The 47616-nt window shown below is 53.4% G+C and carries 39 protein-coding genes, 16 tRNA genes and 1 riboswitch; of the genes, 38 read left to right on the forward strand and 17 right to left on the reverse strand.

Going from position 1 to position 47616, the window contains the following annotated elements:
* The first annotated feature begins 1 nt into the window (after position 1).
* The 17 genes from BLR64_RS25290 to BLR64_RS25370 all read left to right on the forward strand — a co-directional run bounded on the left by BLR64_RS25290 (position 2) and on the right by BLR64_RS25370 (position 2190).
* Positions 2 to 77, forward strand: a tRNA-Asn gene (locus tag BLR64_RS25290).
* A 3-nt stretch (positions 78 to 80) separates the two neighbouring features.
* Positions 81 to 170, forward strand: a tRNA-Ser gene (locus BLR64_RS25295).
* Between the two features lie 67 nt (positions 171 to 237).
* Positions 238 to 312 (forward strand) — tRNA-Glu (locus BLR64_RS25300).
* 68 nt (positions 313 to 380) lie between these two features.
* Positions 381 to 456, forward strand: a tRNA-Val gene (locus BLR64_RS25305).
* 17 nt (positions 457 to 473) lie between these two features.
* A tRNA-Met gene (locus tag BLR64_RS25310) sits at positions 474 to 547 on the forward strand.
* Positions 548 to 555: 8 nt separating this feature from the next.
* Positions 556 to 633: transfer RNA gene (locus BLR64_RS25315), tRNA-Asp, on the forward strand.
* Positions 634 to 652: 19 nt separating this feature from the next.
* Positions 653 to 728: transfer RNA gene (locus BLR64_RS25320), tRNA-Phe, on the forward strand.
* A 20-nt stretch (positions 729 to 748) separates the two neighbouring features.
* Positions 749 to 824: transfer RNA gene (locus tag BLR64_RS25325), tRNA-Thr, on the forward strand.
* A 5-nt stretch (positions 825 to 829) separates the two neighbouring features.
* A tRNA-Tyr gene (locus BLR64_RS25330) sits at positions 830 to 915 on the forward strand.
* A 5-nt stretch (positions 916 to 920) separates the two neighbouring features.
* Positions 921 to 994 (forward strand) — tRNA-Trp (locus BLR64_RS25335).
* Positions 995 to 1019: 25 nt separating this feature from the next.
* A tRNA-His gene (locus BLR64_RS25340) sits at positions 1020 to 1095 on the forward strand.
* A gap of 48 nt (positions 1096 to 1143) precedes the next feature.
* A tRNA-His gene (locus BLR64_RS25345) sits at positions 1144 to 1216 on the forward strand.
* A 35-nt stretch (positions 1217 to 1251) separates the two neighbouring features.
* Positions 1252 to 1326 (forward strand) — tRNA-Gln (locus BLR64_RS25350).
* A 5-nt stretch (positions 1327 to 1331) separates the two neighbouring features.
* Positions 1332 to 1406, forward strand: a tRNA-Gly gene (locus BLR64_RS25355).
* 6 nt (positions 1407 to 1412) lie between these two features.
* Positions 1413 to 1486: transfer RNA gene (locus BLR64_RS25360), tRNA-Cys, on the forward strand.
* A gap of 19 nt (positions 1487 to 1505) precedes the next feature.
* Positions 1506 to 1584 (forward strand) — tRNA-Leu (locus BLR64_RS25365).
* A gap of 174 nt (positions 1585 to 1758) precedes the next feature.
* Positions 1759 to 2190, forward strand: a complete 432-nt coding sequence (locus tag BLR64_RS25370) for an L-serine ammonia-lyase, iron-sulfur-dependent, subunit alpha (RefSeq protein ID WP_244157849.1) — start codon at positions 1759 to 1761, stop codon at positions 2188 to 2190.
* Between the two features lie 630 nt (positions 2191 to 2820).
* On the opposite strand, the gene BLR64_RS25380 is transcribed toward BLR64_RS25370, so the two are convergent.
* Positions 2821 to 3741, reverse strand: a complete 921-nt coding sequence (locus tag BLR64_RS25380) for an aldo/keto reductase (protein ID WP_279615490.1) — start codon at positions 3739 to 3741, stop codon at positions 2821 to 2823.
* Positions 3742 to 3895: 154 nt separating this feature from the next.
* On the opposite strand from BLR64_RS25380, the gene BLR64_RS25385 reads away from it, so the two are divergent.
* The 3 genes from BLR64_RS25385 (at position 3896) to BLR64_RS25395 (ending at position 6755) form a co-directional block, all read left to right on the forward strand.
* On the forward strand, positions 3896 to 4276 hold the full coding sequence (locus BLR64_RS25385; RefSeq protein WP_090718884.1) for a MerR family transcriptional regulator: 381 nt from the start codon (positions 3896 to 3898) through the stop codon (positions 4274 to 4276).
* A gap of 216 nt (positions 4277 to 4492) precedes the next feature.
* A riboswitch (purine riboswitch) is annotated at positions 4493 to 4595 on the forward strand.
* 162 nt (positions 4596 to 4757) lie between these two features.
* Complete coding sequence (gene allB / locus BLR64_RS25390; RefSeq protein WP_090718886.1) at positions 4758 to 6173, forward strand: allantoinase AllB; 1416 nt, start codon at positions 4758 to 4760, stop codon at positions 6171 to 6173.
* A 21-nt stretch (positions 6174 to 6194) separates the two neighbouring features.
* A complete protein-coding gene (locus BLR64_RS25395; protein ID WP_090718888.1) occupies positions 6195 to 6755 on the forward strand; it encodes a cysteine hydrolase family protein in 561 nt (186 codons plus the stop codon).
* 87 nt (positions 6756 to 6842) lie between these two features.
* On the opposite strand, the gene BLR64_RS25400 is transcribed toward BLR64_RS25395, so the two are convergent.
* Complete coding sequence (locus tag BLR64_RS25400; RefSeq protein ID WP_090718890.1) at positions 6843 to 7724, reverse strand: helix-turn-helix transcriptional regulator; 882 nt, start codon at positions 7722 to 7724, stop codon at positions 6843 to 6845.
* Between the two features lie 162 nt (positions 7725 to 7886).
* Between BLR64_RS25400 and BLR64_RS25405 the strand changes: the two genes are divergently transcribed.
* The 4 genes from BLR64_RS25405 (at position 7887) to BLR64_RS25420 (ending at position 13152) form a co-directional block, all read left to right on the forward strand.
* Positions 7887 to 9284, forward strand: a complete 1398-nt coding sequence (locus BLR64_RS25405; protein ID WP_244157850.1) for an MATE family efflux transporter — start codon at positions 7887 to 7889, stop codon at positions 9282 to 9284.
* A 379-nt stretch (positions 9285 to 9663) separates the two neighbouring features.
* Complete coding sequence (locus BLR64_RS25410; protein ID WP_241781795.1) at positions 9664 to 10530, forward strand: ABC transporter permease; 867 nt, start codon at positions 9664 to 9666, stop codon at positions 10528 to 10530.
* Positions 10531 to 10545: 15 nt separating this feature from the next.
* On the forward strand, positions 10546 to 11439 hold the full coding sequence (locus BLR64_RS25415) for a carbohydrate ABC transporter permease (protein WP_090718894.1): 894 nt from the start codon (positions 10546 to 10548) through the stop codon (positions 11437 to 11439).
* Between the two features lie 102 nt (positions 11440 to 11541).
* Positions 11542 to 13152: an extracellular solute-binding protein gene (locus BLR64_RS25420; protein WP_090718896.1), complete on the forward strand. Its 1611-nt coding sequence runs from the start codon at positions 11542 to 11544 to the stop codon at positions 13150 to 13152.
* Between the two features lie 483 nt (positions 13153 to 13635).
* Here the strand turns inward: BLR64_RS25420 and BLR64_RS25425 are convergent, their stop codons facing one another.
* The 15 genes from BLR64_RS25425 to BLR64_RS25495 form a co-directional block, all read right to left on the reverse strand.
* Positions 13636 to 14274, reverse strand: coding sequence for a class I SAM-dependent methyltransferase (locus BLR64_RS25425; protein ID WP_244157851.1), 639 nt, complete (start codon positions 14272 to 14274; stop codon positions 13636 to 13638).
* Between the two features lie 75 nt (positions 14275 to 14349).
* Positions 14350 to 16581, reverse strand: a complete 2232-nt coding sequence (locus BLR64_RS25430; RefSeq protein WP_090718898.1) for a helix-turn-helix transcriptional regulator — start codon at positions 16579 to 16581, stop codon at positions 14350 to 14352.
* 226 nt (positions 16582 to 16807) lie between these two features.
* Positions 16808 to 17413 (reverse strand): DUF1989 domain-containing protein, encoded by a 606-nt coding sequence (locus tag BLR64_RS25435; RefSeq protein WP_208607232.1) that lies wholly within the window; start codon positions 17411 to 17413, stop codon positions 16808 to 16810.
* 21 nt (positions 17414 to 17434) lie between these two features.
* Positions 17435 to 18118 carry a cyclase family protein gene (locus BLR64_RS25440; protein WP_090718900.1) on the reverse strand — a complete coding sequence of 228 codons (684 nt, stop codon included), beginning with the start codon at positions 18116 to 18118 and terminating at the stop codon, positions 17435 to 17437.
* Between the two features lie 112 nt (positions 18119 to 18230).
* Entirely contained in the window at positions 18231 to 20045 is a 1815-nt protein-coding gene (locus BLR64_RS25445) for an adenine deaminase (RefSeq protein ID WP_090718902.1), read from the reverse strand.
* Positions 20046 to 20048: 3 nt separating this feature from the next.
* Positions 20049 to 20330 (reverse strand): EutN/CcmL family microcompartment protein, encoded by a 282-nt coding sequence (locus BLR64_RS25450; protein WP_090718904.1) that lies wholly within the window; start codon positions 20328 to 20330, stop codon positions 20049 to 20051.
* A 33-nt stretch (positions 20331 to 20363) separates the two neighbouring features.
* Entirely contained in the window at positions 20364 to 21104 is a 741-nt protein-coding gene (locus BLR64_RS25455) for a hypothetical protein (RefSeq protein WP_090718906.1), read from the reverse strand.
* Between the two features lie 8 nt (positions 21105 to 21112).
* Positions 21113 to 21394, reverse strand: a complete 282-nt coding sequence (locus BLR64_RS25460; protein WP_019908484.1) for a BMC domain-containing protein — start codon at positions 21392 to 21394, stop codon at positions 21113 to 21115.
* Between the two features lie 59 nt (positions 21395 to 21453).
* Positions 21454 to 21957, reverse strand: a complete 504-nt coding sequence (locus tag BLR64_RS31150; protein ID WP_090718908.1) for a BMC domain-containing protein — start codon at positions 21955 to 21957, stop codon at positions 21454 to 21456.
* A 48-nt stretch (positions 21958 to 22005) separates the two neighbouring features.
* The gene (locus tag BLR64_RS25470; RefSeq protein WP_090718910.1) at positions 22006 to 23127 is read right to left on the reverse strand and encodes a hypothetical protein; all 1122 of its coding nucleotides are present in this window, start codon (positions 23125 to 23127) and stop codon (positions 22006 to 22008) included.
* 40 nt (positions 23128 to 23167) lie between these two features.
* The gene (locus BLR64_RS25475; protein ID WP_068725654.1) at positions 23168 to 23434 is read right to left on the reverse strand and encodes a BMC domain-containing protein; all 267 of its coding nucleotides are present in this window, start codon (positions 23432 to 23434) and stop codon (positions 23168 to 23170) included.
* A 654-nt stretch (positions 23435 to 24088) separates the two neighbouring features.
* On the reverse strand, positions 24089 to 25432 hold the full coding sequence (locus BLR64_RS25480; protein WP_090718912.1) for a UbiD family decarboxylase: 1344 nt from the start codon (positions 25430 to 25432) through the stop codon (positions 24089 to 24091).
* A complete protein-coding gene (locus BLR64_RS25485) occupies positions 25432 to 25986 on the reverse strand; it encodes a UbiX family flavin prenyltransferase (RefSeq protein WP_208607233.1) in 555 nt (184 codons plus the stop codon). Before BLR64_RS25485 ends, BLR64_RS25480 begins: the two co-directional genes overlap by 1 nt.
* A gap of 251 nt (positions 25987 to 26237) precedes the next feature.
* On the reverse strand, positions 26238 to 26603 hold the full coding sequence (locus BLR64_RS25490) for a Na-translocating system protein MpsC family protein (protein WP_090718914.1): 366 nt from the start codon (positions 26601 to 26603) through the stop codon (positions 26238 to 26240).
* Between the two features lie 126 nt (positions 26604 to 26729).
* Positions 26730 to 27485, reverse strand: a complete 756-nt coding sequence (locus BLR64_RS25495; protein WP_090718916.1) for a helix-turn-helix transcriptional regulator — start codon at positions 27483 to 27485, stop codon at positions 26730 to 26732.
* A 329-nt stretch (positions 27486 to 27814) separates the two neighbouring features.
* Here BLR64_RS25495 and BLR64_RS25500 point away from each other — a divergent pair, with 329 nt between their 5' ends.
* The 14 genes from BLR64_RS25500 (at position 27815) to BLR64_RS25565 (ending at position 47135) form a co-directional block, all read left to right on the forward strand.
* Positions 27815 to 28954: a BMP family ABC transporter substrate-binding protein gene (locus BLR64_RS25500; protein WP_090718918.1), complete on the forward strand. Its 1140-nt coding sequence runs from the start codon at positions 27815 to 27817 to the stop codon at positions 28952 to 28954.
* 119 nt (positions 28955 to 29073) lie between these two features.
* On the forward strand, positions 29074 to 30636 hold the full coding sequence (locus BLR64_RS25505; RefSeq protein ID WP_090718920.1) for an ABC transporter ATP-binding protein: 1563 nt from the start codon (positions 29074 to 29076) through the stop codon (positions 30634 to 30636).
* Entirely contained in the window at positions 30629 to 31678 is a 1050-nt protein-coding gene (locus BLR64_RS25510) for an ABC transporter permease (protein ID WP_090718922.1), read from the forward strand. The genes BLR64_RS25505 and BLR64_RS25510 overlap by 8 nt, the downstream gene beginning before the upstream one ends.
* A complete protein-coding gene (locus tag BLR64_RS25515; RefSeq protein ID WP_090718924.1) occupies positions 31675 to 32613 on the forward strand; it encodes an ABC transporter permease in 939 nt (312 codons plus the stop codon). The genes BLR64_RS25510 and BLR64_RS25515 overlap by 4 nt, the downstream gene beginning before the upstream one ends.
* A gap of 252 nt (positions 32614 to 32865) precedes the next feature.
* On the forward strand, positions 32866 to 33825 hold the full coding sequence (locus BLR64_RS25520) for a nucleoside hydrolase (protein ID WP_090718926.1): 960 nt from the start codon (positions 32866 to 32868) through the stop codon (positions 33823 to 33825).
* Positions 33825 to 35219, forward strand: a complete 1395-nt coding sequence (locus tag BLR64_RS25525) for an ADP-ribosylglycohydrolase family protein (protein ID WP_090718928.1) — start codon at positions 33825 to 33827, stop codon at positions 35217 to 35219. Before BLR64_RS25520 ends, BLR64_RS25525 begins: the two co-directional genes overlap by 1 nt.
* 246 nt (positions 35220 to 35465) lie before the next feature.
* Positions 35466 to 37007, forward strand: a complete 1542-nt coding sequence (locus BLR64_RS25530) for a response regulator transcription factor (protein WP_167360781.1) — start codon at positions 35466 to 35468, stop codon at positions 37005 to 37007.
* A gap of 20 nt (positions 37008 to 37027) precedes the next feature.
* Positions 37028 to 38848 carry a sensor histidine kinase gene (locus BLR64_RS25535; protein WP_090718931.1) on the forward strand — a complete coding sequence of 607 codons (1821 nt, stop codon included), beginning with the start codon at positions 37028 to 37030 and terminating at the stop codon, positions 38846 to 38848.
* Between the two features lie 2 nt (positions 38849 to 38850).
* Entirely contained in the window at positions 38851 to 40383 is a 1533-nt protein-coding gene (locus BLR64_RS25540) for a response regulator (protein WP_090718933.1), read from the forward strand.
* Between the two features lie 113 nt (positions 40384 to 40496).
* Positions 40497 to 42200, forward strand: coding sequence for a type 2 periplasmic-binding domain-containing protein (locus BLR64_RS25545; RefSeq protein WP_090718935.1), 1704 nt, complete (start codon positions 40497 to 40499; stop codon positions 42198 to 42200).
* 85 nt (positions 42201 to 42285) lie between these two features.
* Positions 42286 to 43260, forward strand: a complete 975-nt coding sequence (locus BLR64_RS25550; RefSeq protein ID WP_068725679.1) for an ABC transporter permease — start codon at positions 42286 to 42288, stop codon at positions 43258 to 43260.
* A gap of 3 nt (positions 43261 to 43263) precedes the next feature.
* A complete protein-coding gene (locus BLR64_RS25555) occupies positions 43264 to 44223 on the forward strand; it encodes a carbohydrate ABC transporter permease (RefSeq protein WP_090718948.1) in 960 nt (319 codons plus the stop codon).
* 269 nt (positions 44224 to 44492) lie between these two features.
* The gene (locus BLR64_RS25560; protein WP_208607234.1) at positions 44493 to 46079 is read left to right on the forward strand and encodes a glycoside hydrolase family 43 protein; all 1587 of its coding nucleotides are present in this window, start codon (positions 44493 to 44495) and stop codon (positions 46077 to 46079) included.
* A 45-nt stretch (positions 46080 to 46124) separates the two neighbouring features.
* Entirely contained in the window at positions 46125 to 47135 is a 1011-nt protein-coding gene (locus tag BLR64_RS25565; RefSeq protein ID WP_090718938.1) for an endo-1,4-beta-xylanase, read from the forward strand.
* Positions 47136 to 47616: the final 481 nt, after the last annotated feature.

A 47616-nucleotide genomic window follows, 5' to 3' on the forward strand; every position in this document is an offset into this window, starting at 1 on the left:
TTCCCTGATAGCTCAGTTGGTAGAGCACTCGACTGTTAATCGAGTTGTCACAGGTTCGAGTCCTGTTCGGGGAGCCATCTGGAGAGGTGTCCGAGTTTGGCCGAAGGAGCACGATTGGAAATCGTGTAGGCGCCACAAGCGTCTCGAGGGTTCGAATCCCTCTCTCTCCGTAGCTTTACTTCCCTGTATAGGGATGAGAACCCTCAGTGGTTCGTAGAATAGCACTGATAGTAGCATGGCCCGTTGGTCAAGGGGTTAAGACACCTCCCTTTCACGGAGGTAACAGGGGTTCGAATCCCCTACGGGTCACCATTATTCCTTAAATAAAGCTTGACTTTATCAGAGGAAAATGATATGATATAAAAGTTGCTGGTTTTGATGGAGGCTTAGCTCAGCTGGGAGAGCATCTGCCTTACAAGCAGAGGGTCGGGGGTTCGATCCCCTCAGCCTCCACCATATATACTTTTTACTGACGCGGGGTGGAGCAGCCCGGTAGCTCGTCGGGCTCATAACCCGAAGGCCGCAGGTTCAAATCCTGCCCCCGCAATTGATTTTGGAACCGTGGTGTAGTTGGCCTAACATGCCTGCCTGTCACGCAGGAGATCGCGGGTTCGAATCCCGTCGGTTCCGCCATTAGTATTACAATTTTCTTGGCTCGGTAGCTCAGTCGGTAGAGCAAAGGACTGAAAATCCTTGTGTCGGGGGTTCGATTCCCTCCCGCGCCACCATGATTATTACAATAGAATATGCCGGTGTAGCTCAATTGGTAGAGCAACTGACTTGTAATCAGTAGGTTGGGGGTTCAAGTCCTCTCGCCGGCACCATCTGTGGAGGCTTAGCGAAGTGGCCAAACGCATCAGACTGTAAATCTGCTCACGTACGTGTTCGGTGGTTCGAATCCATCAGCCTCCACCATCTTTAGGGGCATAGTTTAAAGGTAGAACAACGGTCTCCAAAACCGTTGGTGTGGGTTCAATTCCTGCTGCCCCTGCCAATGAAATACTTTAAAGCTTAATATGGCGGCCGTGGCGAAGGGGTTAACGCACCGGATTGTGGTTCCGGCATTCGTGGGTTCGAGACCCATCGGCCGCCCCATTACTTTACAAGTATTCACTTAACTCAATGTAATATCAGTTTAATATGGCGGCTGTGGCGAAGGGGTTAACGCACCGGATTGTGGTTCCGGCATTCGTGGGTTCGAGACCCATCAGCCGCCCCTTTTATTACTTCAAATGAATGTAAAATGAATATTGGGGATTAGCCAAGCGGTAAGGCAACGGACTTTGACTCCGTCATGCATAGGTTCAAATCCTATATCCCCAGCCATTTAAGCGGACGTGGCTCAGCGGTAGAGCATCGCCTTGCCAAGGCGAGGGTCGCGGGTTCGATTCCCGTCGTCCGCTCCATTTTATGGCGCCATAGCCAAGTGGTAAGGCAAAGCTCTGCAAAAGCTTTATCCCCAGTTCGAGTCTGGGTGGCGCCTCCATTGATTTTTAAATGAATACGCCGGCGTGGCGGAATGGCAGACGCGCTCGACTCAAAATCGAGTGGGAAACCGTGGAGGTTCGAGTCCTCTCGCCGGTATTACAAAAAGGGTTCATGAATTGTACACAGTACAGTTCATGAACCCTTTTTATATTTTGATCGTTTGACTCATCGTGTGAGCCGTAGAGACCTTTGATGAAAATTTAAGATAAGCTACCTATAAAGGCGTACTTTTCCAGCTTAATGATCTTATCCGCTCGATTTAGTGGAGATATGATCGGTAAAAAAACATACTGCAGGGCGGGGCGGGAGGAGACGCAAGGGCCCGATGTTTACCCGGAGAACAGCTTTGCAGAGATCAGTACCTTTTGTAAAGCAAATCATATTCGGCTAAGCGATTACGTCGAGCAGCGTGAAGGCAAACAGATCTGGGAATTCCTCCAAGGAATCTGGGAAGCGATGAAGTATTCGATCGACGAAGGGCTGTCCGTCACAGGTATTCTGGAAAGCGGTCTTAACGTCGAACGAAAGGCAAAATATCTCTATCATCAAGGGCATGTGGGTGAGAGCCCGGAGACAAGGGAGAACCGGATCGTCAGCGCATACGCTTTTGCCGTCAACGAACAAAATGCCGCCGCCGGCACAGTCGTAACAGCTCCGACCTGCGGGGGGGAGAACACTGTTTTATCATCTTGTTTTAGATGATCTGTTTATAGGTGTTCCAGCTTACAGCAAGATGTCCGATGGCAAAGACTACGGCAGCTGCAGCAAAGAGAAGAGACTCTATCCATAATGCAAGCAGACTGAAATAGAGAACCGGGAATATGGCCATTGGTAAATGAAGCGGGCCCAGCGGTTTAAATAACATGCTGAATAGTCGGCCGGAACGGTAGTAGCGTACCCAGCACATATAATAAAAGATTAAGCAGATTAACATTAACCAGCTTAAAGAGGTTACGGGCTGAACAGCAATTCTCTGTCCAAACAGGATGGGCAAAGTGAAGCAGGTAATCTGACCGGCCCGTTCCAATATAGTAAAGACTACAGGCGGAGCAGTGATTGATGACGGGACATCACGCGGAGCAAACAAGATGAACAGCAGATTCGGAAGCAAAATTAAAAGTGGCAGGATAAACCCTATGTAGTGTAACCCCATTATCAGGCTCCGTTCTCCTATTGAATAATGAGTTAAAAATAGCGCAACGAGCCGCAGGCTGTCAAAGCATTCTGTCACTGCTGTTAAAATGGAACAAAGCAAAGAGTACTCTACCTGCCATCGGGGCTGGTAAGAGTACTCTATTTTTTTGGGTGGTGCTAAAGGGGCTTGTCCCCTGCTTAAGGCAGCTTGTTGCCGGCGGCACGGTAGATTTCGTACCATTCCTGACGGGTCAGGGTAATGTCTGAGGCTTTGGCAATATCGAGCAGGCGCTGTGTGTTGGTTGTTCCGACAATCGGCTGCATGCTGGCAGGATGTCTTAACAGCCAGGCGATGGCGATTGCGGTGTCAGCGACTTCTTTTTCAGCTGCCAGACGGCCGATTACTTCATTCAGCTCAGGGAATTTGTCATTACCCAGGAATACGCCCTCAAAGAAACCATACTGGAACGGGGACCAAGGCTGGATTGTCATGTCGTGCAGACGGCTATACTCCAGAATGCCCCCATCATGCACTACAGAAGCAGAGTTGGTCATGTTCACATTGAAGCCGGCATCAATCATTCCAGACACCATGATGCTAAGCTGCAGCTGGTTGAAGAGCAGGGGCTGTTTTACATTCTTCTTGAGCAGCTCAATTTGCAGCGGGTTCAGGTTGCTGACGCCGAAGTGCTTGACCATGCCTTTTTGCTCCAGGTAATCAAAGGCTTCAGCGACCTCCTCAGGCTCCATCAGGGTATCCGGGCGGTGCAGCAGCAGAACATCTACATAATCGGTCTTCAGGCGCTTCAGGCTATTCTCAACCGACTGCACAATATGCTCCTTGGAAAAGTCGAAGAACCCCTGACGGATTCCGCATTTGGTCTGGACCATTAGCTGTTCACGCATTCCGGGGCTGGCCGCCAGTACATCTCCAAACACCTCTTCAGCTTTACCGCCGGCATAAATATCGGCATGGTCAAAAAAGTCGATTCCCGCTTCAACTGCACTGTGAATATGGACATCCGCTTCCTGCGGGGAAAGCTCGGCAATCCGCATGCACCCGAGCGAAATTTGTGCTACCTCAAGCTGGCTGCTGCCTGCTTTGATTTTTTTTACCACTGTACATTCACTCCTCATTTGTAAGGTTTCTGCTTTAGTGTAGACCTTAGAGTTAAGTGTAAGTCAAACAGATTTTTGAAGCGCTTTTAATTGCAGAGAAATGGTGTTACTTTAGAGATGGGCCGTAGCCATACGGCAGAAGGGAGCTGCAATCATGGGATACAGCATAAAGACAATAGCACAAAAAAGCGGACTGAGCCAATATACGCTGCGTTATTACGAAAGAGAGGGTGTACTGCCTGAGGTATCCCGGGACGAAAACGGAAACCGTTGCTTCCATGATGAGGATCTGGAGCTGATTTCGCTGATCTGCTGTCTGAAGGACACCGGAATGCCGATTGCCGACATTAAACAGTTCATCTCGCTCTCCAAGGAAGGGCATAGCTCACTCCCCGAACAGCGCAGACTGCTGCAGGAGCACAAAGTGCACATTGATGAGAAGATCAAATTTTTTCAGACCTTTGCGGAGAAGGTAGAGCATAAGATTGCTTATTTTGCTTCGCTGGAGGAGCAGGCAAAGGCAGAAAACAATTAATTCCAGAACGTGATGAATGTCGCTGATATGCTTGGAAATATACCGGGAAAAGCTTGATTTGTTAGGTAATATAACATATAAATTGGCTTTTTAATGACGAACAGCTTAAGTGTCTTGACGATAACATCTCTGATGATATGATTAGGGTAATTGGGAAAGGAAATTCAAGGTTGTTACGTTACTAAACATAACATACACTTGGATAACTTTCTTGGATGTACTAACAGAATAAGCTCTTGTATAAGCTCATTAATCGGTTTGAGCGTTTCGACCAGGCGACCGTAAATTGCCCCAGGCTACAAGAGGTGCAGGATTAAGATTTACTGTTCTGTGTCAGGCAATTATGCCCGGCGCATGTATGGTGTCTGCCTTGTACCTTTTGTGACCTGGGGTTTATTTGTTGTGCGCAGATTCTAAAGAGCCGTGATGTTAGTACAGTCTAACGGATTACCCTATAAACTTGAAGAAGAGGTGCGTATTCATGAGTTATGATCTGATCATTAAAAATGCCAACATTCCGCAAGGCGACAGACAGGTGCTGACAGACATTCTGGTGAACAATGGTGTGATCGTGGGCTTTGCCAAGGATATTGACGCTGAAGCGGCTGAGACCATTGATGCCGGGGGCAAGCTGGTGCTGCCGGGCGTTATCGATTCGCATACGCATTTTAATGATCCGGGGTTTACGCACCGTGAGGACTTTGTGACCGGAACATCCAGTGCCGCAGCCGGCGGGGTAACGATGATTGTCGATATGCCTTGCTGCAGCGTACCGTCAGTCCGTTCTGCCGACAACCTGTTCAACAAGCTGAATGCGCTGGAAGGCAAAGGAATTGTTGATTACGCGATGTGGGGCGGTATTACCGGGGAAGACGTACGCAACAACGTGCTGCCGGAGATCATCAGTGAGCAGGTAGCTAATGGGGTGGTTGCCTTCAAAGTATATATGACACCATCAGTGCCGAGTTATCCGCGTGTGACCGATCCGGAGATGCTGGAGGCTTTTGCCGCTGTATCGCCTACAGGGCTGCCGATCGGCATTCATGCCGAGAACTTTGCCATCTGCGATTATTTCACTAACAAGCTGAAGGGTGAAGGACGTCTGGACTACCCGGCCTGGGCAGAAGCACGTATGGCACTCGCGGAAAAAGCGGCGATCCAGCTCGGTATCAGCTTCGCTGAAGAGACAGGTGCGCGGCTGCATATCGTGCATATGAGCACAGGAGCAGGCAATGAGCTGATTCGTGAAGCCAAGCTGAAGGGAACCAAGGTGACTGCGGAATCCTGTCCGCACTACCTGACGCTGAATGCTGTGGACGCAATGACCGAGTTCGGTACGTTCGCCAAGATAGCACCGCCGCTGCGTACGGCAAAAGATAATGAGGTGCTGTGGCAGGGGCTGGCGGATGGAACGATCGATTTTATGGCTACAGATCATGCCCCATATGAAATTGCTACAGAGAAGGATGCGCCGGGAATGGATGTCTGGACTTCTTTTCCGGGAATTCCGGGTGTAGAAACACTGGTGCCGATTATGATCAGCGAAGGGTATAACAAAGGCAGACTGAGCCTGTCCCGGCTGGTAGAGCTGCTGTGCACGAATCCGGCAGTCCACTACGGCCTGTATCCGAAAAAAGGAGCGCTGGAGATCGGTACGGATGCTGACTTCACCATTGTGGATCTGGAGAAAGAATGGACGCTGGATAAGGACCAGATGCACTGCAAGCCGAAATATACACCGTTCCACGGCATGAAGCTCAAAGGCAAGGTGGATAAAACCATCGTCCGCGGCACACTCGTATATGACGAGGCACTGGGTGTTGTCGGCAAACCGGGCCATGGTGAATATGTAAAACGCCAGACGATCAGCGAGCTTCCGCGTTTATTGAAATACTAAACCGAAAGGAAAGTGATCAGAATGGGAAAACATGCAATAGTAATCATAGATATGTTAAATGATTTTATTCATCCGGATGGAGCGCTGACTTGCCCGAATGGTGCAGGGATCGTGCCCGCACTGCAGGATCTGATAGCGTTTAGCCATGAAAATGAGATTCAGGTGATCTTCGTACAGGAAGCGCACCGCAAAAATGATGCCGACTTCCGCGTCCGGCCGGTTCACGCCATCAAAGGCAGCTGGGGATCGGATTTCATCGCCGAGCTTACGCCGGATGAGTCAAAGGGCGATTATGTGGTGCAAAAGAGACGCCACAGCGCGTTCAGCTACACGGATATGGACTTGTTCCTGCGGGAAGAGGGCATCGATACGGTAGCTGTTACCGGTGTATGGACCAATGTCTGTGTCCGCTCGACGGCTTCTGATGCCATGTACCACACGTACAAGGTAGTGTGCATCAGCGACTGCTGCGCCTCCAAGGATGAGGAGATGCATCAGTCAGGATTGCGCGACATCGGGATTTTTGGCGAAGTGGTAACGCTGGAGCAGTATAAAGAGAAGTACGCAGTGGTAAAAGGCTAAACATAGAACAGTGATGAAGCTGAGCTGTTAAAGACAGCCCCTGCATCTCCCGGAGTGCCTCCGGTGATGCAGGGGCTGTCTTGCGGTTCAAGAGAACCGCTGCCGGTACTGGCGCGGCGAAATGCCCTCCAGCTTCATGAAGCTGGAGCTGAAATAAGGCGCCTGATTGAAGCCGACCTCCTCGGCGATCCGGGCGATCGGGAAGCTGGTCTGCATCAGCAGCAGCTTGCTCTGCTCGATCCGGTAGCGGAGCAGGTATTCCATCGGCGAGCAGCCGTACTCCCGGTTCATGCAGCGGGCGATGTAGACCGGATGGAAGTTGAGGCAGTCGCCCAGCATGCCGGTGGTAATCTCCTCGCGGTAATGGGCGCGGAGGAAGGAGGCCGCCTGCTCCGCACAGGCGGTCGATTGGGAAGCGGGCCGTTCGCGGTGTACGGAGGCGGAGAGCTGCATCAGCACCTCCTGGAACAGCATCTGCTGCTTGAAGCGGATTGCATCCAGGTGGGCGTTAACCTTGAGGAGCTCGAGCTGGGCTAGCAGCTCCTCCATCCTGGCCGGCTGCAGCAGCGTCATATACTGCGACAGCCGGAAGCTGAAGGTGCGGGCATTATACAAGCTGGAATGGCCAGATTCCTCCGTGGTGTCCCGTTCACGGGGAGCTTCAGCATGACAGCTTGCAGAACACCACGGACCCGGGGTCTGAAAATGAAGCCAGTAGTGGGAGCCCTCCTCCCGGCAATCTGCGGTACCGTAGTGGTGGCAGTCCGGGCGGAGAATCAGCGCTTCTCCTGCCCGGACTTCATAGGTTCGGTCCTCTTCGCCGACATAGAGGCAGCCTTCCCGGACCACCAGCAGGTCGAACACCTCAATGTTATGGCGGTTCACATGGCGGAAACCCTGCGAATAATTCATAAGTCCGCTATTAATGTAATGGGGCAGCGGTGGGCTGTAAAATTGGAGCAGACTCATGGTGTCCTCCTGCAGATCAGGTTTAGAAATTGAAAGTTTAGGTTGGGAATTTGCTACATTTCCCCGAGTATATCACCTATAATTTACTCCTAGCAAGGTAATCTGCAAGCAGTTGCAAGGGTACTATCTAAGAGTGCAGCAGGATGAGGGGGAGTTCATTTAGTGAAACCCAACGTGAAACTGAAGACAGGGAACGTCGGGCTCTGGGTGCTGGCCTGGCCGATTTTTATTGAGATTTTTCTGCAGACACTGCTGGGAACCGTGGATACCATTATGGTCAGCCGCATCTCGGACGATGCGGTCGCGGTCGTCGGCATATCGAACCAGCTGTTCGGGGCGCTGACGACACTGTTCACGACCTTTGCCGGAGGAGCGGGTATCCTGATTGCCCAGCGGCTTGGCTCAGGGCGGCAGGAGGATGCGCGTGTAATTGCAATAATGGGGGTTACAGCAAGTACGGTGCTGGGACTTATCGTCAGCATTATTATGTTTCTGTTCGCCGATCCGATCGGCGGTGCGCTGAATATTTCCGGAGAACTGATCCCTCTTGCCCATGTGTATCTGACTTATGTCGGCGGCGGACTGTTTCTGATCGGACTGACCGCTTCCCTGGGCTCGGCTATCCGAAATACGGGTAATACACGGGGGCCGATGTATACAGGGGTTGCAGTCAATGTGATCCACATTATTCTGAACTATATTTTTATCTTCGGCATGTTCGGACTGCCGCAGATGGGACTGGGCGGAATCGCCATCTCCAATGTAATCAGCAGAGGGCTTGGCGCGATAGTTCTGCTGGTGATGTTCTGCGGCGCCTTTGAGCGCAGAATCCGGCTGCGGGACTTTGCTACCTTCAAGCGGAAGCTGTTCGGGGAAATTGTGAAGATCAGCTGGCCGCTGGGGCTGAATTCGTCAGCCTGGGTAGTCTCACAGCTGGCCATTTACTCTTTTCTGGCTATGCTCGGGGCAAAAGAGCTGGCGGCACGCACCTATCTGAACACGCTGGAATCGTTCTGCTTCACCCTGGGCTATGCGGTAGCGATGGCAGGCCAGATCCGGATAGCGACCTTGTTCGGCGCACGCCAGCTGTCCGAGGTCTACCGCAGCGCCTACCGGACACTGTATATCGGGCTGGCAATTGTCAGTGCCAATGTCGTGCTGCTGTTGGCTTTTGGCAAGACGCTGCTGGGTCTGTTTACGGCCGACGGAGAAATTGTCTCCATCGGTGTGGCATTGCTGGCACTGAACCTGCTGCTGCAGCCCTGTAAAATGCTCAACATGGCCATGGGCAACGCGCTTAACGCCATCGGCGATACCCGCTATACGATGACGATCTCGCTGATCAGCATGACGCTGATCGGGATCGGCGGCTCTTACCTGCTCGGCATAAGCTGGGGCTGGGGGCTGGTTGGTATCTACTGCTGCATGATCGCCGATGAGGCGGCGAGAGGGGTGCTGGTGCTGCGGCGCTGGCGCGGACGGAAGGTGCTGTATGCGGCAGAGTCGCAGGATGGAGAGCGGCAGGCTGTCCAGTGCAAGGCGGCAGAGGTTTCTTTTTAAATAAATAAAACCCTAAATTCACCCCGGTGCTTTCTTCTGCGGAAGAGAGGCCGGGCTTTTTGGCGTGCAGTAATAAGCCTTTATCCTGTGATCCTTCACAAAAGTTGTAAAAGTTCACACGCAGAACCGCAACATAATACAGGAATACCCTGAAGCGCTACTATCCGGGCGGACGGGGCTTTTCTATACTTGGGGCATATACAGGCATAGGAGAGTGAGGGCTTTGAGACAGCGCACACGCAAGACCGGAACACCGCTGGCCATAGAGCTTCCTGTACAGGGAGGCGGTCCGGCAGCTTCACCGCTGGGGGCTGGCACAATAAAGAAGAAAAAGAAGGGATTTCTGCATGAGCTGATCCATAACCGGGTTCTGTTCCTGATGCTGCTCCCGACACTGCTGTTTTTCCTCGTCAATTCGTATTTTCCGATGGTAGGCGTCTATTATGCGTTCACCCAGTTTGACTTCAACTCAGGGCTGTTCGATGCACCGTTCGTCGGCTTCAAAAACTTCGAGTTCTTGTGGAAGTCCGGAACACTGGTGAAGCTTACCCTGAATACGATCGGCTACAATCTGGCTTTTATCCTGCTCGGCAACGTCCTGGCAATTGTCTGTGCAATCCTGCTCAGCGAGCTGCGCGTCAAATGGTTCAAAAAGCTGACCCAGTCGATCATGTTCCTGCCGTACTTTGTATCCTTCGTTATCCTGAGTGTTATCGTATACAACGTATTCAATTATGATAGCGGTTTCCTGAATACGCTGCTGGCCAGGTTCGGTGCGGGTCCGGTCGATGTGTACAATAAGCCGCTGGTGTGGATCTTCCTGATCATTCTTTTTTACCTGTGGAAAAATCTCGGCTACAGCATGGTTATCTACCTCGCAGCCATTACCGGAATCAGTGACGAATACTATGAAGCGGCCAAAATCGACGGTGCGCACATTTTCCAGCGGATCTGGTATATCACGGTACCGATGCTGAAATCGACCTTCGTGGTGCTGCTGCTGTTCTCGCTCGGCAGTATTATGAAGGGGCAGTTTGACCTCTTTTACCAGCTGATCGGCAATAACGGGGTGCTCTACAATACAACGGATATTCTGGACACGTATGTGTTCCGTTCACTTAAGGTGACGTTTGACATCGGGATGGCGACGGCGGCGGGGCTCTACCAATCCCTGTTCGGCTTCATTCTGATCATGACGGTCAACTATATTATCCGCAAAATAAACGATGACTACGCGCTGTTCTAGGAGGGGAGAAGAGGTATGCATATCAAAGACGATCATTATACAAGGCTTCTGCAAGGGCTGGCGTACGCGGTCATTATTATCGGCTCCCTGGCCTGCCTGATTCCGTTCCTGCTGATTATATCCGCCTCCCTGACGGCCAATGAGTCGATCATTAAGGATGGCTATCATCTGATCCCGGCACAGTTTTCGGTCGAGGGCTACAAAACGGTGTTCATCTTCCCGGATGAGGTGCTGCGGGCTTACGGGGTTACGCTGTTTACGACAGTGACGGGGACGCTGCTGGGGCTGTTTTTTATGACGATGGCCGGGTATGTGCTGGCCCGCAAGGATTTTAAATACCGTAATACGTTCTCCTTCTATATCTACTTCACAACGCTGTTTGGCGGGGGGCTGGTGCCCTGGTACATCATGATGACGAAATATCTGCATCTGACGGATTCGTACGGGGCGCTGATTTTTCCGGGGCTGATGACTCCGTTCCTGATTATTCTGATGAAAAACTTCATCCGTTCGGCGGTTCCCGAGGAGCTGTTCGAATCAGCCAAAATCGACGGGGCCGGCGATTTCCGGATCTACTGGCGCATTGTGCTTCAGCTGTCGATGCCCGGTATCGCTACAGTGGGTCTGTTCCTTGCTCTGGCGTACTGGAACGACTGGTTCTCCTCCTCACTGTTCATCAATGATCCGCATAAATATCAGCTGCAGTTCCATCTGTACAATGTCATCAACTCTGCGGCGTTTATCGCCAACATGGGCGCGGGCACCGGGGTCAGCCTGGGCAGTGACCTGCCGACGGAATCCACCAAGATGGCCATGGCCATTGTGGTCACCGGACCGATTCTGTTCCTGTACCCGTTCATCCAGCGGTATTTTGTAAAAGGCTTGACGATCGGGGCTGTAAAAGGTTAGAACCGAATAGTGGAGCACGCTCTTACGGGTGTGCCTGTTGTCCGGCTGACATAAAGGGAAGTTTTGCAAATCAGGAGAACAAAACTTTTAGGAGGGTTCATGATGACAAAGAAAGCAGGCCGAAGATCTCTGGTTACGCTTACAACTGCGGCGCTGGCCTTATCGCTCCTTGCAGGCTGCGGAGGCAACAACAATGGCGGTAACAGTGCAAACGGGGCAAACAGCGGAGAGGGCGGCAATGCGGGTACGCCTGCGGCAACAGAAAGCGCCAGTACAGCGGCCCCGGCAGAGACCGGTATCGATACGTCCAAGAAAGTGGAACTCCAGTTCTACATGCTCGGGGATGCGCCGAAGGATCTGCCGATCATCCAGGACGAAATCAATAAAATGGCGCAAGAGGAGCTGAACGCCACCGTCAAATTCAACTACACCAGCTGGACAGACTGGGATCAGAAGTATAAGCTGCTGCTGTCATCGGGGCAGGCGATTGATTTGATTTTTACAGCCGATTGGACTCAATACCAGTCGTATGCAAAACGCGGTGCCTTTCTGGCAATTGACGATCTTCTGCCTAAGGCTGCCCCTGAGCTGCAAAAGTTCGTCCCGGAATCAATGTGGGAGGATGTAAAGGTAGACGGCAAAATTTACACCGTGCCTGCTACTTATAAGGAGTACGTGACCAACGGTTTTGTGTACCGCGAGGATCTGCGCAAGAAATATAACCTGCCGGTGCCAAAGGATCTGGCCAGCTATGAGGCTTACATGGACGGCATTGTCGCGAACGAGCCCGATCTGATGCCTATGTCCCTGAACAGCGATATCGGCAATAATCTGCATTACATTTATACAGAGCTTAACAAAATGGTCGGCGCGCTCCCTTACGGCATGGGCGTAAAATATGAATCCCCGACCACCGTCTACTCCTACTGGGGCTCGGATGAGCAAAAAGAAGAGCTGAAAACGATGAAGCGCTGGGCGGACAAAGGCTTCATTCCTAAAAACGTGCTGAACATCAAGGATACGATGCAGGACCCGATTACGTCCGGCAAAGCGGCCAGCATGTTCGGGGATAACCCGACCCGCTATAACGATATGAAGATGAAGATCAGCACGACCCATCCCGAGTGGGAGCTGGCGTATTCCCCGTTCGGTCTGACTACCGGTTATGCTACGCCTGTGCATCCGATTCATAACGGTTTTGCGATTCCGAAGAGCAGCAAGAATCCGGAACGCGCGCTGGCCTTCTATGAAAAATTAGTACTCGACAAGCGCTACAACCTGCTGACGCAGTACGGTATTGAGGGCAAGAACTACACCGTTGAAAACGGCTATTACAAGCTGGTCGGAACCAGTACCAGCAACGGCTTCTCCCGCGAAGGAATGAACGGCTGGGCCTGGCGGAATCCGGAGTATATGCTGTTTGACCAGGGCTTCGACGGGGTGAAGGCGATCTTCGATGAGCTGGACAAAATCCAGAAGCCGGACCTGTTCCTTGGCTTTGCGGAAGACTATTCCTCCTACCAGGCGGAAAAAGCGGTGCTGGAGCAGGTTGAGAAGCAGTACCTCTTCCCGCTGCAGGCCGGGCTTGTAGAAGACATCGACAAGGGCCTGGATACCTTCCTGCAGAAGGCCAAACAGGCCGGTCTGGAAAAGATCCAGGCAGAGTGGACGAAGCAGTGGAATGCTTATGTGGCGGAGAAAGGTATTAAATAGTGGAGGATGCCCCGGAGGCCTATGGCTTTTGGGGCTTTTTTTGCCGCCGGGGGGAGTGAGAGCTTGTAGGGGCATTTTGGTGGTTACGCAACTCCAGGGAATGTTTGGACTTCCGGCCGCTGTTATATTTGGATTTCCTGATTTGAACCGCTTGCTGCGGTAGAAATCCAAATATAAAGGCGGACGCTCCCGCTCCTCCAGTTCCAAACTTCCCTTCCGCTGCTCCTCACCTTAATGGTGGATACAAGCTCTCTAAGACCGCAAGGCAGCAAAGCCCGTCAGCCAATAGCCTCCGGGGCAGGAGGAGGGGGTAGCAGGAAAAGCCAGCCTCTGGTTACTTGGAGGCTGACTTGGGGAGAGCTGGTGTGGCTGGGGATGAGGGAGCCTGGTTGGAGGTGGTATGAGATGCGTCAGAAATTGAGCAGAGGAGATAATGTTTGTAAGAGAAGGCGGGCAGCTCAAAGACAAACAGCTAATCTACGATTACTTTTGAGGACTGGCCCAAATCAGGTGTACCATGCCCTGCCAGTGGCTCTCTACCTTGTTGATGGTGAGGCCCGACTCACGGACCAGACCTAAAATGTCACGCGTATGGTGGCAGCCGTAAATCCGGTAGAGCAGGGGATTCAGTGCCCGGAGGGCCAGGGAAAGAGCCGGGTTGGTACTGGTTCCATGCTCCATGAGCAGGATTTGTCCGCCCGGTCTGCACCAGCGGCTGAGGCGCTGCAGAACCGGCAGCGGGCGGACGTAACTGCAAAAGGATAAGGTGGACACGATGGTATCGAACGAATGCTCAGGGAAGCTTAGTTCCTCTATGTCTGAGCAGATAAAGGTGCTGTTAATCCGGTAGCGGGCTGCCGCCTGCCTGGCCTTCTCCAGCATCGCTCCGCTGAAGTCTGCTGCGGTAAGCTGTATGCTGGGAGGATAAAACGGGAAATTCGCACCAGTTCCTACCGCCAGCTCTAGGACTTCGCCCTTGGCGCAGCCTATGAGCTGCCGGCGCCAGCGTGTTTGCTGCGCATCTTCTCTGTGGTTATCGTACCGGACAGCCTGCTTGTCGAAGATCCGGATCAGCTTCTGCTTTTCCACCTGCCAGTCACCCCGTTCCAATGGTCTATCCATTTATTGTGCTGCAGGTTAACTTAAACGGCAATAATGTTCGTTACACTATAGCAGGCTTACGTCCAAGAGCTACCTTTAGGCGTTCTTGGCACGCCGGTAGTCACTCGGGGTCGTGCCGAAGCTGCGCTTGAACATCCGGTGCAGGTAAGAGCTGCTGGTGAAGCCGCAGCGTTCGGCAATGACGGTTACCGGCAGGTCGGTATTCTCCAGCAGGCTGCATACCTCGCGCATCCGTACCTCCAGGATTACATCAACGATGCTGTTCAGGGTCTGCTGCTTGTAGAGACGGCTGATATAGATCGGCGACATATCCAGCTCATCGGCGATCTGATTGAGGCTGAGATTCGGCTCCCGGTAGTTATCCTCAATTTTTTGATTAATCAGGCGGATCAGGTCATGCTGCTTGGCATTTTTTTTCTCGGACAGCTGTTCCCGCATCTCACTGAACAAGGCGGCAAAGGCAGCCTCCAGCTCGGTCACGGTTTCTATGGAATCCAAAGCAGGCAAAGCCGGTGTACCGTCGCATTGTATACGATTACGTTTCTGGACGGTGCTTATGATTTCTTTGATCGTCACACTAAGTCTCGATACGGCCAGCTGCACGGTATGGAAGGGATAGCCCTGCGTGTCACGGATAATGGAGCTGAAATGCTCCATAGCTTCCTCTACTTTGCCGCACATCAGCGCATCGGCGAGGCGCTTTTCTTTATCCGTCGGATAATGGTACGTATGATTCTGAAGCATACTTATGGACTGCGCACTGATTATACACCCGTGTCCATAAAACAGGCGGTGATTGGAGGCGTCTCTCACCTGCTTATAAAGCTGGTGCAGCTGCTGGGCATTCCGGTCGATATGGCTGTAGGTGAGCGTAAGGCTGATTTTCAGATAATCGGAACAGGCTTGCTGAAGCTGGCGCAGGAGCGTCTCAATCAGTCCGGTATCGGTGTATTCACTCGGATCAATGATGTTCAGGAGCACTAGGATGCCGTCATCGTTCATATCCACAGTTTCGACCCGGTAGGTCTGGCCGCAGATTTCCGAGGCGATGTTCATAATCGCAAATTTGTAAGCGAGCAGGTAGGAGGAGCGTTCATCCCTTAATTCCCTGTAATTATCAATCCGCAGCAGAATCAGCCGGTAATCGTCATTAAAAGTGAAATGGATGCCGAGCTGTCTCAGCTTCTCCATTTGCTGAATCGACTGCAGCGGCTTCAGGCCGAGAACGAGATCGCGCATTGTATTTTGCCTGATCGTGAACATGCTGTCCCTTTTTTCAGATTCCAGAATATTCATCTCTTTAACAATCCGGCTGATCGGCAGATACAGCGTTCTGGAGGTAATCCAGGATAAACCGACTCCGCCGACGAGGATCAGGACCGCAATAAGCAAGGTGGCGTTACGAATGCTGTCCGTCTGCCTGGTGATGACGTCATAAGGCGTGATCCGGACATACTGCCAGCTTAAATCATCAGGTGCAGTATAAGAGATCAGTGAGCTGACACCCGCAAAGCTGCCGATAAAATAACCCTCAGTATCCCCCTTGATCCTCTGGTTCACCCAGAGCGTTTCTTCAGGATTCAGCTCCTGCTGCTCCAGACTGTTGCCGGACAAAAAAGCCCCGTTATCAGACAGAATGAAGGTAGCGCTTTCAGAATTCACTGGTGTATTGATCTCTTTGTTGATCCAGGGCGCAGATATGTTGACTATCACTGCCGAATTAATCGCCCGGTCCCAGCCGATGGCATCATAACACAAAAAAGTATACGCCCGGACCAGGTCATTCTCCTTGGCACCGTTGGAGTAGACACGGGGAATCGGTGTGAACGGCTTATATTCCTCGTAATGGTTCATGATATCAAGGATACCCTTATCCACCAGCTCCCGCTCGGTAAACACACCGTTCTGGCCGTGGGAGGAGGCGATATAGAGTCTGGCGCTTTTCGGATTGTATACATAGATAGACTCGATGTAAGGCATGGAGCTTAAATAATTCCCGAGCTCGGACATGGCGGCTGTGATGTCGTAGATGTCGGGCTTGTCGTAGAGAACGATTTTGGAAATGGTGCTGTTGCGGTAGATTTGAAAAGAAAGCGATTGGGCTGCCTCGTTCATGTTCACAACCTCTTTGCTGGTCTGGGTTAGATTGCTGAGGTCGGAACGGAAGGCCTGGGTCTTTTCGACGCCGATGTAATAGTTGTAATAAATAATGGTGGAGGCAAGGAAGGTTAAGGATACGCAAAGCGTCATGCTGACCAATATCCGGCTGTACAACGCTCTCCGGTTGCCGAGCTTGTTCAGTCTCATTGTCATCCCCCTGAATTCATTCTGTGTGCCGGCAGTTATACCTGCGTCTGTATTGTTCACAGTATAAGTATAAGCTTCACACGGTGAACAGAACAGTGCAGCAAGCTGACAACAATGCACAAACCGGAATTCCGGGGGAGTGAACAAATGTGATATTCCTGTACAAAAGCGACTATATAAGCTGAACTTAAGGATGAAGTCCGGATGGTGCTTAAGTGAACTCTATTTATACCGTAATCTGCATCAGCAGCGGCGTAACCTTGAATCCGTTGACCGGAGCCAGATCCTGCGAACAGGAGGAGAGGGCGACAATTACATCCGTCAGGGCCAGCAGAGCCACATAATCGCCGGGCTTCGAGAGCGGTTCTTCAATCACATAATCCAGGTTCTCGTCCAGCGCGTTGTTCATAAACCAGTTGATCGGATCAGGCAGCTCCCGGTTCCCCAGGCCATACTGCTGCAGTGCCTTCTGGAGGTTATCATGACAGTTCGGATGCTCCTCCAGCCCGAAATCCACTTTATAACGGTAATAATCACACGCCGGGAAAAAGAAATCATGCCGCCCCACCGTATCCCGGGTCAGCTGCATCAGCGGCTGCCGGCGGTTGCTGTACAGGCCGTCGCCGATCTTCAGGCGGATGCTGCTGAGCGAAGCGCGCATATGAACAGGGGAGACATGCTCATCCGGATCAGCGGCATTGTAGCAGACAAAATCACCGACCTGCTTGCCTTCCACGTCGATAATATAGAGCGTCTGGCCTTTGCGGACGAGTGCGCTTCTGCCTTCGTAGGCCGGGACAGGGATTTCTTCAATTAATGTTCTGTTGCTCATCTGATTCACCTGCTTAATCATTTATTCAATGAATACTGCGACAGCCCGGATGGGGGAGCCGGTGCCTTTGCGGATTTTGAGCGGGAGCCCGAAATAGAGGAAGCGCTTCTGCGCGATCAGGTCGAGGTTGCACAGGTTCTCGGTGTTGGTCAGCTTGTATTGTCGGCAGATCAGATGTCCGGCAAAGCTGGTGTCCAGCGGATTATCAATCGAAGGCGCATCTATGCCAATATTGACGACACCCTGCCGGGCCAGCCATTCAGCTGCCTCATAATCCAGTCCGGTGTAGCGGGTGAGCCATTCGTCTGTACCATACGCACGATTATAGTGACCGGTGTAGAGCAGTACGATGTCGCCTTTGTCGAGGTGGAGATAACCTTTGCTTAGGGCGAGCTCCAGATCACGCCGGGTAATATAGGCATCCGGTGAAATATGCGAGAGATCGAGACAGACAGCCGGGCCGTAAAAATACTCCAGCGGCATCTCGTCAATCGTCGCCCCCTGCGGGTCATATTCATAGACGGCGTCGCTGTGTGTCGGTCCATGCTCGTTGATAATCAGGTTATTCGTAGCAAAAGCAAAGCCGAGCTTCTGTATGCTCTCCTCATGGCTCATATTCGGGAAGATCATCGTCTTCTGATGCGGTGGAAACACCGGCATCCCCTGATAGATTTCCTGGGACAGATCAATTACCTGGATTCCCATGGAAGAGGCCTCCTTTTGTTGTTATGGCAAAAGCAATGAGCCTGACCGGCCGGTTCCGGCGGGTAAGCGCTGCTTGAGCAGAGATGGGAACAGCGGAAAGTGCCAGTGCCTGTCAGGCCAGCGGCGGCAATATCGTGAAGGCATCTGCATCGATCAGGCCGATGTCAGTGATTTTCCATGCCGGGCTGGTGACGAGGGAGAGGAAGGAGAGGTGCATGAACGGCACATGCAGTGTACAGCCCAGCTCCTCGCGGGCCAGCCGGTGCAGCTCGGTGATTCGCGCGCTCATTTCTTTGCCGGTCAGCTCGTCGGTCATCAGGCCTCCGATCCGCAGCGGCAGGTCACCGACCACCTTGCCGCCCTCAATCATCGCAATTCCGCCGTCCATGGCAATAACCCGGTTGACGGCTGTTACCATATCGGCGTAATTGGTGCCGGTGACAATGATGTTGTGGGTGTCATGGGCCACACTTTCGGCGATGGCACCCGCCTTAAGCTTCATGCCGCGGACAAAGGTTTTGCCGATTTTGCCGCTGCGGCCGTGCCGCTCGACGACGAGCAGGGGCAGGAGGTCATTTTCGACCGAGGGCTGGACGACACCGTCTATGACTTGGGCGGTGTAGATGCCGGCTCCGGTCAGATTCTGATCCGGGATCACCTCGATAGCGCGGACCCGGACGCTGCCGTGGGCTCCGCCGGAGGAGAGCTGCAGGTCTGTAAGCTTGACCGGCTTCCGCTTGACCGATTTTTTGACGGATTCAGGGTAGATATAGGACGGAATGTCACGGGTCAGCTCACCGTTCTCGGCCAGCTTGACTCCGCCGATATAGACCTGGGCAATGGTCATCTGCGCCAGGTCGCTGATGACGGCGATATCGGCTTTTTTGCCGGGAGCAAGCAGTCCGATATCCTGAAAGCCGAAATGGGTGGCCGGATTAATCGTCACCATCTGGATAGCTTCAACCGGATCGATGCCCACCGCGATTGTCCGGCGGACAATGTCATTCATATGCCCGTATTTCAGCAGGTCCTCAGGGACCATATCGTCGGAGACGAGGATTGCTCGCCGGGAGTCCATTCCTTCCTCGGTTATGGCGCGGATGCATTCAGCCATGTTGCGCTGTGAGGAGCCTTCACGCATGAACACGCTGACCCCGTAGCGCAGCTTCTCCATCATTTCTTCTTTGGTGGTTGTCTCGTGGCAGGAGACATGGCCGCCGCCGCAGATGATATGGGCCGCCAGCTCGGGACCTGACAGACCGGGGGCGTTGCCTTCAATGGTTTTGCCGATGGACTTGGCGTAAGAGACAGAAGCCAGCAGATCATCTATCAGATAAGGCGCGTTGTTATACACCGGATGGACATTGCTGAAGCCCTGCAGCTCACCGATGCCCTGCACGTAATCATCGTTCAGCAGGTCCTGCATATCTTTGGAGGTAATATCTGCGCCTGCTGTTTCCAGACCCGGCACATCGGGAGTAAGACAAGGGACAGTGAACAGGACACGGTTAGGCAGTGTGCGGGCCTCATCGATCATCGCCTTCATGCCGGGCACGCCCAGCACGTTGCCGATTTCATGCGGGTCAGCTACCAGGGTGGTTGTTCCTGTAGGAATGGACAGCTTCGAAAATTCCGTAACCGTCAGCATCGCGCTCTCAAAATGCATGTGGGAATCGATGAAGCCCGGGCTGATAAATTTGCCGCTCACATCCTCGACGACAGTTGCCGGGCCGATCAGCTTATCGGCTGTGCCGACTAGCAGGATACGGTCCCCTTTGACGGCAACATCGCCGGGATAGATTTCACGGGTAATCACATTAATAATATAGCCGCCCTTCAGCACCAGGTCGGCATAAGTGCTGCCGGAGAGAAGTACATCAATCATCCGCCGGCGGTGGATGGCATCTTTTAACTCAGTAGTGATCATCTCTTATACACCTCCTGGCTTGGCGCAATCTATACTGTCCACGATTCCGACAATCGCGGCATCAACCGGGGCATTCGGATACTGTGCTGCTCTTGAGGCAACGCTGCCCACCGCATAAAGGATCGTTTCGCCGATCCCCGCGCCTACTGTATCAACCGCAATGATTGGCTGACCAGCAGGTGTCCGGTCGGGTAGCACTGGCTGAACGATCAGCAGCTTGGCGCCGATGAGATTGTCATCTTTTCTCGTTGCAACAACATGCCCCGTAATGATTCCCAGCTTCATGTGATTGTCACCTCGTATGCTTGATGGTTGAATCTAAAGGATAATCTCAATGCCGTATTGCCTGGCAAGGTCCGCGGCCAGCGGAGTGATTACTGCCGGTGCTGCGGCATGGATGGACGTCCGGCCGAGCTTTACTGCGTCCTGAATGTCCTCAGCGGTCAGTACCTGCTTGTGCAGCCGTGACTGTGCAGAGGTTATCCAATGGTCCACCTGATCCGGCTCAAGCAGTGTGATACCGAAGCCTTCAATAGCTTCCAGCTTGTGCTTCATGGCTGCCTTCAGCCCGGGAGGGGCATGAAGCAGGCCTTGCTCCCCCCAGCGGTAATGGCCCGGCTCGGCCCCCAAAGTCAGTGCCCCGGCAGGCTTGCCGGCACAGATAAACCGGATTATCAGCTCCACGTAAGGATCACCGGCATCCAGCATGGATAAGCGGGATAGCAGAGGAAGCGAGAGAACCGGAATGAACAGAAGATCAGCGGCCTCCGGTGCGAGTGAGTGGAGCGCTGCGGAGGTGGTGATATCGTCGATCCCTGTTTTAGCCGCCAGCTGCCGAGCTGTGTGATTCTTGAGGAGCTGCTCATCTGCTGCAAGCTTCAGCCTCAATCCGGAACGGTTCAGCTGCCGGATGGCGGTATAGCCTTCCTCCATGCCGATGAAGTGGCCGGCCAGCAGAACGAGGACCCGGGGGAAGTCCTTATTCAGCTCATCTTCTCTGGACCGGTAGGCCAGGCTGAGCAGGGTATTGGCCGCAACCGTACTATGCCGGCTGTCCACGGCCTTGATTATTCAATGCCCTTGGACAGAAGGGCACGTTCAACTTCGCTGTGCGGGCGCGGAATAACATGCACCGACACCAGCTCCCCGACACGCTTGGCTGCGGCTGCTCCTGCATCAGTGGCCGCCTTTACTGCACCGACATCTCCCCGGACCATGACGGTTACGAGACCGAAGCCGATTTTTTCGTAGCCGCAAATCTCTACGTTAGCTGCCTTGACCATAGCATCCGCAGCCTCGATTGCGCCTACCAGACCTTTTGTTTCGATCAAGCCGAGTGATTCTCCCATGTGAATAACCTCCGTTAATTTAAATTGAGGGGTAATAAAATCGCAGCTGTTACATTTGGTTAATCCGTTGAGTCAGATGAACTGTCTTCATCCTGTAGATCTGAAGCTTTGTCAGTTCCGGCCGCCTGGTCCGGTTTAGCGGAGCCTGCATCAGACGGCTGCGGAGGTGCGGCAGCGGCCGCAGCAGTTACAGGAGAAGTGGCTGCAGAAGTATCCATAACAGATGCAGTGGAAGTGGAGGTGCCGTCAGCAGCCGGGACAGCGGTACCCTCCGGCAGCAGATAGCTGCCCAATATTTTGCCGGTCACATCACTGTGCGCCTTGGCAATGACATGGGCGGATACGACGGTTCCTATCCGCTGCGCCTCCGCTTTGCCGGCTTCAACGGATGAGGTTACGGCAGCAACATCACCGCTGAAATGCAGGGTGACGCCCAGCGAGCCGCCGACTCCGATGACCCTCTCAACTGCTACGAGCTGCACATTCGCTGCTTTGAGTGCGGCATCTGCCGCCGAAACGGCGGTGGTGAAACCCAGCGTCTCGATTAAACCAAGTGCTTGCATACAGGGTGCCTCCTTGTTCTTTGATCCGCTGTGCGGCAGCGGTTAAGCTCAACGGTGCGGAGCGGATAAGCCGGCAAGCCCCGGAGCAGCAGCGGCCATCTGCCCGGCGGTACCGGTGAGGATGCAGTAGCTTCGTTCCGCGCTCAGGCGCAGGCCTGAGCCTGGGTTACGGTGCAGCCACTGCTCCGCGATGCCGATGCTGTTCCAGCGGGAAGAACCGGCTACGACGGCAACGGCTTCCTGCGGTCCGCCGCCAAAGTAGCGGCGCAGCAGCCGGCCGGGCTCCCGGCTGATCCAGACCCGGACGGCAATGCCTGAGCCGTCCTGCATCCGCGCGGTGAGCTGCTTAAGCTTATCAGCGATCACACGGTGATCTGAGCCGAACAGCTTGAGCTCAAAGCCGCCGCCGTCTGTGCTCCAGCTGATATCGGCCTCCAGGCCGGAATCCTGCGGGAGCAGCTCTTCGGCGGCAAACAGCTGGCCGGGGTGGCAGTTCGGCGCGCTGATGACCCCGGCTGCGCTGTAATTCCGGCCCGGGCTGCCAAGCAGGGGCCGGAGCTCATCGCTAATGCGGGGGAACAGCCAGACCTCCATATCCGCCGCAGGGAGGCGGAGCGGTTCGAGCGGGTCCTGCGCTTCTGCCGCGACGGACGGTCGTGCATGGGGACTGCCATGGAGGCCGCTATCCTTCTGCTCCGGCCAGGATAAGGTTCGCTGCAGCAGGGGGGACAGGTAGTGCTCCGCGAATTGTTGTCCCGGTACCGGTGGTGCATCAACCGGTGTATGCACCGGAGGGGCGGGCTTTCCTGCTTGAGCTGCTGCAGCCAGGATAGACCCTGAGGCCGGCAGAGGCCTCTCAGCTCCAGCGGCTTTAGCCATGGCGGCGCCGCCAGGAGGCTGCTGCTGTACACTGCCGATAGCGGCATTTGCATCGGCGGCAATCGAGGCCAGCCGTTTAGCCGCCTGCTCCTTCTGGTAATTGGTCCGTTTAAGCGGGAGCGTCAGCCCCGGCTTGGGACAATTCCCGGGAGTAGAGCAGGTATGCGGGCAGTTATCTTTGCTGCCGGCAGTGCAGGCTACAGCAGAGGCAGCCGGACCTAGCGGAGCTGGTGGCACAGTGCGATTCCGCTTCAGCACCTCGGACACAACATCTTTCATAAAGCTTGACAAGGGTAATCACCTCCCTGATAACTTGAATGCTGACTGCAGGCTAGAGGAGCATTCTGGCGAGATCGGCATGCGGGCGCGGAATGACATTGGAGGATACGAGCTGCCCGCCTGTCTTCGGATAAGCGGCAATGCCGGCATCGACAGCAGCTGTTACTGCTGCTACATCACCTTCGACAATGACGGTAATGAGGCCTGAACCGACCCGCTTGAAGCCGGCCATCCGCACATTGGCGGCTTTGCACATGGCATCCAGCGCTTCCAGCGCCGGGGTCAGACCGCGTGTTTCAATCAAACCGATTGCTTGCATGATCCACCTCCTAAAAAGTTCTACAGACGTTATTTACTCCTGAGTATGAGTTGATGATTTGTCCATTCGGGTGAGGAGGGGGAGCGGTTGAGGCTGTTTGCTAATATTCTCCTGGATCGGTGGGTCCGCAGCATTTAGTTGGATTTCCGCCACTTAATTCTTCTGATTCTCTGCATTTCTAATCATTAGTTGGAAAATCCGCACTTATTTTAGAACGTAAGCCCCTTTGCGGACGAAACCGGCAGAATTAAGTGGCGTTTTTCCAACAAGATTCCTTTTTCCAGGCAGTTGGCCAATAATAGATGGCGATTTTCCACTTAGCTTAATCAGCCGCATAGGTAGAACCATCGTTTTAAAGCAGCTACCCACCAGCTAGCCAACAGCTACTCAGCAGTTATCCAACGCTACTTACCAGCTGTCCAAACGCTAGCCAACAGCTACTCAGCAGTTATCCAACGCTACTCGGCAGTTATCCAACTCTAGCCAACAGCTACTCATCAGCTACCCAAAAGCTACTCAGCAATTATCCGACGCTACTCAGCAGCTATTCAACGTTACCCAACAGCTACTCACCAGGCTATCCAACCTCACCCCAAAAAGCTTTGCCCTGCATAACTCACCCCTGCACCTCCCCAACTCCACACATCCCCTAACCTACACATAATCCGCCAGCCGGATCTCATCCTGGCCCGGGATGTGCGTTCTCCTGTACTGCTCCTTATGCGCGAGCGGGCAGGTGGCGTCGATGCCCATTTTGGCGGATACTCCGCGCAGATTGTGCGAGGGCTCGAGCGGCGAGCCTTTGGCACCCGGCACGATGAACAGGTCGAGATCGGCCTGCACCCGGGTGGCGATGGCCCATTCCACATCCAGCGGATCCAGCAGATTGACATCTTCATCGACCACTACCACATGCTTGAGATCCTTATCCCCGGCAAAAGCGGCCAGCAGCGCTGTCTTGCCGTCACCCTCTTGAACCTTGCGGATCTGGATGACGGCGTGATAGCGTCCGACACCTCCCATTGTGATGTGGACGGCCTTTACACCCGGGACGACCTGGCGGACGGAGCCGAGCAGGGCGACCTCCCGGGCAATAGCCATCGGCAGCTTCTCCTCATAGCTGGCCGGCAGGATCGTCTGCCATATAGGCTGGCTGCGGTGGGTAACGGCCGATATTTCGACCACCGGCTGCTCTGTCCGGGGTCCGTAGTAGCCGCCCAGCTCACCGAACGGCCCCTCCGGCTCGCGGATACCGGGCAGAATCCTGCCCTCAAATACAACCTCGGCTTCGGCCAGCACCTCCAGGTCTACCGTCCGGCAGCGGACGACTTCCAGCGGCTGGCCGAGCAGGGCGGAGGCCACCTCCAGCTTGTCGGTGTGGAACAGATGGGTGCTGATCTGCGAAGCCAGCACAACTGCCGGGACGACCCCGAACATGAACGCCACCTCCAGCGGCTCGCCGCGGGCCTCGAAATCCTTATATTGCTGAAACAGCTCCGGTGAGGAGATCAGGATGCCGGTCCGGTTCCCGTCCAGCAGCTGCATGCGCCGGATGGAGGTGTACCGCTTGCGGCCGTCTTCACCCTTAACGACCATAACGCCGGAGACGTAATAAGCGCCGCTGTCCTCTGCGTGATACGTGCATACCGGAAACAGCTCCTTCAGGCTGATCCGGCTGGTGATCACCTGCTCCTGCACCGGAGCCTGCTGCACCAGCCGGGTCGGCGTAGGCTGGACAATAGCCGCTACCAGCCCGGGCAGCAGCTCCTCCGGGGTCGTATCCATGCTGTCCGCGATCAGCTCCTTGGAGCCCCCGAGGCCGACAGCCATCGGTCCGTTGAAGCCTTTAACCTTCTCGAACAGCAGCGGCTGCTTACCTCGGACAGCCTTCACCACAGCTCCAAGCTCGAAGCGCGGGTCAACCTCACGGCGGATCCGCAGCAGCTGGCCGCCCGGCTCCCAGCGGTCAAGCAATTGCCTGATATTGACGGCAGCCATCAGTTTTCCCCCCATCTTTTCATCAGCTGATGCTCAATGCCGAACGCATCCAGCACTCTGGCATTCATAAAGTTCACCAGCTCCCAGATTTCGGTCGGGTGATTATAGAAGCCGGGGGAGGCGGGTACAATGTCCGCGCCTGCGCGGGCCAGCCTGAGCATATTCTCCAAATGGATCAGATGCAGCGGCGTCTCGCGCGGGACGATAACCAGCCGGCGCCGCTCCTTCAGTACGACGCTGGCGGCCCGGTTCAGCAGGGTATCACCCATGCCGTTCGCGATAGCCCCGAGCGTATTCATCGAACAGGGGATAATGACCATGCCGTCGGTTTTGAAGGACCCGCTGGCTACCGGAGCGAACAGGTCTGTGTTGGATAATACCGTTCCGTACTGTTCCAGCTCCTGCAGCTTAATGCCGCATTCGTACCCGAGTACATTCTCCCCGGCACCGGTGGCGATGATATAGGTTTCCACACCAAGCTGGTGCAGGCTGCGGATCAGGGAGTAACCGTAGATGGAGCCGCTGGCTCCTGTGATAGCCACTATAATTCTCATAAGCGGAATCTCCTTTGACCAAGGACAGGATATGGGGGGCTTGCTTGTGTAAATAACAAAAAGAAGCCGCTGAAATAGAGAGGGGTCTCTAATCAACGGCTTCCTGCAATCTGTAAACAGATATAGGGCTAACCTTAGTTAACATGCGGCGCATCAGGATAAATCGAAATGCAGCCTGACATTCTGTTTATTCATTTGGTTTCAGCTCTTAATAATACCGGCAGCCGTAAATCCGCAAGATAAATCCTGCATCATTGTTCAGCCCCGGTATCGCAGATAACAACGGTACAGGCCCAGGCTGTCTGGGGATCGTAATCCCTGAGTACGCCGGCAACCGGCAGCTCAAGCTCTTCGGCCAGCTTCTTCTGGATGCGCCGTTTGAATTCCTGATGCAGCGCAGCATCCACAGACTGCTTGAGCTCCGGATAATGCTCTTCCAGCGCGCGCAGGGCGGCAACCCGCTGATGCTTCACCAGAAACATGATCATCGTATCGTTGGCAGCCTCCAGACGGAGCTGATTTACCCCGACGCCGTACAGCTCCTTATGGACGTCATTATAACAGCGGGACAGCTTCTTCTTGTATTCATTGGAGGAGAGCAGCAGCGGGACATTCAAGAAAATCACTCTCCTGTAATGATATCTCACGCGAAATAATGCGTTTTAACGGACAAGCTTCATTTTTTCAATAAGTTAAACTCCATTATAGAGGAAAATCCCCCAAAGTAAGTGACTTATGTTACATTATATAACTTTGCTGCGGACACGGAAGGTCCGGGGCGAGAGGCCGACCTCTCTTTTGAACATATTGCAGAACTGTGCGTCATTCACGAACCCGGCTGTAGCAGATACCTCGGAAATATGCATCTGGGTATGCAGCAGGAGAGATTTGGCATAATGGATGCGTTTCAGTAAAAGATAACGGTGGGGCGATTCGCCAAAGCGCTCCTTAAATAAATGCCGGAACCGGTCGTAGCTGTACCCGGACATTTCCGCCAGCGACTGGACCGACAGCTTGTGCCGGTAATGCTCATCCATATAGTTGAGGACATACTGCATCTGGTCCTGTGCCGGGGACTGGAAGCCGGAGCCGCCCAGCAGCCGCTGCAGGTGTACCGTAATTTCGCTCATCTGCAAATTTAAAAGCTCAGAGAAGCCGTCACGCTTGCGCTTGAACTCCTCATTCATCCGCACCAGCGTCTGCAGCACCGTATGCTCCTTATCATCCTCAAATACGCCTGACAATGTGCTGATTGCCGGATTCTCGCAGTGAAAGCCGACGAACAGCACCTCGGAGCGGGGCTGGTGATTCTCGTCATGCTTGAAATTGGGCGGGATCAGCGCAAAAGAATGCGGACGGAAGTGATAGCTGCGCTGCCCTATGCTGCATGTGCCAAGCCCGTGAATGTAATAGACCAGCTCGAAGCATTCATGCTGATGGCGCGGGATGTGGGTGTCCGCTTCATGCTCTGCATTTACAATATATAGGACTCGATCCATGTTGATCCTCCAACTCTTTTTCATTTAGCCGAATCGTGCAAAAAAATGACCGAAAGTATATAAAAGTTTGCTGCTGTATTTGCTATGATCGTATCAATTAAACGAAAGATTCGCAACCTGACTGGCCATCTTGTTCGGGAATTGACCGTTTAATTGACGAAAAATCACAGATTTTATCATCAGATGTAAGCTATTCATTAATTTTCAGTTGTTTTATGGATTTGCATAAAATCTATTGCTGTATAACAACAGAACAAAACGTGTAATTGGGGAAGTCTGCCTTTTTTAAAGTGGTCCATCAATATCAAACAGGGGTGTGAACAGACAAAATGAAAAAGAATGTTCTTGCATTATTGCTGCTCATGGTAATGGTACTCGTCACTGCTTGCGGAAACAACACAGCTAACAACGGAAATGCGGCGGATGCCGGTAACGATGCAGCAAATAGCGGAAATGCCGGTTCCGGCGACAAGCTTAAGGTTGTGCTGCTGATCCCGGGAACGCTTGGAGATAAATCCTTCTTCGACGCTGCCAACAGCGGCCTGCAGAAAGTGCAGACAGAGCTTGGCGCGGAAACCAAAGTAATCGAGATGGGCACGGACAAGACGAAGTGGGAGCCTACTTTTAACGATATTGCCGCTGAGGACTGGGATGTTGTTATTTCAGGCGGATCAGAAATTACGGAAATGTTCAATATGACGGCAGAAGCGAATCCGGATAAAAAATTCATCAACTACGATACGGACATCGAGGAAGCACCTGCCAACATGTACAACATGTCTTACTCCACTAATGAAGTGTCTTTCCTGGCCGGCGCTGTTGCGGCACTTGCTACACAGTCCGATATGCCGAACGCCAACCCTGAGAACGTAATCGGTTTTGTCGGCGGTATGGATATTCCGGGCATCAATGCGTTCCTGGTCGGCTACATTCAGGGGGCTCAATATGTTGATCCCGATGTAAAAGTTGCTGTATCCTACGCGGGCGACTTCGTTAACCCGGCCAAAGGCAAGGAATTGTCGCTCATCCAGTACAACTCCGGTGTAGACGTAATCTTTAACGTAGCCGGCGGTACAGGCCTTGGTATCTTCGATGCTGCAAAAGAAAAAACAAAGTATGCAATTGGTGTCGATTCCGACCAGGCTATGCTGCTTAAAGATACAGACAGCGAGAAAGCCAACCTGATTGTCACCTCTGCGATCAAAAAGATCGACAGCGCCATTCTGGGCGCCGTAACCAAGCTTCAGGAAGGCACACTTGAAATGGGCAAACGCGACGTCCTCGGCTTCGTGGAAGACGGCGTAGGCATCGCCGAAAACGACATCTACACCAGCGTATTCCCGGCTGATCTGCAGGCCAAGGTCGAAGAAGTGAAGCAGAAGCTGATCAACAAGGAAATCACGGTAGACAACGCAATGGGCATGGAAACTTCAGAGGTTGAAGCGATCCGTAATGCTGTTAAGCCTTAATTAAATTAAACACTAACCGGTTCGCCGTATCTCCTGCAGTTGGGATTCCTTCAGCCAAGAAGAATTCCAGCTGCCTATTTTTGCAGAAAACCAGTCTAGTTGAAAGGCGTTGATAACCCGTGGAACACGCGCTGCTGGAAATGCGGGGAATAACCAAGGTATATCCGAATGGCGTCGTTGCCAACCATGATGTCCACTTTAGCCTGCGTGAAGGAGAGATTCATGCCATAGCCGGAGAGAACGGGGCGGGCAAATCGACCTTGATGAAGATCATGTTCGGGATGGAGGAGCCGAGTGAAGGCGACATCAGCATCCGCGGGGAAAAGGTGAAGCTGCAGTCTCCGCAGGATGCGATCGACCGTGGCATCGGCATGGTCCATCAGCATTTCATGCTGGTGCCTTCCTTTACGGTAGCCGAGAACATGGTGCTTGGCATGGAGCCGCGCAAAGGAGTGGGCTTCAACTACAATGAAGCAGTCCGCCTGACGGAAGAGACGGCGCGCAAGTACAATCTCGCTGTAAATCCCAAGGCAAAGGTTGAGGATCTTACCGTAGGAATGAAGCAGAAGGTAGAAATCCTGAAGGCGCTGGTGCGCGGGGCCAAAATCCTGATCCTGGACGAGCCGACTGCCGTACTGACTCCGCAGGAAACCGAGGAGCTGTTCGTGGAGCTGCAGCATCTGAAGGAGCAGGGACATACGATTGTGTTCATCTCCCACAAGCTGAAGGAAGTCAAAGCGATCTGCGACCGGATTACGATTATGCGCGGAGGCAGAAGCGAGGGGGTCTTCCAGACGAAGGACGTAACCGAGCAGGAGATTTCACGGCTGATGGTCGGCCGGGATGTCGTGCTGAAATACGATAAAGATAATGTACCTTTCGGCAAGCCGGTATTGTCAGTAGACAAACTGTCCGTCCATGACAGCCAGGGCAAGGCCTTGCTGGAAGAGGTCAGCTTTGCAGTCCGCGAGGGCCAGATCGTCGGGATTGCCGGGGTTGAAGGCAACGGCCAGAATCAGCTGGTCGAGGCGCTCACCGGCGGGCTGCACGCGGTATCGAGCAGCGGGTCGGTAAAGGTTAATGCTACAGATATTCTGGCCGCCGATATTCTCCGTATCCGCAGCCTGGGCGTCTCATATATCCCGGAGGACCGGATGCGCCAGGGGGCAGCCGGGGATGCCAGCATTTCCGATAATCTGATCTCCACCCGCTACCGTTCCAAGGACATGAATAAGGGTCCGCTGCTGAACGGCAAGCGGATCGCCGCACTGGCCGCCTCATTGGTGGAGGAATTTAAAGTGCGGTGCTCGGGCCCGCAGCAGCCGATCGGCATGCTGTCCGGAGGCAACATGCAGAAGGTGGTCGTAGCCAGGGAATGCTCCACCAGCCCGCAGCTGCTGATTGCCGAGCAGCCGACCCGGGGCGTGGATATCGGAGCGGCCCAGTTCATCCACCAGAAGCTGCTGGAGCTGCGCTCGGCAGGCAGCGGTATTGTACTCCTGTCAGCGGATCTGAACGAAATTCTGGAGCTGAGCGACAGTCTTCTTGTCATGTATGAAGGAGAGATCGTGGCCTACTTTGAGAATCCGTCCAAGGTAAGCGAAGAAGAGCTCGGATTATACATGCTGGGCATTAACCGGCAGGACAAGCAGCAGATCGGGAGGGCCGTAAACCATGTTTAAAGTCAAATATTTTGAGGTAATCCGGACGGCGGCGGTCATACTGATTGCGCTGGCCATCGCCTTTATTATTATTTCACTGGTCAGCGACCAGCCGCTCAAGACGATCGGTATTTTTCTGTGGGAGCCTATTTCCACCAAGGGGCATATCGGCAACGTGATTGAAATGGCGATTCCTCTGATGTTCACCGGTCTTGCCGTGTCCCTGCTGTTCCGGGCCAATATGTTCAATCTCGGGGCAGAAGGTATCTTCTATTTCTCTGGCGTAGTAGCTTCTGTACTGGCCATTCATCTGAGCCTGAACAGCTGGTTTCATCCGGTCGTAGCGATTGCGGCGGGCTCCATTGTCGGAGCGCTGCTGTCGGCGATTCCCGGTATTCTCAAGGCCAAGTGGAATGCCAATGAGCTAGTAACATCTTTGATGTTCAACAACATTTTGTTCGGAGTCGGACTCTATCTGCTTAATTATCATCTGCGTGATGCGAAGGCTTTTGCCAATGTATCCTACAAGTTTCAAGAGACAGCCCAGCTGAGCAAAATCTTCACCGGCACACGTATCCACACCGGACTGATTATTGTACTCGTGATGATCGTCCTGGCCCACCTGTTCCTGTACCGGACCAAATGGGGCTATGAGCTGCGGATGACCGGGGTGAACCGTGATTTTGCCCGTTACTCAGGAATGAAGACTGCGAAAGTAATTATTCTGGTCCATCTGATCGCCGGCTTTATCGCCGGGATGGGCGGTTCAGTGGAAGTGCTGGGAATGTACAACCGGTTTCAGTGGGCATCTCTGCCCGGGTATGGTCTTGACGGTGCGCTGGTAGCGATGCTGGCCAAAAACAACCCGCTGTCCGTTATCGGCTCAGCCCTGTTCCTGGCTTATATCCGCATCGGTGCCGATATGATGGCCCGTCTGTCGGATGTACCCTCCGAGATGATCTCGATCATCCAGGCGGTTATTATCCTGCTGATCTCCGCGGAGCAATTCCTGAAATTCTGGAAAAACCGGATGCTGCTGAAGGAGGCGAAAGCGAACGCATGAACAGTCTGCTGAACGTTATTTTTACGACGGACTTTGCCTTTTCGCTGCTGCGTGTAACCACGCCGATTCTGTTCGCCGCGCTGGGGGCGCTGATCTCCAACCGGGCCGGCATTATCAATATCGGGATGGAAGGGATCATGCTGGTGTCGGCCCTGGCCGGCGTCATTGTCAGCGCTTATACCCAGAGTGCGTGGGTTGGACTGCTTGGCGCAGTATTATCGGGAACGCTGATCGCAGGGATACTGGCCTTTTTCACCCTTAAATTCAAGACGCATATTATTCTCGGCGGGGTAGCGATCAACATGTTCGCCTCGGGCGGTACCGTATTCATCCTGTATCTGCTGAGCGGGGACAAGGGCTCCTCAACGTCGCTTGCGAGCAAGGTGCTGCCAAGTGTTCAGATTCCGCTGATCAAAGATATTCCCGTGCTTGGACCGATTCTGTCCGGTCACCACATTCTGACTTACGTCTCCATTCTGGCCGTACTGGCCGTGTATTATCTGCTGAACCGGACACCGCTTGGACTGCGTATCCGTTCAGTCGGCGAGAACCCGCATGCCGCCCAGTCGGTCGGGGTCAGTGTAGTCAAAATCCAATATACCGCGCTGCTGCTCAGCGGATTTTTTGCCAGCCTGGGCGGGGCTTACATGTCCATGGGTTATCTGTCGCTGTTCACGCGTGATATGATCGCCGGCCGTGGCTGGATCGCGATTGCCGCAGAATCCATGGGCCGCAGCACGACCATCGGAACGGCGCTGACTTCCCTGCTGTTCGGGGCGGCGGATGCATTGTCCAATGCGCTCCAGGTGCTGAAAATTCCGGCTGAGCTGATTGCTACGCTGCCTTATGTGGCCACTGTAATCGGTCTGCTGATCTATGCGGTCTCTGAGACCCGGAAGAAGAACAAGAAGGTTAAGAGTCCTGTAGCAAAGTAGCGGGGGGCTGCTAATATAATTGAACTTGGATCTTAGAATTAAGGGGGCAGTGGCGGAGGGGAATTTTGGAACTGGAGGAGCGGTAGCGACCGCCTTTGTCTGTGGATTTCAACCGCGAAAAGCCGGTTAAATCAAGAAATCTGCAGACAACAGCGGCCGGAAGTCCAAACATTCTCTGGAGTCACGCAAATCCCAAAATAGAAAAATACAAGTTCATTGACTGCTGAGAAAGACATAAGGGGGAGAACGACAATGCCAAGACCCATAATAATTGACTGTGATCCGGGGCACGATGACGCGATTGCGATACTGCTGGCGCTGGCCCATCCGGAGGAGCTGGAAATCCGGGGCATTACAACGGTAGGCGGCAACCAGATTCTTGATAAAATAACGGATAACGCCCTGAAGGTGCTGAGCTTTGTTAATGCGGATATCCCTGTTGCCAAAGGGGCAAAGGGACCGCTGTTCGGCAAGCTGGTGACGGGAGAGGAAGCACACGGGGAATCGGGTATGGACGGCCCGGTGCTGCCGGCCAGCAAGTTTAAGCCGGTGGATCAAGGCGCGGTAGAGTTCATGCTCGAAATTATCCGTGCGTCCGAGGAAAAGATTACACTGGTGCCGATGGCACCGTTAACCAATATTGCGCTGTTAATCACCGCTTACCCTGAGGTAAAGGACAAGATTAAGGAAATCTCGCTGATGGGCGGGGGGCTGGCTTACGGGAATGTGACCAGCACGGCTGAGTTCAATATTTTTGTAGACCCGGAAGCTGCGCGGATCGTTTATGAATCAGGTATTCCGATTGTGATGAGCGGTCTGGATGTGACGGATAAGGCGGCGATTTTTGAGGAGGAAATCCTTGAATTGAAGCAGAAGGGCCCTGTATCCGTAATGGTCGGGGAACTGCTGGATTTCTACTCGATCTATGGTAAAAAGATGGGCTATGTCGGCAACGCGCTGCATGATCCATGCGCCGTAGCCTGGCTGCTGCATCCGGAGCTGTTCGAGTCGGAGCATCTCTATGTGACGGTGGAAACGGAAGGCAAGCTGACCCGCGGCATGACCGTGGCTGACCGCAGAAAGAAGCCGGACCGCCAGCCGAACGTGCAGGTGCTGACCGGTGTTGACCGTGAGGCGTTCATGAAGCTGCTGTTCGATTCACTGGAACGGCTGGACCGGGAGCTGCTGGCGGCAGCCGGGGAAAACAGCTGATGGCCGGCTGGGAGAATCTGCAGGAGACAGTAAAGTTCGAGCTGCAGCAGCGGAATGAGGAAGGCTGCCGGACGGACGGAATCGCTGAGAAGCTGGCTGCTGCAGGAACCGATGAAGGCAGGCTGATGGAGGTCTACCGCGAACTTATGGAGCTTCAGGTAGCGGACGATTTCCCGTATCAGGAGCCTTCGGGACTTGAGGAAATTCGCGCTCTGCGGCCGGAGGGGCCGCGCAGACTTGCCCCTTCGTGGACGCCTGAGCAGTGGCGGGACAAGTTCCGCGGGGCGTGGCTCGGCAGAAGCATCGGCTGTGCGCTCGGCAAGCCGCTGGAGCATTGGGATTATCTGTACGGCAAGGACGGACGTCCGGGCTGGGAGAATATCGAGCTCTGGTTCCAGGGCGCAGATGCCTGGCCGATTAAAGGCTATACGCCAGATAACTCCAGGGCGGAAGCGGAGTACGGGCTGGGTCTTAGCGCCTGGTCCTTCACCAGTACCCGGGAGAAGATCAGCTTCATGGAGAGTGACGATGATCTCCGTTACACGGTCCTAGGGCTGCTGCTGCTGGAGCAAAAGGGACTGGACTGGGATGCCTGGGATATAGGCAAGCTGTGGCACGGGAACCTGACCTATGCGCAGGTGTGTACCGCGGAGACGCAGACGTACATGAATTTTGCGGCTGAAACCTCCCATATGCATAAGGAGAAGCCGGCTGACTGGCAGCAGCGTCTGGAACGGGTACGGATGCATCTTAATCCGTACCGCGAATGGATCGGTGCAGCGATCCGGGCAGACGGGCTGGCCTACGGCGCCGCCGGCCAGCCGGAGCTGGCTGCGGAGCTGGGCTGGCGCGATGCGTCGTTCTCCCATGTGAAGAACGGAATCTATGGCGAAATGTTCAATGCAGCCATGATCTCGGCCGCCTTCGCCGAGCAGGACAACGAGCGGATTCTGGAGATTGGACTCAGCGAGGTTCCGGCTAAAAGCCGGCTTGCCGAAGCGGTGCTCCAGGGAATCGAAATTGCCCGGTCGGCCAAGAGTGAACGCGAGCTGGTCAGCCGCATCTGGGACAAGTTCAGCCACTATGACCCGGTGCATACGGTTAATAATGCTGCGCTTGTTGCCGCGTCGCTGGTTTATGGCGGCAATGATTTCGAGAAGGCGGTGGTTACCTCCGTCTACGGCGGAATGGACACGGACTGCAACGGAGCTACAGTCGGCTCCATTATGGGGGCTAAGCTGGGTGCAAGCCAGCTGCCGGCAAGCTGGACGGACCCGCTGAACGATACGCTGTACGCGGATCTGCCGGGCTTCCATCCGATTACGATTTCGGCTTGTGCGGAGCGGAGCTACCAGGTATTTCGGAAGCTGCGCGGGGAGCCAGGACTGGTGTAAGCTGCCTTTATATTTATATAAATCTTATAAGAATCGCTCTTTGCGAGCAGGTGACGCTGTAGTGTCCCTTCCGGCAAAGAGCGTTTTTTTTATGGCCGGGCTGGCAGGCTGGCGCCTATCCCCGAATAAAATAACAACGGAAATATGTCACAGAAATATTGAACTATGTTAGCATAATCTATAGTTATTTGGTTGGGCAGTTAAGTGAAATTTGCTCACAGAATCAATGGGGGAGGGATGCGGTTCATGCTGAAGGCAATTATTGTGGATGATGAGCCATGGGTGCTGGAAGGGCTGCGGACAATGGTGGACTGGGCAAAGTACGGCTTCGAGCTGTGCGGTGAAGCCATGAATGGGCCGGATGCGCTGCGAATGATTGAGCGTTATCAGCCTGATCTTGTACTGACCGATATTAATATGCCGGTCTTAAGCGGGCTGGAGCTGATTTCAAGAGTAAATGGAACGATGGCAAGGCCGCCCCGGTTTATTATTTTGAGCGGATACGACGATTTCCAGTACGCCAGAACGGCCCTGCGCGAGCGCGTGGAGCAATATTTGCTCAAGCCGGTCGATGAGGAGGAACTGGAACTTCTCCTGAGCCAGCTCAGCCTTTTAATACAAAGTGAAATCGCTTCCAAGGATGAGCGCCAAAAAAAGCAGTCGCTCATTATCGGCGGCATGCTAAGCCGTCTGATTCTGGGGGAGAACGAGGAAGACTTACGCATGATGGCCGCTAACCTGATGAAGCTTACCGGAGATACAGAATTGCTGGGCATTCTGATGGAGCCGCCTGCAGCAGCGGCACATCTGGATGCGGTGGAATCTTTCTTCACACCGGAATTGGTGTACAACAGCTTCCAGGACAGTGCCGGGCGGACCGGTCTGCTGCTGCAGTCAGCAGGCCTCTCAAGGGAAAGTCTGAAGGACGGTGCCCGGCGGCTTCAGCTGGAGCTAACGGGGCTGCTGCAGCAGCCGGTAACGGTAATGGTCACTGACCGGATGACAGGTATTGATTCTCTAAAGGACATTTATCTGCAGCTGCTGGAAATGTGGAAGCTCAGGTTCGGCAAAGAGCAGGGCGGGGTGTTCTTCCATTGTGATTTCAAGAAATGCGGTACAGAGGCAAGCTGGGAGCAGACGGCTTTTGCCAAGCTGCCGGAAAAGGTAATGGCCGGTGATCCGGAGGGGATTGAATCTTGTGTACAGGATATCTTCATGTCCTATGCCCGGCAATTGTCTGCTGTGGAAGCTGTTCAGGCCGGCATAGCCCATCTGGAAATGACCCTGTGCCGGCTGGTGGCAGAGCATAACGGAGAACCCGGCACCATGATGAACGGGCACCAGGCAAAATACGGGAGTCTGGGAGAGCTCGGTGATTACTCCCGGTTAAGCCTTTATGTAAGCGGTCTCTGTAAAACGGCGGCGGATTATCTGGCACAGCTGCAGGAGGCAAATGAGGGTAACACCATCTATAATGTCATCCGGTATGTGGATCAGGAGTTCCGCAGCAAGCTGCAGCTTCAGGAGCTGGCCCGGCAGTTTCATATGAACCCGGCCTACCTGGGCCAGCTATTCCGCAAAGAGACCGGACGCAGCTTCAGCGAATATTTGAATGTTAAACGAATTGAAGCGGCCAAGGCGCTGCTGAAGCGGACGGAGCTGAAAATTTCCGATGTCGCTGCACAGGTCGGCTTCAGCAACACGGATTATTTTATCGATAAATTCAAGGGAATCACGGGTATTCTGCCCTCTGTCTACAAGAACTCTGACCACAGCAAGCAGCTCTAGGAAAGCCGGGTGCACAATCCATGCTCAAAAAAAGATTCCGCTTCACCAATATCGTCAACGACATTCCGCTCAATTATAAGTTTTACCTGATCTATATCGTCGGCGTGCTTCTGCCTATCATGATTATTAACCTGGTGTTACTGGGCCGGATTACAGATCTGATCAAGTCAAGGGAAGAGCAGAACCTGGAGATTTCCCTGGAACGGGCAAGGAAGGATATTCATGACTTCATCGAAGGCGGGGTTGCCGTCAGCTACACCCTGTCCACAGACAAGAACCTGTATGAAATGCTGGACCGGCCCTATAGGGATTCCATTGATTTTTACGGGGCCTATGATGAGGAGCTGCGTGACCGGCTGAACAGCTATATGCCTGTGAACAACCAGATTGAGCGGATTACGGTATTTACTGCCAACCAGTCCATTGTATCAGGGGGCAATTATCAGGCTATCAATGCGAAAATCCGGACAAGCGGCTGGTACAGGCAAGCTGAGTCTTCAAGCAACCAGGTGGTTGTAACCGCCTACCGGATTAGTGAGAACAGCAATACTAACTCGACCACACCGATGCTGAGCATCATTGATTGGATGGATCACTACAGTTCGTTTGGCACCTATGAAAAGCTGTCGCGGATCGATCTCGATCTCAGTGAAGTGTACGACATCATTGTCCGGGAAAAGGATTACCTCAGCCTATATCTTGTCAATGAGCAGAACCAGATCGTCATGTCAGAAGCAAGCGGCTATCAGCATGTAACGGATGAGCCTTACCCGCTGTTTACGCAGCCGGAGGACGGGGAACAGGAGGTGCATATCCTGCCTATCGGTACAGCCAACTATCTCAAGGGCTGGCGGATTATCGGCATTACGCAGGGGGAGCGGATTGCCCAGGCCGTTCTGGATATCCGGCTGTATGCAGCGGTGCTGGCGACCACTGTCACGCTGCTGACTTCGGCTTTTATCTATGTGATGCTGCGCTCCTACAATTACCGGGTGAAGCGGCTGGCCCGCCATATGCAGAAGGTGAGCAACGAGAAGTTCGAGCTGATCCGGATCGACGAGGGCCGTGATGAGATCGGCGGACTGATTCATAATTTCAACAGGATGACCTCGCGGATCAATTCGCTGATTAACGATGTGTACAAGCTGGAAATCCAGAGCAAGAACCTTGAGATGGAGCGGGTACAGGCTGAACTGAATTTTCTGCAGAGCCAGATGAATCCGCATTTCCTGTTCAATACGCTGAATGCCATTCTCGTGGTCTGCACCAAGAACAAATATGATGATGTGACGGATATTATCAAAAGCCTCTCCAAGCTGCTGCGCAGGCTGCTCCGGTCGAAGGAGGATCTGGTGTCGCTCCAGGAGGAAATGCAGTTTATCGAGATGTATCTGAAGATCGAGAAATTCAGATTCCGTGACAAATTCGATTACCAATTCGAAATAGAAGAGCAGGCGCTTGCTTACAAAATACCGAAGCTGAGCATGCAGCCTCTTGTCGAAAATGCCTGCAAGCACGGCCTTCAGGCCATAGAGGGCCTTGGTGTAATCCGGATAAAGGCGGGAGTCCGGGAAGACCGCCTGCAAATTACTATTTCAGACAACGGCAAGGGCATGGAGACGGCGAAGCTAAAGGAGCTGCTGAACAATATCCGCACTGAGGATTCCTCCAGCCTGAATATCGGAATGCGCAACGTATACCGCAGACTGGAGCTGTATTATGCCGATCAGGTGACCTTTGAGATGATAAGTACGCCGGATGAAGGGACAGCGGTTTCGTTCGGAATACCGCTGAAGCTGCTGGAGAGGATTCATTCGTCCGGAGGTGAGGGGAAGCAGTGAAAATGTATAAAGTGCTGTTAATTGACGATGAGCCAAGTGCCCTGGAAGCGATGCAGCTGTGGATTGACTGGCAGGCGCTCGGGTTTGAGATTGCCGGAACCTGCACCAACGGACAGGCGGGGCTGCAGCTGATCCGCGAGCTTGCGCCGGATCTGGTCATTACGGATGTGAATATGCCGCTGTTAAACGGCCTTGAGATGGTAGACGCCTGGCAGCAGACAGGAGGCAGAGACACCAAGTTTGCTATTCTCAGCGGCTACAGCGAGTTCGAGTATGCGCAGACTGCGATCCGGTTCGGCATTCATCACTATCTGCTGAAACCGCTTTTTCCGGAGGAGGCTGCAGAGGAGCTGCGGGAGATGTACCGGGAACTGGAGCGTGAGGAGCACAGCCGGAAGATGGGGAGGCTTGCAGCCATGGAGGAAACGGCTGCAGTCATCAAAGGACTGCTCTACGGTAAACCGGAGGGGACTTTATATGGCGGTTCAGCTGCTGCGCTGTCCGCCGGATTCAGCTGCTGGAATGTCCTTCTGATTCAGACTGATCCGCTGAACTATACCGAAGTCAGGGGGAAAGCGGCCGCCATGTCTGCCGGGGAAGCCGGGATGGTGCTGGCTGACCTTGAGGGATACACCTGTGCGGTTGTTTACGGAAGTACTGCGCCCGGGGAAGGGAACACAGCAGCTGCAAGGATTGCAGAGGAGCTGCGGCAGGCGTGTCCCGGCATCCGCTTGTTTATCGCGGCCGGGGACAGCGTACCGGAACTTAGCAGCATTGCCGGGAGCTATCTGAGGGCAAAGGAGGCCCTGCAGTATTGCTTCTACAGCGAACCTTCAGCCGGGCTGCTGATGTTCCATGATATCCGCGATACGCCCTTAAGCAGAGATTACGATCATATCCGGCTGGCAGATGTGCTGATCGGGTTTGTGAATACGCTGGATCTTCCCGGCTTCCGCCGGGAGGCTGAAGGTGCGGCATCAAGCTTCCGTGAGAAGCTGGTGTCTCCGGACACAGTAAAGAAATTCGTGATTCACCTGGTCTACAAAATGAGGGAGCTTGTCCCGGCTCCGGAAGCCGGGCAGCTGCAGAGGAAAGGTACAGAGCCGCCGGCGGATTTTAATTACCACATGCTTACACTTGGCGGACTTATGGAATATCTGCTGGCCTTTGCCGAGGAGGTGATCCGCCTTCTGCTGCAGGAGCGGGGCAACAGATCTCAGGATGTTGTCCGGGATATTAACCGGTATATTCAGGAGCACTACCGTGAGAGCCTGACGATTCAGAGGCTGGCGGAAATCTTTTACCTGCACCCCGTCTATCTGGGCCAGCTTCTGATCAAGAAGAACGGAATCGGCTTTAATGAACTGCTTCATAATCTGCGGATTGAGGAAGCGGCAAGGCTGCTGGAGGAGCGTACGCTTAAGCTGTCGGAAATTGCAGAAAGGGTGGGATATGCCAATTACGGACAGTTCCTGAAGCAGTTTGAGAAGAAAATGCACTTGTCCCCGAATGAATACCGGCAGGCAAAGTCCTAAAGTTTTTGGGGTTACACCTTTAATTCAGCTGTATTTAGAGCTAAGGATCACCTCTATAATTTATTAATGTAAGTGCTTACAAAAAAGCGTAACCAAAAATATGGAGGTGCTTTATGGGGGGCAAGTCAAAACGGACGTTCAAGGTTTCATTGATCACGCTGTTATCCCTGAGCTTTGCACTCGCCGGCTGCGGCGGCAATAACAACAGCAATACCAAGGATAATGCCAAGGCCGAAGAGAATGGTGCGGCACAAACCGCAGGAGCTGCGGACACAGGCGACAAAATTGAACCGTTCAATATCAGTGTATTTCTGGGTCAAGCCGGCCAGCAGCCGACACCGGACAACAAAATTTACAAGAAAATCAAAGATGAAACGGGCGCCAGCTTCAATTTCGAATTTTTGGCAGGCGACATTAACCAGAAGCTGGGCGTTATGATTGCCGGCCAGGATTATCCCGATATGATGACAGGGAATACGAAGCTGACTGCCGCGGGTGCCTATATTCCGCTCGAAGACCTGATTGAAGAGCATGCTCCGAATTTGAAAGCGCATTATGCGGATTACTGGAACATGATGAAGGATCCTAATGACGGACACATCTATATCCTGCCTAACTATGGGGTATACAACGGTAAAGTAAACAGCTCCTGGTATTCAGGCCCGGCTTTCTGGATCCAGAAGGCAGTGCTCAAGGAATTCGGCTATCCGCAGGTCAAGACACTGGATGAGTACTTTGACCTGATTGAGAAATACAAAGAGAAGTATCCAAAAATTGACGGCAGTCCGACCATCGGCTTCGAAATTCTGAATTATGACTGGAAAAACTGGGGACTGTTCAATGCGCCTCAGCACTTGATCGGACATCCGAATGACGGCGGGGTCGTGGTCAAAGACGGTGTAGCCGAGATTTTTGCAGACAAGGATTATGCCAAAAAATACTACCAGAAGCTTAATGAAATCAATCAAAAGGGTCTGATCGATAAAGAGACCTTTGTGCAGAACTACGACCAGTATATGGCGAAGCTGTCCAGCGGAACCGTTCTGGGTATGTTCGACCAGCACTGGAACTTCAATGCGGCCGAGGATTCCCTGACCACCCAGGGCAAAATCGAACGTACCTACGTGGGACTCCCGCTCGTATACGATAAGGCTACCAAAGACTATTACCGTGACCTTGCCGTTCTGAACCTTAATAACGGCTTCGGTATCAGTATCAACGCCAAAGATCCGGTGAAAATTATCAAGCTGCTCGACACCCTGATTCAGGAAGACTGGCAGAAGACCTTCTCATGGGGTATTGAGGGCGAGGATTATATCGTAGAGAACGGCAGATTCATGAGAACACAGGAACAGCGTGACAATGCGGCCGATGCTACCTGGCAGCTGGCCAATAAAGCCAAAGCCCTCTTTGACTTCCTGCCTAAGACGGAGGGAAGCTTCAGTGACGGCAACTCTACCGACGCGGCAGCACAGCCGGAAGAGTATAAAGCAGGGCTGAAGCCTTTTGATAAAGAAGTTCTTGATGCTTACGGCTTCGATACTTATGTGGACTTCTTCAGTGAGCCGCCTGCCAATCCGATCTACTATCCAGCCTGGTCCATTGATCTGATTGAAGGCTCCGATGCCAAGATAGCCAACACCAAATTAACTGAACTGCAGACCAAATTCCTGCCTAAAGCGATCCTGGCGAGTCCGGAAGAATTCGATTCTGTGTGGACCGATTATGTCGGAGAGATCAAGAAAGCCAATGTGAAGGCTTACGAAGACAAAATCAATGAGCAGATTAAATGGAGAATTGACAACTGGAGCAAGTAAATGAAGGCGCAGTGAACCAGCAGGCGGAGGGCCGTTCCGGCCTTCCGCCTGCTCCAATAAACGATGGAGCGGGGAGACAATTACTATGGCTGAGACCTTAGAAACAGAAATAGCCGTCCGGCATTCCAACCGCCGTAAAAAGAAGAAGCGGCCGGTTACCTGGTCGCTGATCAAAAGCCAGAATCAGCTGATCTGGATGTCAGTACCTTTAATGCTCTACATTATTCTTTTTGCCTATGTTCCCGTCTGGGGCTGGACCATGGCCTTTCAGAATTACCGGCCTGCCAAGTCCTTCAGTGAACAGGAATGGGTAGGCTTCAAGCAGTTCAAATTTCTGTTTACCGATGACAATTTCCTGCGTGTGCTGCGCAATACCTTGTCCATGGGGATTATTAACCTCGTGCTCGGATTTGTAACGGCGATTGTGCTGGCACTGCTGCTGAATGAAATCAAAAATGTGCTGTGGAAAAGAACGGTACAGACCATCTCTTATCTGCCGCATTTTCTGTCCTGGATTATCGTTACCGGCATTGTGGCGACCTCGCTGTCGATCAATGACGGGATTGTCAATATTGTGCTGATGAAGCTGCACCTGATCAAGGAGCCGATTCTGTGGCTCAGTGAAGGCAAGTACTTCTGGGGCATTGTCGGCGCCTCCCATGTGTGGAAGGAAGTCGGCTGGAATACGATTATTTATCTGGCGGCAATTGCGTCAATCGACCCTGCGCTGTATGAGGCTGCGGAAATCGACGGGGCAAGCCGTTACAGAAAAATGCAGTTTGTCACGCTGCCCGGAATCAAGGCAACCATCGTCATCCTGATGATTATGTCGATCGGGCATGTGCTGGAGGCAGGCTTTGAAGTTCAATATCTGCTCGGCAACGGGCTGGTTGTGGACTGGGCAGAAACGATTGATATTTTTGTACTGAAATACGGTCTCGCACAGGGCAACTATTCCCTCGCAACCGCGGGCGGTATTTTCAAAACGGTTGTCAGCGTAACACTGCTGCTTATGGCGAACGGCATTTCCAAGCGGCTTGGGGAAGAGAGGTTGTTATAAATGATGGATAACCGGCAGATTAGCCCTGGGCAGAAAACAGGCATGACGGTGAGAAGAAGCATCGGTAAAGGTAAGCTGGAGCCTGTGCTGTTCACCACCTTTAATACAGTGTTTATGATTTGTCTTGTAGTTGTCACCCTATATCCGTTCCTGAATACGATTGCCGTTTCGTTTAACGCGGGGAATGACACGATCCGCGGCGGCATTTACTTATGGCCGCGGGCCTGGACTTTCCAGAATTACAAGGCGATCTTTGCCTCCGGCACGATTTATGATGCTTTTCTGATTTCTGTAGCGCGGACGGTGCTGTCGACATTGCTGAATATCTTCCTGACGACGATGCTGGCCTACACGCTGAGCCGGCGGGAATATGTCTTCCGCCAGCCGATCACGGTGGTCTTCGTGCTGACGATGTATTTCAGCGCCGGTCTGATTCCGAGCTACTTTCTGATCAAGGATCTGAACCTGATTAACAGCTTCTGGGTTTATATTTTCCCGTCGATGATCAGCGCCTTTAATATGATTGTTATCCGGACTTATATCGGTACCATTCCTGAAAGTCTGATGGAGTCGGCGAGAATTGACGGAGCCGGGGACTTCAAAATCTTCATGCGGGTTGTATTCCCGCTGTGTAAACCGGTGCTTGCAACGATAGCGCTGTTTGTGGCGGTGGGTGCCTGGAACTCCTGGTTCGATGCCTTTATCTACACCTCCTCCCGGCAGCACCTGAGTACACTGCAGTACGAGCTGATGAAGCTCTTGTCCTCGACGATGAACTCCAACAGCAACCCGAACGTTGCGGCCGGGGTAGGGATGGACCAGGATTCAGCACGGGCGCTGGTCACACCGCTGTCGATCCGGGCCGCGATTACGGTAGTCGCCTCGGTGCCGATCCTGCTTGTATATCCGTTTATGCAGAAGTATTTTGTGGTTGGTCTGAATGTGGGGAGTGTTAAGGAGTAGGGGAACAGACGAAGGGGAGGGGGAGAGGCAGCAGCTCCCTGGAATTCAAGATTTACTCCTGAGTCATGTGTAATCCTAATCTTCAAGAGCTGTCTGATCAAGCTAAGTGGAAATCCGCCATCTATTTTCGGGCTAAACGCAGGAAAGTGAACATTAGAAATGATGATATGTGATGAAATTAAGTGGCGAAAATCCAACTAGCTGTTGAGACTCATGTGTTCGGTAAATTAGTTATCTTTATCGAGTAAAGAAAGGTTGTTAGCATGGAGATGAAGCGATCCCAAATAAAGTATACGAACCCGGTGCTGCCGGGTTTTTATCCTGATCCGAGCATTACCCGGGCGGGAGAGGACTATTATCTGGTCTGCAGCACCTTTGAATATTTCCCCGGCGTTCCGCTGTTTCACAGCCGGGACCTGATTCATTGGAAACAAATCGGCCACGTGCTGGACCGGATCAGCCAGCTTGACATCCGTAATTGCGGCAGCTCTGACGGGATTTATGCCCCGACCATCCGTTATCATGACGGAATGTTCTATATGATTACAACGGATGTGCGGGGACGGGGCAATTTCTACGTGACTGCCGCTGATCCGGCAGGGCCTTGGTCTGATCCGGTCTCAGTGCCGTTCGGCGGTATTGATCCATCGCTTATGTTCGATGAGGACGGCAAGGTCTATGTGACCGCCCAGCAGGGGGCAGGCTATGATTCTCATATCATCCAGTACGAGATTGATATTGCTACAGGAGCAGCGCTGACTGAACCTGTGGTGATCTGGACCGGCGACGGCGGTCCGTGGCTGGAAGGCCCGCATTTGTACAAGATTAACGGGATGTATTATATCATGGCTGCCTCCGGCGGTACCGCGAAGGAGCACCGTGAAATTATCGGCCGCAGCCACTCGCCGTACGGTCCGTTCGAGGAGCTGGCTGAGCCGATTCTGACCCACAGGGGTATAGAGCATCCGATCCAGTATCTGGGCCATGCCGATCTGATCGAAGGTCCGGACGGCGGATGGTGGGCAGTCTTTCTTGGTGTACGTCTTGGCGAAGACGGTTACGGGGTGCTTGGCCGGGAGACGTATCTTGCGCCGGTGAGCTGGAATGAGAACGGCTGGCCGATGATTGACAACAATGACGGTACCGTGGGACTGGAGATGTGTGTCTCTGAACGGTCTGATGTGCAGGGGAAGGGCACTGAGCGTTCGGACAGCAGCGTGAAAGAAGCTGTACAGGAAACCGGTCATACGAGCGGCCGGCATGAGTTCGACCAGAGTATGCTTCCGTATGATCTGGTCTTCCTGCGGAATCCGGCTGAACACAGCTGGTCGCTGGAGGAGCGTCCGGGCTGGCTGGCGCTGAGGGGCCAGCCGGCGGGACTCAGCGATGCCGGACAGACGGCCTTCATCGGCCGCAGGCAGCAGCAGATTAACTCGGAATGGAGCACGCTGCTTGAGCTGGAAGCTCAGGAGGACGGCGCGGAAGCCGGATTGTGCGTCAGAATGAATGAGCGGGCCCATTATGAGGTGGGAATGATCCGTAGGGACGGACTGCCTCTGGTGTTTGCGCGTCTTACGGTGCAGGGCCAGTCCCAGCTGGCGGCGGAGGTTCCGGTAAGCGGGTCCGCAGGCAGTGTTTATCTAAAAATTTCCGCGGATCACCAAGAGTACTGTCTGCTGTATTCCATGGACGGTGAGGCGTGGACTAGGCTGGCCGTAGGGCCGGCCTATGAGCTGTCGCCGCAGGCGGCAGAAGGAAATGCTTTTACCGGAGTAGTGGTTGGCATTTATGCTGCGGGCAACGGGCGGGAGCAGACGGAATTTGCTTATTTTGACTGGTTTGAGTGGAGGGCTTGAGCCGGGGAGTAATACGATCTGACTTTATTGTAGGAGGCTAGAACGATGGGGAAGAATAGCTTCAGCGGACCTGCGTTAAAGGACATGTTCGCTGATGATTTCAAAATCGGCGCAGCGGTAAACCCGCCGACGATCCGTTCCCAGGAGCAGCTGCTGGCGTATCATTTCAACAGTATCACTGCCGAAAATGAAATGAAGTTTGAGAGTGTACATCCGCAGGAGGAGGTATACACCTTTGATCAGGCGGACGGGCTGGCGGCTTTTGCCCGGAAGCACGGGCTGGCAATGCGCGGTCATACTCTGGTGTGGCATAACCAGACGAGCGATTGGCTGTTTACGGACGGAGCTGGCGCATCGGTAAGCAAGGAGCTTCTACTGGCGCGTTTGAAGTCGCATATCGATACAGTTGTCGGACGTTACCGGGGACAGATTTATGCCTGGGATGTGGTCAATGAGGTGATTGCCGATGAAGGACCGGAGCTGCTGCGGCCATCCAAGTGGCTGGAGATTGCCGGCCCCGAATTTATTGCCAAGGCATTTGAATATGCTCATGAGGCTGATCCGCAGGCCTTGCTGTTCTATAATGATTACAATGAATCGCATCCGCAGAAGCGCGATAAAATCTATACCCTGCTCAAGTCGCTGCTGGACCAGGGGGTGCTGGTCCACGGTGTCGGCCTGCAGGCGCACTGGAATCTGTACGATCCTGCGCTGGATGACATCCGGGCAGCGATCGAGAAGTACGCTTCGCTCGGGCTGCAGCTGCAGCTTACCGAGCTGGATATGTCCCTGTTCCGCTTCGACGATAAGCGGACGGACCTGACAAGCCCGCCGCCGGAGCTGCTTGAGCTCCAGGCGGAGCGGTATGACGGGGTATTCCGGCTGCTCCGGGAATACCGGCAGGTCATTTCGTCCGTCACCTTCTGGGGGGCGGCGGACGACTACACGTGGCTGGATAATTTCCCTGTCCGCGGACGTAAAAACTGGCCGTTCCTGTTCGATGAACAGCACAGGCCGAAGCCTGCGTTCGAGCGGCTTGCTGCGCTCAGCCGCTGAAGAATTAAACGGCGTACAGAAGGAAAGCGGAAAGTGCAGCCGCAAAATATGTTAAAGTAATTCATTTAGGACTATCACAAATTTTGAATTGATTATAGAAATGTCCCTTAAACCAGCTGTCTCCCTTTACAGGGGGACAGCTGGTTTTTAGTGTGCGCCCGGCATGGGCGATAACTTGGCGGTGAAAGTCCGCTACAGGCTTGGCAGTAGGAACTGTTAGCCAAGGGCAAGGGTGTCCGCCGCGAGGCGGAATCTGAAGGAAGCCGGAGGCAAACCCTCGGTCTGACGAACAGAAATCACATAGAAGGCATGCTGGGACGGACGAGCTTGCACTACAAAGCAAAGTCCAATACTGCCCGAATTCCAGGATGTAAATGTGGCAGATAGATGAGGGGAAAGTTATCGCTCTTACCCGGGGAGGTCTCACAGACGTCAAGTAGGGAAAAAAAAAAATCCGAACGACGGAGTAAAGCTTGCTGTG

Source organism: Paenibacillus typhae (genome assembly GCF_900099765.1).
GTDB lineage: Bacteria > Bacillota > Bacilli > Paenibacillales > Paenibacillaceae > Paenibacillus_AQ > Paenibacillus_AQ typhae.

Excerpts from the sequence above, each read along its gene's own strand:
- BLR64_RS25370 (WP_244157849.1), top strand. The coding sequence starts at position 1,759 with ATGATCGGTAAAAAAACATACTGCAGGGCGGGGCGGGAGGAGACGCAA.
- BLR64_RS25385 (WP_090718884.1), top strand. The coding sequence starts at position 3,896 with ATGGGATACAGCATAAAGACAATAGCACAAAAAAGCGGACTGAGCCAA.
- allB (WP_090718886.1), top strand. The coding sequence starts at position 4,758 with ATGAGTTATGATCTGATCATTAAAAATGCCAACATTCCGCAAGGCGAC.
- BLR64_RS25395 (WP_090718888.1), top strand. The coding sequence starts at position 6,195 with ATGGGAAAACATGCAATAGTAATCATAGATATGTTAAATGATTTTATT.
- BLR64_RS25400 (WP_090718890.1), bottom strand. The coding sequence starts at position 7,724 with ATGAGTCTGCTCCAATTTTACAGCCCACCGCTGCCCCATTACATTAAT.
- BLR64_RS25410 (WP_241781795.1), top strand. The coding sequence starts at position 9,664 with ATGCTGCTCCCGACACTGCTGTTTTTCCTCGTCAATTCGTATTTTCCG.
- BLR64_RS25415 (WP_090718894.1), top strand. The coding sequence starts at position 10,546 with ATGCATATCAAAGACGATCATTATACAAGGCTTCTGCAAGGGCTGGCG.
- BLR64_RS25420 (WP_090718896.1), top strand. The coding sequence starts at position 11,542 with ATGACAAAGAAAGCAGGCCGAAGATCTCTGGTTACGCTTACAACTGCG.
- BLR64_RS25425 (WP_244157851.1), bottom strand. The coding sequence starts at position 14,274 with ATGGATAGACCATTGGAACGGGGTGACTGGCAGGTGGAAAAGCAGAAG.
- BLR64_RS25430 (WP_090718898.1), bottom strand. The coding sequence starts at position 16,581 with ATGAGACTGAACAAGCTCGGCAACCGGAGAGCGTTGTACAGCCGGATA.
- BLR64_RS25435 (WP_208607232.1), bottom strand. The coding sequence starts at position 17,413 with ATGAGCAACAGAACATTAATTGAAGAAATCCCTGTCCCGGCCTACGAA.
- BLR64_RS25440 (WP_090718900.1), bottom strand. The coding sequence starts at position 18,118 with ATGGGAATCCAGGTAATTGATCTGTCCCAGGAAATCTATCAGGGGATG.
- BLR64_RS25445 (WP_090718902.1), bottom strand. The coding sequence starts at position 20,045 with ATGATCACTACTGAGTTAAAAGATGCCATCCACCGCCGGCGGATGATT.
- BLR64_RS25450 (WP_090718904.1), bottom strand. The coding sequence starts at position 20,330 with ATGAAGCTGGGAATCATTACGGGGCATGTTGTTGCAACGAGAAAAGAT.
- BLR64_RS25460 (WP_019908484.1), bottom strand. The coding sequence starts at position 21,394 with ATGGGAGAATCACTCGGCTTGATCGAAACAAAAGGTCTGGTAGGCGCA.
- BLR64_RS31150 (WP_090718908.1), bottom strand. The coding sequence starts at position 21,957 with ATGCAAGCACTTGGTTTAATCGAGACGCTGGGTTTCACCACCGCCGTT.
- BLR64_RS25475 (WP_068725654.1), bottom strand. The coding sequence starts at position 23,434 with ATGCAAGCAATCGGTTTGATTGAAACACGCGGTCTGACCCCGGCGCTG.
- BLR64_RS25480 (WP_090718912.1), bottom strand. The coding sequence starts at position 25,432 with ATGGCTGCCGTCAATATCAGGCAATTGCTTGACCGCTGGGAGCCGGGC.
- BLR64_RS25485 (WP_208607233.1), bottom strand. The coding sequence starts at position 25,986 with ATGAGAATTATAGTGGCTATCACAGGAGCCAGCGGCTCCATCTACGGT.
- BLR64_RS25495 (WP_090718916.1), bottom strand. The coding sequence starts at position 27,485 with ATGGATCGAGTCCTATATATTGTAAATGCAGAGCATGAAGCGGACACC.
- BLR64_RS25500 (WP_090718918.1), top strand. The coding sequence starts at position 27,815 with ATGAAAAAGAATGTTCTTGCATTATTGCTGCTCATGGTAATGGTACTC.
- BLR64_RS25510 (WP_090718922.1), top strand. The coding sequence starts at position 30,629 with ATGTTTAAAGTCAAATATTTTGAGGTAATCCGGACGGCGGCGGTCATA.
- BLR64_RS25515 (WP_090718924.1), top strand. The coding sequence starts at position 31,675 with ATGAACAGTCTGCTGAACGTTATTTTTACGACGGACTTTGCCTTTTCG.
- BLR64_RS25520 (WP_090718926.1), top strand. The coding sequence starts at position 32,866 with ATGCCAAGACCCATAATAATTGACTGTGATCCGGGGCACGATGACGCG.
- BLR64_RS25525 (WP_090718928.1), top strand. The coding sequence starts at position 33,825 with ATGGCCGGCTGGGAGAATCTGCAGGAGACAGTAAAGTTCGAGCTGCAG.
- BLR64_RS25530 (WP_167360781.1), top strand. The coding sequence starts at position 35,466 with ATGCTGAAGGCAATTATTGTGGATGATGAGCCATGGGTGCTGGAAGGG.
- BLR64_RS25535 (WP_090718931.1), top strand. The coding sequence starts at position 37,028 with ATGCTCAAAAAAAGATTCCGCTTCACCAATATCGTCAACGACATTCCG.
- BLR64_RS25540 (WP_090718933.1), top strand. The coding sequence starts at position 38,851 with ATGTATAAAGTGCTGTTAATTGACGATGAGCCAAGTGCCCTGGAAGCG.
- BLR64_RS25545 (WP_090718935.1), top strand. The coding sequence starts at position 40,497 with ATGGGGGGCAAGTCAAAACGGACGTTCAAGGTTTCATTGATCACGCTG.
- BLR64_RS25550 (WP_068725679.1), top strand. The coding sequence starts at position 42,286 with ATGGCTGAGACCTTAGAAACAGAAATAGCCGTCCGGCATTCCAACCGC.
- BLR64_RS25555 (WP_090718948.1), top strand. The coding sequence starts at position 43,264 with ATGGATAACCGGCAGATTAGCCCTGGGCAGAAAACAGGCATGACGGTG.
- BLR64_RS25560 (WP_208607234.1), top strand. The coding sequence starts at position 44,493 with ATGAAGCGATCCCAAATAAAGTATACGAACCCGGTGCTGCCGGGTTTT.
- BLR64_RS25565 (WP_090718938.1), top strand. The coding sequence starts at position 46,125 with ATGGGGAAGAATAGCTTCAGCGGACCTGCGTTAAAGGACATGTTCGCT.